The following is a 56,025-nucleotide window of genomic DNA, read 5'->3' as shown; positions in this document are numbered from 1 at the left end:
CGCTGGGAGTATGAGGATCGTCCTGGCCACCCGCAACGCGGGCAAGATCGCCGAGCTGCGCCGGATCCTGTCGGACTTCGACATCGTGGGGCTCGAAGAGTTCCCCTCGATCGGCGAGGTGGCCGAGACCGGCGTCACGTTCGAGGAGAACGCCCTGCTCAAGGCGCACGCCGTGGCCCAGGGCTCGGGCCTGCCCGCGGTCGCCGACGACTCGGGCCTCTGCGTCGACGTGCTCAACGGCATGCCCGGGGTGTTCTCGGCCCGCTGGTCCGGGCGGCACGGCGACGACAAGGCCAACCTCGCCCTGCTGCTGGCGCAGATCTCCGACGTGCCCGCCGACAAGCTGACCGCCCACTTCGCGTGCGCGGCCGCGCTGGCGCTGCCGTCGGGGGAGTCGCGCGTGGTCGAGGGCGCGCTGGCGGGCCACCTCGTCACGACACCCCGCGGCACCAACGGGTTCGGGTACGACCCCATCCTGGTGCCCGAGGGCGAGACGCGCACCGCGGCCGAGCTCTCCGCCGACGAGAAGGACGCCATCAGCCACCGGGGCCGCGCCTTCCGCGCCCTCGCCCCGATCGTCCGCGACCTCATCACCCGCTGACGTAACCATCGCGTAAGAACCACCTGCCGCCAGGGGCGTAGCGTCAGAACCGTGCAGAGGAACAATGTGGTGCCCGCCTGGGCCGGGGCGCTGGCGGGATTGGTGGCCGGGGCCGTGGCGCTCGGCGTCGCGCAACTCGTCGCCGGGCTGCTGAATCCGGCGGCCTTCCCCGTGGTGGCCGTGGGCAACGTGGTCGTGGACAACACACCCGCATGGCTTAAAGAGTTCGCCATCAGCACCTTCGGCTCGAACGACAAGACCGTGCTCATCGCGGGTGTGCTGGTGGTGCTCGCGTTGGTGGCCGCGGCCATCGGGGTGCTGGCGCTTCGTCGGCTCCGGTATGGGCTGGTGGGGCTGGGTGTGTTCGGTGTCGTGGGGATCGCGGCGGTGGTGACCCGGCCGGGGGCGGGGGCGCTCGACGTGGTGCCGACCCTGGTTGGGGTTGGGGTCGGGGCGTGGGCGCTCACGTGGTTGCTGGCGCGGGCCGTCGGGGAGTCGTACGGGGATGCGGGGGCTGCCTCCTATGACCCGTCAGCTTCGGACGCGTCTTTGGATGCGTCTTCGGATGCGTCGGCTTGGGACCCGGCCGCTTCGGGTCCGACTGCTGCGGGGACGTCGGTGTCCGCGTCACCCACACCCGCACCCGCGACTGCGGCCGCGACCGGTGCGTCTGGCGGCCTCCCATCCGGCGAGGGTCCTTCTTCTGAGGCTCCTAAGGCTTCTGAAGCTTTTGAGGCTGAGCGGCCTGCCGTGATGAGGGCTGGTGCGGAGCTGTACACGTTCGACCGGCGGCGGCTGCTCGGTGGCGTCGCGGGCGGTGTGGTGGCCGCTGGGGTCGCCACCCTGGTCGGGCGGGGGCTCGCCGGGAGTCAGGAAGCGGACTCCGCCCGAGTGGCGATCGCACTGCCGAAACCCACGGTTCCGGTCAAGCCACTGCCCCAAGGGGTGGATTTCGGCATAAAAGGTCTCTCGCCATTCGTCACAAAAAATCAGGACTTCTACAGAGTCGACACCGCACTCATCGTGCCCCGCGTCGATCCCCAGCAGTGGACGCTGCGCATCCACGGAATGGTGGACCGGTCGATCGAGCTCACGTACGCCGACCTGCTGAAGCGTCCCCTCACCGAGGAGTACGTCACGCTGACCTGCGTGTCCAACGAGGTCGGCGGCGAGTACATCGGCAACGCCCGCTGGCTGGGCGCCCGAATGGCCGACCTGCTGCGCGAGGCCGGCCTCCAGCCGGGCGCCGACATGCTGCTGTCCACCTCCGACGACGGCTTCACCGCCGGTACCCCGGTCGACGTGGTGATGGACGGGCGCGACGCGCTGTTCGCCATCGCGATGAACGGCCAGGTCCTGCCCGTCGAACACGGCTTCCCGGTACGCCAGGTGGTGCCCGGCCTCTACGGGTACGTCTCGGCGACCAAGTGGGTGGTGGACCTCAAGGTGACGCGGTTCGACCAGGACGAGGCGTACTGGACGCCACGTGGCTGGTCCGCCAAGGGGCCCATCAAGACGGAGTCGCGCATCGACGTACCCAAGGCTGGAGCGTCGCTGACGGCGGGCCGTACCGCGATCGCGGGGGTGGCCTGGGCGCAGCACACCGGGATCGACGCGGTAGAGGTACGCGTCGACAGGGGCGAGTGGCGACAGGCGAAACTGGCCCAGGTGCCGGGGCCCGACACCTGGCGGCAGTGGTCGCTGGAGTGGGACGCCACCCCCGGCCAGCACACGATCGAGGTCCGGGCCACGGACGCGGCCGGCCACACGCAGACCGAACAGCAGGCGCCGCCGGCGCCCGACGGCGCGAGCGGCTGGCACTCCATCCAGGTGAAGGTCGCCTGAGCGCGGCCCTTCTCCCTGTTTGTGCAGGTACGGCGGGTAGCCGTGGCCGCGAAACTTGCTGACTTCCCCTCCTCGGGATGGCGGTCGCTCTACGATCGGTCGTCGAGCCATGACAGGAGGCAGGACGTGTTCCGCGACCGCAAGTCCAGCGTGCGGTGGGTCCTTCCCGAGGGGCACTACGACCCCGTGGTCGGTGACGGGATGAGGTGGCGCGACTACGAGCGCGCCGCCGACTCGGACGTGCCCGCCTCCCCGTCCTCGACCCCACCCCCTCCCACCCACCCCTCGCCCACCACCCCACCGGACACCCCACCCCCCGAACACTCGGCGATGCCGTGGACCACCCACCCGGCTGCGTCACCGACCGCACCGACAGACCCGTCGGTCGACCGGTCGACTGCGCGATGGCCTGGCCCACCAGGTGAGCCGGCCTCGCGAGGACAGACGGCCGCATGGGGTTCCGCGCCCCCAGCCGCTCAGCCGTCCACGCCGTCGGTGGGGTCTGCTCCGTCAGTGGGGCAGTCGGTTGCGCCGTGGGCTGCCTCGTCGGGTGCTTCGTCTGCTACGTCGTCTGGCGGTCAGCTGTCCACGCCGTCGGTCGGGGGCATGTCCGCGCAGTCGGGCGCTCCGTCGGGCGGACGCCACGAGGCGCCTGTGGCCTCCCGGCGTGCGGCGTCGAGTGGTGTGCCGGGTGGCATGGCGCAAGTGGGCGAGTCGGTGCCGACCAACGGGCCTGCGGGTGCGAGCGGCTTGGCTCCCAGGAGTGGCTCGGCGCTCACCGGTGGGTTGGCTTCCGAGCGGGGCTCGATCTCCGGGAGTGGCTCGGCGGTCGCCGAAGGTACGGCTCCCGGGAGTGGCTCGGCAGGCGGCTCGGGGGCTGCGGCCGGCACGCTGGGTGGCTCTGGATTTCCGAGTGGCTCGGGGACTAGCGGGTCAGCGGTAGGTGGCGCGGGGGCTGGCGGTGGCGGCGGTGCGGCCGGTGGCGAGGGCACGACCGGTGGTGCCGGTGTGTTGGATGGCGCCGGGGCTGCCCACAGGACGGCGGTAGGTGGCGCAGAGGCCGGTGGCGAGGGCGCGGCCGGTGGCGCGACTGGTGGTGCCGGTGCGTTGGGTGGGGCGGGGGCGTTTGGGGCGTCGGCGGCGGCCATTCTTGGGCTCTCGCCGGACAGCGTCTCTTCGGGCTCGGCGGCGATTGGACCGCAGGAAACCGCGGTGGGGGAGGCTAGACGGCAAGGCGCCGCGATGAGAGCGACCAGGGGACATGGAGCGGGTACGACGGCGGCTAGTCGGCATGGAGCCGGTACAACGGGGGCTAACAGGCATGGAGCCGGTACCACAGCGGCTAGCCGACACGGAGCCGGTACAACGGCGGCTGAGTGGCATGGAGTCGGCACTACGGCGGCTGAGTGGCATGGAGCGGGCACTACGGCGGCTGGGTGGCGTGGAGTCGGGGTTGGGGCGGATGGGCGGCAGGGGGGTGCTGAGGGGGATTGGTTCGAGCGGGCGCAGCGGCCGCCGAGGTTGGTTGGTTATCGGCCGTACGGTGTGCCTGGGGGGCTGGCGAAGCCCGACTCGCAGGTGGAGCATGACCTGGCGATGGCGATTCCGCTCGGTACGCGGTTTCCGGATCCGCGTGGCACCTGGGTGAGGTTGATCAACGGTGGCGGGCCGGCCGATGATCCGTTCCGGGCGTCCAATGCCGCCGACTGTGCGCTGGCCGTGTTGTCCACCTGGCATGGTGAGCCTGCTGCTGCGGCGCCGAGGTGGCCGGACTACGACAGGATCGGCAGGCCGCTGGTTACCGGTGAGGTGGGGGGTACGGCGCGGATCGAGCGGTGGGTGGGGCAGCGGTTCCAGTACTTGGGGCAGGGGCGGCACGCCTATCCGATGGTGGCGCGGCGGCTGGTCGAGGCGGGGCATGGCGCGGGGGCCGTGATCGTGGTGCGCTGGCCGGGTGGCGGGTCCCATGCGTGGAACGCGGTCAACTCGGGGGGCGAGGTGATCTGGATCGACGCCCAGCGGGGGCATATGGCCGTCGAACCGCCTTATACGACGGTGACCGGGGTGTTCTGTGTGATCGTCGACAGGCAGGGGCAGCCAGGATGAATCTGGATCAGGCCAGGGCGGTGGCTGAGGAGTACTTCAACGGGGTACGGCGGGCGGATGACTCCCTCTCGGTGGGGATTCATGGCTTCAATGAGGGATATGTCGCTTGGGTGCGGGAGTTGGATCCCGGTGACCCGGCTACTCTGCCCGACACGGTCGGCGGGGGCTGCATTGTGATCGACAAGGCGTCCGGAGAGGTGTTCACTCGTCCGCTCCTCGACCCGGAGACGGTCGCCGAGCTGTGGCCCGGCCGCACCCCCCGCTGACCTGCTGGGGGGTCTGGCCGCCGGGCGTCGCCCCCGGGACGCCCGGCAGCCGTCTGCGGCTCGCCCTGCGCACGGCCGTCGTGCGCGTACGCCCGACCGACCCGATCGTTGTACGCCGGGCCGACGCACGCCCGATCGTTGTACGCCGGGCCGACGCACGCCCGATCGTTGTACGCCGTTCCGACGCACGCCCGACCGACCGAGCGACGTACGTCGGGCCGACACACGCTCGACCGTTGTAAGCCAGGCCGCTGTGCGCCCGGATGCCGTGCGGGTGGAGCCGCCAATCGGTGGGGCCGCGAGGGGTGAGGCTCGCCGCCCCAGGTGTCCTCTATCCGAAATTGGGGGTCTTTATCGTGATTTGTCGCACTTTATCCCGTTGCCAGCGACCCCACGATCGACGCCCGAGCCGCCCGCCGCGCCGGCAGTACGGCCGCCAGCACCCCGGCCAGCCCCGACAGCACCACGAACAGCGCGATCTGCCCACCAGGCACCACGAACCCGGCGCCCGCGATCATCGCCCGCATAGCCGCCCACCCGAACACGCCACCGAGCACCACCCCGACCAGCGCCCCGATCAGCCCGAGCACCAGCGCCTCCACCGAGAGCATCCGCCGTAGCTGCGGCCTGGTCAGCCCGAGCGCCCGCAGCAGCGCCGACTCCCTGGTCCGCTCGTGCACCGACAGCGACAACGTGTTGGCGATGCCGAGCAGCGAGATCAGGATCGCCAGGCCCAGCAACCCGGTGATGATCATCAGCATCATGTCCAGCGTGTCGTCGAACTGCCCGCGCACCTCCGTCGCGCTCGTCACCTGGACCATCGGGTAGGCCGCCGTCGCGGCGTCCACCACTCTGCGGGCCTGGGCGGCGGGGACGCCATCCTTGATGTTCACCATCACCCGCGAGTCGGGCACCTGGCCGAAGTACGCGTCGAAGGCCTGTTCGGCCACGGTGAGCGTCGGCAGGGCCGACGAATCGCCGCCGAGGACGGCGACCACCCGCAACGTGACGGTCCCGGCCTTGGCGGTCCGCACCGCGACCGGGTCGCCGAGCCGCAGCCCGAACTGCTCGGCCGCCTGGTCGGCCACCGCGACCTGCCCGGACTCCAGCCGGGCCAGCGAGCCGGACTTGACCTCCGGCTTGATGGGGCCGTTGAAGGTGCCGACCTTGACCGGATCGCCGGAGACCTTGGCCTTGGCCTCGCGGATCTGTACCACCGAGGCCAGTTCGGGGCTGCGCCGCAGCTCGTCGGCCACCGAGCGGGGGACGGCGGCGTCGCGCTCCTGGGTGGCCAGCAGGTAGTCGATGGGGAACTGGCTGTCGAGCTTGGCCGTCATCGTCTCCCGCGTCGAGGCGGTGACCACCGAGATCAGCGTCATGAGCGTCACGCCGATGGTCAGCGCCACGGTCGTGGTGGCGGCCCGGCGCGGGTTGCGGCCGGAGTTGTCCACGGCCAGCCGTCCCGGCACGCCGAACAGCTTGGCCGGGATCCATCCGACCAGCGCGCTCAGCGGCTTGACCAGCACCGGTCCGAGGATCAGCACGGCGAGGAAGGTCAGCGCGCCGCCGCCCATGACGACGAAGAGCGGTACCATCCCGCCCGGGTCCAGCGCCAGCGCCCCGAAGCCGGCCGTACCGAGCCCGGCGACGAGGAAGAGCGCGGCGAGGACCACGCGTATGACGCCCGTGCGGAACGTCTGCTCCTCCACCTGCGTACGCAGCGCCGCGATCGGTGCGACCCGGGTGGCGGCCCGCGCGGGCAGCAGTGCCGCGCCCACGGTGACCAGCAGGCCGAGGGCCAGGCCGCTGAGCATCGTGGCCGGCGACAGCGCGATGGCCGCGTTCGTGGGCAGCGGGGCGTCGAGCGCGCCGAGCACCGCCAGCGTGACCGCGCCCAGGCCGTAGCCGGCGAGCAGGCCGAGCGCGGACGACAGCAGGCCGACGGCCGCGGACTCCAGCATGATCGAGCCGAACACCTGCCCGCGGGTGGCGCCGATGCAGCGCAGCAGCGCCATCTCCCTGGCCCGCTGGGCGACGAGGATGTTGAAGGTGTTGTAGATGACCAGCGCGGCCACCAGCATGGCCACCAGGCCGAACAGCAGCAGCCCGGTGGTCAGCGACTCCATCTCGATGTTGGACGCGGCCGCCAGGCTCTCGGCGAGCTCCGCGCCCGTCTTGACCACCGCTCCCGCTCCGGCGGCAGCGGCGACCGCCTGCCTGAGCCCGGCGGCGTCGCCGGCGATGTCGATCTCGGCGAAGCCCTTGGCGCCGGTCATGCGCTGAGCCGTGGCCGGGGTGAAGCCGATCGCGCCGGTGTAGGCCAGCTCCTGGTCCAGGCCGGTGTCCATGATGCCGACCAGCCTGAACCGCTGCTCGCGGTGCCTGGGGTCGAGCACGGTGATCGTGTCGCCGGGCTTGAGTCCTTGGGCTGCGGCGGTGTTCTTGTCGAGCACCGCCGCCTGGTCGTCGGACCCGGGGCCGGTGCCGCTGAGTATGGTGGCGCGGCCGAGCCGGCCGGACACGATGGAGACGGCGGTGGTCGCCGCGTTGCCGACGGTCTTGCCGTCCTTGCCCAGCAGCGGCGCGCTGCCGCGGATCAGTCCCTGCGCCTCCAGCACGCCGGAGAGGCCGCGCACCTGTTCGAGCGTGCGTTCCGGCAGGCGCGCGTCACTGTCCTTGGGCAGTACGGCCAGGCCGACCTTGTCCGCCTCGGCCGTGGCCTGCTGCGAGAGGCCGGCCTTGACGGTGTCGGTCAGCACGAACGTACCGGCGATGAAGCCGACGCCCAGCGTGATCGCCAGCGAGGTGAGCAGCAGCCGCAGCTTGTGCGCGCGCAGCCCGGCCAGAGTCGTCTTCAGCAACTCAGGCCTCCAGCTTCATCAGCGTGTCGAGCACGGACTGCGGCGAGGGCGCGCTGATCTCGCTGACCAGCTCGCCGTCGCGCAGGAACACCACGCGATCGGCGTACGCCGCGGCCACCGGGTCGTGCGTGACCATGACGATGGTCTGGCCGAGCTCGCGTACGGACGTGCGCAGGAACGACAGCACCTCGGCGCCGCTGCGCGAGTCGAGGTTGCCCGTCGGCTCGTCGGCGAAGATCACCTGAGGCTTGCTGATCAGCGCCCTGGCCACGGCGACGCGCTGCTGCTGGCCGCCGGAGAGCTCGGTCGGCTTGTGGGCGAGCCGGTCCCGCAGCCCGACCGTGTCGATGACGCGGTCGAAGAGCAACTGGTCCGGCCGGCGGGCGGCGATCTCCAGGGGCAGGCGGATGTTCTGCTCGGCGGTCAGCGTCGGCAGCAGGTTGAACGCCTGGAAGATGAAGCCGATCCGCTCGCGGCGCAGCAGGGTGAGCTGCTTGTCGTTGAGCCCGGTCAGCTCCACGTCGCCGATGTGCACGGTGCCGGAGGAGGCGGTGTCGAGGCCGGCCAGGCAGTGCATCAGCGTGGACTTGCCGGAGCCGGACGGGCCCATGATCGCGGTGAACGCGCCCGTGGCGAAGGCCACGTCCACGCCGCGGAGGGCGTGCACCTGCGCGTCGCCCTGGCCGTACACCTTGGTCAGCGCTCTGGCCACCACCGCCGAAGGGGCCTGGCGCCGGGTATCGGTGAGGGTCACGTTCACTCCTTCTCAGCTGCGGGAACGTGACCAACTTAGGAGCGGAAAGTTCACGAAATATGGGTCCTGAGGAGGGACTTCGTGTAGGCCCTGCGATGACCCGGGTCAGCCTTTCGGCTGATGGGACGGGACCACCAGCCCGGCCTCGTACGCGTAGACCACGACCTGGGCGCGGTCCCGCAGCCCCAGCTTGGCCAGCACCCGGCCCAGGTGCGTCTTCACCGTCGCCTCCGCCAGGACCAGCCGGGCGGCGATCTCCAGGTTGGACAGGCCGCGGGCCACCATGAGCAGCACCTCGCGTTCGCGGGGCGTCAGTTCCGACGCGTCCGCGAGCTGGTCCGTCGGCAACTGGGCGGCGAACCTGCCGAGCATCCGCTTGAGCGTGCTCGGCGCCACGACGGCGTCGCCCGCGTGCACCGACCTGATCGCGCTCACCAGGTCGTCGGTCGGCACGTCCTTGAGCAGGAAGCCCGAGGCGCCCGCCTTGATCGCGGCGAAGGCGTACTCGTCGAGGTCGAACGTGGTCAGGATCAGCACCTTGGGGCCGTCGATGTGCCGGGTCGCCTCCACGCCGTCCATCCGCGGCATGCGCACGTCCATGAGCACCACGTCCACCTCGACGTCGCGCAGCACCTCCAGCGCCCGCACTCCGTCGCCGGCCTCGGCCACCACCTCGATGTCGGGCTGGGCGCCCAGCACCATCCTGAACCCGGCCCGCAGCAACTGCTGGTCGTCGACCAGCATCACCCGTATCACTAGGCCGCCCTGGTGCCCGGCACCGGCAGCCTGGCCAGCACCTCGAATCCGCCGCCCGTCCGCGGACCCGCCGACACCGCTCCGCCGTACATGCCGACCCGCTCCCGCATCCCGACCAGCCCGTGCCCGTCGGGGCTGCGCGGCGCCGCGGCGCCCCGGCCGTCGTCGGTCACCCGCACGATCAGCTCGCGCCCGTCGTACCGCAGCTCGACGAGCGCGCGGACGCCGGGGCCGCCGTGCTTGAGCGCGTTCGTCAGCGCCTCCTGCACGATGCGGTAGACCGCGAGCTGCTGCCCCTCGGGCAGCTCGCCGGGCGGGCCGCCGACGCGCAGCCGCGCGGGCACGCCCGCACCGCGGACCAGCTCCTCCAACTGCCCGAGGCCCGGCTGCGGCGTGTAGTCGGTCCCGTCGGAGCCGTCCTCCCGCAGCACGCCGACCAGCCTGCGCATCTCGGCGAGCGCCTCACGGCCGGTCTTGGAGATGTTGCGTACGGCCTGCCGCGCCTGGTCGGGGTCGCTGTCGATGGCGTATCCGGCCCCATCGGCCTGGACCACCATCACGCTGACGTTGTGGGCCACCACATCGTGCAACTCCCTGGCGATCCTGGTGCGCTCGGCCGCGGCGGCCAGCCGGGCCTGCTGGTCGCGTTCGCGCTCGGCCCGTTCCGCCCGCTCCTCCAGGCTCTCCATGTAGCGCCTGCGGGTCCTGGCGTACAGGCCCATCAGCCAGACCGTCACCACGAGGATCGAGCCGCTGAAGAAGAGGCTGAACGTCGGCGTGTTCCAGTGCACGATGACCAGGAAAATGCCGATCTCGGCCACCACGCCCGCGGCGACGGCCCACCGGAACGCGCACCGGAAGGCCACCGAGTAGAGCGCCACCAGCACCGCGATGTTGGCGGGCATCGGATCGATCTTCGCCAGCCACTGCGCGAAGCTGGCCAGCGAGAGGATCGCGAAGACGGTCAGCGGCCGGTCGCGCCGCCACAGCAGCGGGACGATCAGCGCCGCGCACAGGACGAAGTAACCGGTCACCCCGATGTACAGGCCACCGTTGTTGAACGGGCCGTTGGTCCCGTACGGCACGGCCACGAGCAGGCAGAACACCGCCAGCGGCGCGACCCGGAGGCCGTCCATGAGCTTGCCGTGGCGTCCCGACCAAGCCAGTACCCTGCCGAACACACCATTACGATACGAAGGCTGTGGCGTAGATTTGTCCGCCTATAGGGGGAGATCTGGGTACGACCCAGGTCTTACACCAGCCTTACGGGACATCGGGCACTCTTGTCGTTGGGAGCGCCCCTTGGGGTGAGTAAAGGGAGATCGTGATGGCGGATCATGATCGCGACGCCGGGTCGCGTGGCGAAGAGGAAGCGCCACGCGACCCGACCCCTGGCGACCGGTTAGGCGCCCCGCACTCCGAAGGACCTGCCGGAGACGCGCCTCCGGCCGACACTCCGCACCAGGGGACCGCCGCGACCGCGCCGGGACGCTCGTACGCGGGCCCGCCCGGAGGCGGATGGGCGACAGCGGCTCCGCCGCCACCTCCGCGCTCCGACAGCTTCCGCGACTTCATCCGCCAGAAGCCCGCGCAGATCATCGGCGCGGGTCTCATCGGACTGATCATCGGTGGCGTGCTCGGCGGCGGCGCCGTGGCCGCGATCGGCGGCATCGTCCACCGCCACGACGCGCCCCGCCTCTACCGGCAGTACCCGGCCTGGGAGCCCTACCCCGGCTACCAGGACTGCCGCCCGGTCGCTGGCGGCACCTACTGCCGCCAGCAGCCGCCGTACGTCAATCCCAGCATCGGCCCCAACGCCGTGCCCTCCACCTGGCTCACGATGCCCCCCAGCGACTCGCCGACGCCCCCGCCCACGATCATCCGCACCGGCACGCCCACGCCCGTGGTCTCGCCCACGTAGACGGGTCAGGGCGCCCGCAGTCCGGGCCCGCCGTCGAGGACCAGCAGGTCGTGCTGCGCGGCCAGGAACCCGGCGTGGAACCGCGTACGGGCCCCCAGCCGCTCGCAGAGCTCCTGCACCCGGCGCTGCACGGTACGCGAGCTGAGGCCGAGCTGCCGCGCGATCGCGTCGTCCTTCATCCCCACCGCCAGCAGGGCGAGGACCTCGGTGTCGCCAGGCTGCGGCCACACCTCCCGCTCGATGTGCGCGGCCGGATCGGCGGACAGCCGCAGCGGCACGGCCGCCTGCCACAGCACCTCGAACAGCCCCACGAGCGCGTCGAGCAGCGCCGACGGGTGCACGACCAGCGCGCTCTCCACCGCCCGGTGCTCGTCGGACACCAGCGGCAGCATGGCCGTGCGGCCGTCGGCGATGGCCAGCTTGACGGGCACCTGCCCCAGCCGGGCCTGCTCGCCGTCGGCGATCGCCCGCCGCGTGTGCGCCAGCATGCCGGGCTCCTCGAACGCCAGCGGTCCGTAGATGCCGCGGATGGACGGGCCCTGGTGGGCGGCACGCTGCTGGTTCTCCTGATCGTCCAGGATGTCGACCGCGTAGGGCGGGCGCACCAGCACGAGCATCTCGGTCGTGACGCTGCGTTCGAGCTGGAGGTAGCGGCGCGCGACGGCGTAACGGCCGGTCACCACCTCCAGCACCTCCTCGGGATGCGGCCCGGTGCGATCGGCCACCTCGGTGGCCAGCAGCGCCGCGGCGGCCCGGCTGTGCGTGATCTCCTCCTGGCGGCGGGCCACCAGCACGTCGATGGCGATGTTCGGCGGCGTGGCGATCAGCCGCAGCGGTCGGCCCGCCACCCGGGAGATCAGTCCGAGGTCCTCCAGCCTGGGCAGCATCCGGCGGATGGCCGCGGCGGACGCGCTGGTCTCGGTGGCCAGTTGGCTGAGCGTCGCGGGGCCGTGGCGGAGCAGCGCCCGGTAGGCCGTCTCCTCGGCGACGCTGACGCCGAGGCCCTCCAGTAGCCGCCGTTGCGCCATGGCCGCCCACCACCGTCCTGTCGTCCCGTAGGGGAGCGTAGTCCAGGCGGGTTTACGACAAGTCGGGATCTCGCCAGGCAAGACCTATAGACCGGAACGCCCCCAGGTCACTAGGAATTGGGTCGGTACATTACTCGCCTTCTGGAGGTGGCCATGAGGCCCAGGCGTTGGACAGCGGTGGCCGCCTCCCTGGCGGTGGCCGCGGCCACCATGGTGAGCGGCGCGGGGGCCCGGGCCGACGGCGCTCCGGCGCTGGTGACGGACCCGGCGAAGCAGGGTTACGACATCACGCTGATCACCGGTGACCAGGTGCACGTCTCCATCGCCGCCGACGGCCGCCGGAAGGCGAGCGTCACGGCCGCCCCGCGCGGGGACGGGCCGCCGGCCGACTTCCGCATCACCGAGGACGCCGGGCAGCTCACCGTGCTGCCCAGCGACGTGGAGGGGCTGGTCCCCGACCGCATCGATCCCGAGCTCTTCAACGTGACCGCCCTGGCCGCCCAGGGCTACACCGACGCCCAGTCGGACGCCATCTCGCTCATCGTGACGTACGGCAAGCAGGGCGCCATGCCGGTGATCCCCGCGCTGAAGGCGGTCCGCACGCTGGAGAGCATCGGCGGCTCGGGCGTCCGGTTAGCCAAGAGCGTGGCCCGGGACTTCGGCGGCGATCTGTCCGCGCTGGCCACCGGCCGGACGAAGAGCGCGCTCGCCGGTGTCAGCAAGATCTGGCTCGACCGCAGGGTGGAGCCGGCGCTGGACCACAGCGTGCCGCAGATCGGCGCGCCGGCGGCGTGGTCGGCGGGTTACGACGGCACGGGCACGACGGTGGCGGTCCTGGACACCGGCATCGACACCGGGCATCCGGACCTGGCGGGGAAGGTCGCCGACGAGCGTGACTTCACCGACAGCGGCAGCGCGACCGACGAGTTCGGGCACGGCACGCACGTCGCCGACATCATCGCGGGCAGCGGCGCCGCCTCAGGCGGCTCGCGCAAGGGCGTCGCCCCCGGCGCCAAGCTGCTCAACGGCCGGGTCCTGGACGCCAACGGCGAGGGGCTCAGCTCGTGGATCATCGACGGGATGGAATGGGCGGCGGGGGAGAAGCACGCCGACATCGTGAACATGAGCCTGGGCGACCCCAGTCCAGGCGGCCCGCTGACCGACGCCCTGGGGGCGCTGTACGGCACGTACGGCACGCTGTTCGTGGTGGCGGCGGGCAACCGGGGCTGCGAGGCCTGCGTCGGGAGCCCGGGAGACGCCCCCGCCGCGCTGACCGTCGGCGCGGTCGACGGCCAGGACCGGCTCGCCGAGTTCTCCAGTTACGGCCCCATCGGGCTGGAGCGCGCGGTGAAGCCCGACATCACCGCTCCGGGCGTCGGCATCGTCGCGGCCCGGGCCAAGGGCACCTCGCTCGGCGAGCCGGTGGACGACAACTACACCCGCCTGTCCGGCACCTCCATGGCCACCCCGCACGTCGCCGGGGCCGCCGCGCTCCTGCGCCAGTCACGCCCCGGCATCTCGGCCGGTGAGCTGAAGTCCCTGCTCATGGGTACGGCCAAGCCCCTGCCCGACACCCCGGTGGACAAGCGGGGCACCGGCCGGGTCGACGTGGCCGCGGCGCTCGGGGAGCCGGTGCTGGCCGCCGAGGGCCCGATCGACTTCGGGCTGTCCGAGGTGTCCGCCGGAAAGCCGGTGACCCGAGAGATCACCTACCGCAATCCCGGCAAGACCCCGGTCACCCTCGACCTGGCCACCGGGAGCCCGTTCAGCGTCTCGCCCGCCGAGCTCTCCCTGCCCGCCGGCGCGAAGGCCACGGCGCGGCTCACTCTCGACGCCGCCAAGGCGCAGCCCGGGCGGCAGCGCGCGGAGCTCGTCGCGACGCCGCGGGGCGGCCCGCCGATCCGTACCTCCCTGACCGGCAGCGTCGAGGTCAAGCGGGCCCGGCTGCGGGTGAGCGCGATCGCCAGGGACGGGCGCCCCGCCCAGGCCGCCATCACCGCGCTGAACGTGGACGACGGCACCCGCGACGGCCGCGAACTGCCCTTCGACCCGGTGCGGAGGTGCGAGGAAGACCAGGGCGGCACCTGCGTGCTGGTGCCGCCGGGCACCTACTCCGTGCTCGGCGTCATCAAGACCCTGCGCCCCACGGTCGACAGCATGTCCTACGGCGACCGCGGCACCGTGCTCAACGTGAGCCTCGCCGGAGACCCCGAGCTGAAGATCACCGGCGACGCCAAGGTCGTGCTCGACGCCCGCAAGGCGGTCGAGGTGAAGGTCGACACGCCTGACCATCCGACCAAACGGAACAGGGGCACCGCGACCAAGCTCATCTGGGCCCGCTCACCCGCCAAGGGCGCGCCGCTCACCGACACCATCCTGCAGGACGAGAGCGCCGACGAGACCTACTACCTGCAGCCCACGAAGCGGGTCACCAAGGGCGAGTTCGCCGTCGCCACCCGGTGGCACCTCGAAGCCCCCGCCATCACGATGCGGACGGCCGGCCTGGAGCTGAACCCCGACTACGTCGACCCGGTGTGGTTCAGCGACCTGTCCGCCGACTTCCCGAGGCTCGACGGCTCCGCGCTGCTCCTGGCCGTGGACGCCGGGACCGGCACGCCCGCGGACCTCAAGGGCCGCGACCTGCGCGGCAGGCTCGCGCTGATCCGCCGCACCGCCGACCTGACGGTCGCCGCCCAGTCCAACGCCGCCGCCGCGGCCGGGGCCCGGATGGTCGCGGTCTACGGCGATCTGCCGGTGTACGAGAGCGGGGTGAAGCTGAAGGTGCCGACCGTCGCGCTCACCGGCCGGGAGGGCGCCCGGCTGGCCGACCGGCTGCGCCGGCTGCCGGTGCCGGTCCTGGCCAAGGGCATCGTGGCCAGCCCGTACGTGTACGACCTGTACCTCAGCGAGGAGGGCAGGATCAGCGACAAGCTCGACCACACCGTGCGGGCGAAGTCCCTGGCCCGGATCGACTCGGACTTCTACAGCCAGCTCGCCGACGACGTGACCCTCTCCGAGAACCGCTTCGGCTGGCAGCCGTGGGAGACCACCTCCTGGGACACGAGCCGGCCCGTCTCCCGGACACCGCGTGACCGGGTCGACTACCTGTCCGCCGGTCCCGGGGTGCGCTGGAGCAGCAGCATGGAGACGCCGGAACGGCCGTACAACTACACCTGGGAGCACGACCGCGCCCACATCGGGGTCGCCGGTCCCGACGACGCGCCCTTCCAGGCCGGTGCGCGGATCGAACGCACCTGGTTCAAGCAGCCGCTGCTGCCCGGCCCCGGGCCGGTCCGGCCGCTGCGCAGGGTGGGCGACCTGCTGCAGATCGATCTGTGGGGGCTCATCGACGCGGGGCGGAACACCGGCGTCGCGCAGACCGACGACTTCGAGACCGGCATGAAGACCGGCTGGCGGTTGTACCGGGGAGACACCCTGGTGGCGCAGACGGAGCGGCGCCCCCAGGGGACCCTGCTCCTTCCGGCCGGAGCCGCCACCTACCGGATGGAGTACGACGTCGAGAACCGCGCCACCTGGGCCCGGCTGTCGACCAGGACGAAGACGGCGTGGACGTTCCCGTCGGAGCATGACGCCGGGACGGGGACGACGGTCCCGCTGCTGCTCGCCGACTATGACGCGCCGACGGACCTGCGGAACCAGGCCGCTTCGCCGCGGCTCGGCCTGACCCTGCGCCACCAGGACGGCTCGACGGCCGGCCCGATCAAGGACGTGTCCCTGGAGGTGTCGTACGACGACGGCGCCTCGTGGCGCGCGGTCCGGCGGCTCACCTCTAAGGGGAACGGCGCCTACGAGGCCACGCTCGACCGGCCGCCATCCTCCGGGTTCGTCTCGCTGCGGCTCAAGGCCGCGGACACGCGCGGGGCGGCGCTGGCACAGGAGGTGATCAGGGCTTACGCGCTGAGGTAGCCGAGGTGCGGGCGGGGGGACTCGAACCCCCACAGTGTCTCCACCAACAGGACCTAAACCTGCCGCGTATGCCATTTCGCCACGCCCGCGCAGCTCCCGCCGATGCGGGCCTGAGCCGAGTTTAGCGTCCCGGAAGTGCGCTGGGGGCCCGTCGTGTGGGGGACGGGCCCCTGCCTTTTCACGCCAGCCCGAGCTTCTTCTTCAGGCTCGCCACGTGGCCGGTGGCCTTCACGTTGTAGAGGGCCTGCTCGATCTTGCCGTCGGCGTCGATGACGAAGGTCGAGCGGATCACGCCCACCATCAACTTCCCGTACAGCTTCTTGGGGCCGTACGCGCCGTACGCCTTGTGCACGTCCAGGTCGGGGTCGGCCAGGAGCGGGAAGTTCAGGGAGTCGCGCTCGGCGAACTTGACCAGCTTGGCCGGCTTGTCCTTCGACACGCCGAGCACCACGAAACCCTCCGCGGTGAGCTGGCCGAGATTGTCGCGGAAGTCGCACGCCTGCTTGGTACAGCCCGGCGTCATCGCGGCGGGGTAGAAATAGAGGATCACCCGCTTGCCGCGGAAGGTCTCGAGGGAGACGTCCTCGCCGTCGGCGGCGGGTAGCGTGAACTCGGGCGCGGCGTCGCCGGGCGCGAGCTTGGTTTCGGTCATGGGGCCCTCCAGAGTTCGTCGAAGAAAACCTACCGGCCTGCCCGGCGTGCCAGGCGGGACGCCGACCTGACAGACTGATCAGCGAACAGTGCCTGCTTCATTTGATCACCGGACAGAGCTCGCACGGAGCGCGGTCGAGAGGAGAGCCATGGCTGACACCGATCCCGACGAGCTGGAGCGGCGGATCGCGCGGACGCGCGCGGAGTTGGCGGACACGGTCGACGCCATTGCCGACCGGGTGAGTCCCAAGCGGGTCGCTGAGCGCACGGTGGCCGACGTGAAGACGCGGGCAGGTCAGCTGGTGGCCTCGGTCGGCGACGCGCTCGGGGTGACACCGCGCCCCGCCGAGGCGGGCGACAACCCCGACCGGCTGTGGGACGACGAGGCGCCCGGCCTGGCGCCGGTGCTGATCGGTGTGGGCGCGGTGCTGGTGGTCGGCGCGGTCGTCATGCTCTGGCGCCGCCGTCGCCGCCGCTTCTAGCCGGTCTAGAGGAACGTCCTGCCTTCGCCCCGGTACGTCGGGGCGGTCTCCGCGACGGTGTCGCCGTCGACGAGGTGGAGCTCGGGGAAGCGCTCGCACATCTCGCCCGCCTTGGCGTGCCTGAACCACACCCGGTCGCCGACCCGCAGGTCCTGGGCCGCCTGGCCGAGCAGCGGCGTCTGCACCTCGCCCGCGCCCTCGTCGCGCGTGTAGCGAAGCCCCGCCGGCAGGTACGGCTGCGGCAGCAGGTTCGTCCCCGGCCGTCCGGAGGCCAGGTAGCCGCCCCCGAGCACCGTCACCGCGTCCAGCGCCGGCCGCCGCACGACCGGGAGCGCGAACAGCGCGGCCGGATGGCCGGTGAAGGCGCGGTAGAAGTCGAAGAGCCGGGGATGGAAGAATCCGGAGCCCGCAGCCACCTCGGTGATCGCCTTCTCCCGCACGGTCCGCTCGATGGAGCCGGTGCCGCCGCCGTTGACGAACTCCAGGTCGCAGAGCTGCCGGACGGCGTTCACGATGCGGCCGCGGCGCAGGACCAGGTCGCGGGCCGACAGGCTCTGCATGAGCCTGATCACCCGGGCGAACGCCGCGTTGCCCGGCGGATCATCGCCGACCCCCGCGATCTGCCCCTCGTACGCCATCAGCCCGGCGAGGCGGAAGCCCGGCCGCTTGGCGATGCAGGCGGCCAGGTCGGCGGCCTGCTCGGGCTCGCGGATCGTGGAGCGCAGGGCACCCGCCCGGAACTTCCCGCCCAGCGCCACATATCCCGCGTCGAGGTCCATCGACAGCCGGATCTCCAGCCGCCGATGGACGGCCGCCACCGCGTCGTCGACGTAGTCGAGATGGTCGGTGGAGTCGATGGTCAGCGTGATCTCCTCGGCCGCCCGCGCGTTGCCGGCCAGCGCCGCGAGCGCGTGCCGGTCGGCCGTGGGGTAGGCCACGAGCACGTCGGTGAAGCCCCGCTCGACCAGCCAGAGCGCCTCGGGCAGCGTGAAGGCCATGATGCCGCGGAAGCCGTCCATGGCCAGGATGCGTTCCATGACGGAACGGCAGCGGATCGACTTGCTCGCCACCCGGATCGGCTTGCCGGCCGCCCGCCGTACGAGATCGGCCGCGTTGGCGCGCATGGCCGCGAGATCGAGGATCGCGAACGGCGGTTCGAGCGCCGTGGTAGCCGTGTCGTAGCGCCAGCGATCGTCCATACCAGCAGCTTAACGGCATATCGGGCGATTGAATATGAGGGCAGTTCATCTTCTTTGGGCCCCCGTAATGATCCGGCAAATCGGCGGCGGGGGAATGGTCCGGACGATGCCCGGTCCTGTACCTGTGGCGTTGTGATGACCGCCCTCCAGCAGATACTGTCCGGCGCCGGGATCGTCGCGCAGGAGAGCCCGCTGCGCAGGTCGAACCGGGTGCTCAGACCGGCGCGCACGCCCGTCGGGGCCGTGGTGGCGTTCGCGCTGACCGCCGGGCTCGGGCTCACCACCGCCGAGGTGGTGTCCGCCCTGCTGGGCAGGCCGCTCGGCTGGCTGCCGGTGTCCGAGCTCCTCGAGTTCGCGGCCCATCGCGCCTGGGCCGACCTGTCGCTGCCGGCCCTGCTGACCGCGGCCGCGGGTGCCGTGCTGTTGCTGCTGGCCTCCGTGCCCGGCCGGTCCAGGCTCGTGCCGGTCGAGACGTCCGACCCGCTGATCGTCATCGGCATCACCCGGGTCGGCCTCCGCCGTACTCTGCGGGCCGTCGCCCAGGAGGTCGAGGGCGTGGAACGGGCCCGGGTACGGCTGCGCAGGCGCACGATCGAGGTCCGGGTCTTCACGGGCCCCGAGAGCTCCGGCTCGATGCTCAGACAGGTCGGCAGCGTGGTCGGCGACCGGCTGGCGAGCGTGGGCACCCTGGCCGCGGCCGAGGTCATCGTACGGCTACGCCGGAGGGGGCTGTGATGCGGCAGTACTCGGGCAACCGGGTCGGCCTGGCCGTGGTCGGCGCGCTGCTGCTGGTCCTGGGCGGCTACGCCTGGCTCCGGGGCAAGGACAAGCTGCCGGGCCTGTCGCCACGCGCCAAGATCCTGCCGGATCGCACCGCCCAGGCCATCGCCGACCAGCCCTGGGCCCTGTGGGCAGGGGCGTTCGTCATGCTGGTGCTCGCCCTGGCCGCGTTCCGCTGGCTGATGCTCTGCCTGGGCTGGGGCCGCCACGGCGTCCGCAACGGTACGGGCACGGCCATGCTCTGCATCGGCCTGAAGGACATCGACGGCCTGACCCGGGCCAGCGCCCGCGTGGTCGGCGACGCGGCCCGCCTGCGCATCTCCCTCAGCTGCCCCTCCTCCGCCGACGTCGGCGCGGTGGTCCACAAACTGGACAAGGAGATCGTCGGCCGCATCCGCCGCGAGGTCCGCGACGACGAGGTCGGCACCGTGGTCCGGGTCCACGTCCGCCGCTGATGGCCTTGTCCATTCAGATGGTCCGCACAGTTGAGAGCCTCCTGTGCGGGCAATCAGAGGTTTGGGCGGACTACTTGGATAGTGATCACTTCGACGCCTTCATGCACAGTGATCGTGTACCAGATGGTGACGTCGTCGCTGACGAGATTCAGCTCGTACTTTCTGGAAGGGCCTCGATCTGTTCCCATGCACGCTCGGGGAATGCGATACGCCGGTCAGCCAACGATGCCCCACTCGGCGGCCAACTCGTCGCGGGTGAACGTGCGCACGTGACCCGGGCCGGCCGCGTTGTCCATGATGGCTTGCATGGCCTGCTGACGCCCGACCTCTCGACGCAGCCGCCGGACCTCGGCTTTCAGCGCCTCGTATTCGTCACGAGGGATGGTGACGACCTCGTCGTGGTGATACGACATCATGCTCTCACGTTACCTGCCTGCCATGACATTCCCAGTGGTATGGAGAAGGTCCACGGCCCGCCCGCAGCCGCCGACCGTCAGCACTCGATGACATTGACGGCCAGCCCGCCGCGTGACGTCTCCTTGTACTTGTCGAGCATGTCGCGGCCAGTGTCCCTCATCGTTTTTATTGCTTTGTCCAGCGCGACGAAGTGCTGGCCGTCGCCGCGCAGGGCGATGCGGGCCGCGGCGATGGCCTTGATGGAGGCCACCGCGTTGCGTTCGATGCACGGGATCTGGACCAGGCCGCCGATCGGGTCGCAGGTCAGGCCCAGGTTGTGCTCGATGCCGATCTCCGCCGCGTTCTCCACCTGCTCGGGCGTGCCGCCCAGGACCTCCGTGAGGCCCGCGGCGGCCATGGAGCAGGCCGAGCCGACCTCGCCCTGGCAGCCGACCTCGGCGCCGGAGATCGAGGCGTTCTCCTTGAACAGGACGCCGATCGCCGCCGCGGTGAGGAAGAAGCGGACGATGCCGTCGTCGGCGGCGTGGGGGACGAAGCGGGTGTAGTACGTCAGGACGGCGGGGATGATGCCCGCCGCGCCGTTCGTGGGCGCGGTGACGACGCGGCCGCCCGCGGCGTTCTCCTCGTTGACCGCCAGCGCGAACAGCGTCACCCAGTCCATGGCGTGCAGCGGGTCCGTCTCCGGCGATTCGGTCTGCAGGCGGCGGTGGAGGCGGTTCGCGCGGCGCTTGACCTTCAGGCCGCCCGGCAGCACGCCCTCCTTGGCGGTGCCGCGCTCGACGCACTCGCACATGACCTGCCACAGATGCAGGATCTTGGCCCGGATCTCCGCGGCGGAGCGGCCGAACGCCTGCTCGTTCTCCAGCATCAGCGCGGAGATGGACAGGCCCGTGTTGGAGCAGTGCTTGAGCAGCTCTTCCCCGGTCGTGAAGGGGTAGGGCAGGACGGTGTCGTCGGGCTTGATGCGGTCGGCGCCCGTGGCCTGCTGGTCCACCACGAAGCCGCCGCCGACCGAGAAGTAGACCTTCTCGCGCAGCGTCTCGCCCGAGGCGGAGAAGGCGGTGAAGCGCATGCCGTTCGGGTGCTCGGGCAGGGAGATCTTGCGTTCGAAGACGAGGTCCTCGCCCACGACGAAGGGGATCTCGTGCGTGCCGTACAGCTTGACCGTGCCGGACTCGCGCATCTCGGCCAGGCGCGCGTCGATGCCGTCCACGTCGACCAGTTCGGGCTTCTCGCCCGACAACCCCAGCAGGACGGCCTTGTCGCTGCCGTGGCCCTTGCCGGTCAGGCCGAGCGAGCCGTACAGGATCGCCTCGACGCGGGCCGTACGCGCGAGCAGGTCGTCATCGTGCAGGCCGCGGGCGAACCGGTGGGCGGCGGCCATGGGACCGCCGGTGTGCGAGCTCGACGGGCCAATGCCGATCTTGAAAAGGTCGAAGACGCTGATCGCCATCGATGTGCGCCCTTCAGAAAGGCCGGGGCCCGTCAGGACCCCGGCGGGTGGATCAGGACTCGCCTGAGGTGAGCGCCGAATACTCCTCGGCGGAGAGCAGGTCCTCGGGGTCGCCTTCCACGCGCACGCGGAACATCCAGCCGTCACCGTAGGGGTCGCTGTTGGCCAGCGACGGATCGTCCACGACGGCCTGGTTGACCTCGACGACCTCGCCGCCGACAGGGGTGTAGATCTCGCTCACCGACTTGGTCGACTCGACCTCGCCCACGGAGTCGCCCGCCTCGACGGTCGCGCCGGCCTCGGGGAGCTGCACGTAGACGACATCACCCAGCGCCTCGGCCGCGTAGGCCGTGATGCCGATGGTCACGGTGATGCCGTCGTCGAGGCCGGCGATCCACTCGTGCTCCTTGGTGTAGCTCAGGTCGTCTGGGATGTTGCTCACTTGTTCCTCCTGTAGAAGGGCAGCTCAATGAGGTCCATAGGTTCATGGCTGCCCCGGATGTCCACGGCCAGACCTGCCTCGGCTCCGTTGTCGACGTAGGCCATCGCGATGGGTTTGCCCAGAATCTGGGAGGGGGCCCCGCTGGTGACCTCGCCGACGACGGCGCCATCCTTGATCACCGGGTAGCCATGGCGTGGCACCCGGCGGCCCCGCGCGACCAGGCCGACGAGCCGGCGCCGTGGTGGCGTGTCCTTGACCGCCTCCAGCGCCGACCTGCCGACGAAGTCGCCCGGCTTGTCGAATTTCACCACTCTGCCCAGCCCCGCGTCGAACGGGGTCAGCTCGACGCCGAGCTCGTTGCCGTACAGCGGCATGCCCGCTTCGAGCCTGAGCGTGTCCCGGCTGGACAGACCCGCCGGTCGCAGCCCGTGCGCACGCCCGGCCTCGGTCAGCGCGTGCCAGAGCGGCACGGCGTCCTGGTTGGCCACGAACAGCTCGAAGCCATCCTCGCCCGTGTAGCCCGTGCGCGCGATGAGCGCCTGCCGCCCGTCGACCAGACCGGGCAGGCCCGCGTAGTACTTCAGCCCGGCGAGGTCGGCGTCGGTGAGCGTGGCGAGGATCTCCTGCGCGCGCGGCCCCTGCACGGCGATCAGCGCGTACTGCTCCGAGCGATCCTCAACCACCGCGTTGTACGACTTGGCGCGATTTTTCAGCTCTTCCCCGACTTTTTCATAGTTGGAGGCGTTAGCCACAACCATGAACTCCTCGTCCCCCAGCCGGTAGACGATCAGGTCGTCCAGCACCCCGCCACGCTCGTTCACGATCATGGTGTAGCGGGCCCGGCCGGGCGCGAGTGCCGACAGGTGTCCCACCAGCGCGTAGTCGAGCGCCTCGCCGGCCTGCGGCCCGGTCACGAAGATCTCGCCCATGTGGGAGAGGTCGAACAGCCCGGCCGCCTGGCGGACGGCGTTGTGCTCGGCGGACTCGCTGCCGTAGCGGAGCGGCATCAGCCACCCGGCGAAATCGGTCAGGGTCGCGCCGAGGCTCTCATGGACGTCTCGAAGCGGTGTGGGTCGGGACATATGCGCACCTCAGGGCAGGATCGGATGCCAGCATCCTCCCCCTCTGTCATCGGTGCCTGAGAGCTTCGCCCGGATTTTGCCGGACTTTCACCTTCGGCGAGGCCGCCAGGCCTGCTTTCCAGAGGACACCTCGTCCGTGCGGTCCTTTGCCTTGAGAGGTTCGCGGGGAGGGCTTGCTCCTTCAGGGGCCCTGGCCGGATGCCAGGGCACTCTCCCGCACGGTTTCGTCGGTGATGTCGGCAAGCCTAGTGCTGTTATGGGGGAGTTGTCGCGTACGGATCCTGCCATTTCGGGGCGAACGTACTGTGCGGCGGCGGGCCGACGAACAACCACAACCGCTCTCGCAGCTCGATCCGCCAGCCACGCCACAACCGCGCTGAGTGGGACAGCCCGTACTCCGCATGACCCGCTTAACACCAGCCACCTAGGCGCCCGCGGCTAGAGCCTGTATCGAAGTCCGCTATGGAGTGGGCGTTGGCCTGATGGTTCGAAGCGTGTCGTCAATCGACAACGAGCGCGGTCTCCGATAGGTGGTTCGTCGACCAAACGAACCGGACACCGGAGACCTCGTGGCCACCTCAGCGGTGACGCGGCGGTTCGACCTGACTGACGCACAATGGGCGGTACTGGAGCCGTTGCTGCCGGTGCCGAAGCGATCAGGCCGGCCGTCGTTGTCCAGCAAGCGGCAGCTGATCGATGGGATCCGCTGGCGGGTACGAGTCGGTGCGCCCTGGCGGGATGTGCCCCCTGCTACGGATCCTGGTCGGCGGTGTACGCGATGTTCCGGCGATTACAGCGCGACGGCACCTGGCCGCGGATCTTGACCGCGTTGCAGGCGCTGGCGGGCGCATCACCTGGGACGTCAGCGTGGATTCCACCATCGTCCGAGCTCACCAGCACGCCGCGGGCGCGCGGAAAAAGGGGATCTTCAAGCTGAGCCGCCCGGTGGGAATTGGGTAGAGCCGGCTGATCATGGGTTGGGGCGGTCCCGCGGAGAATGGACCACCAAGCTGCATCTGGCGTGTGACCAGGGGCAGAAGCCGCTGTCGATCGGTCTACAAGCAGCGCCATGCTGTGGAGTGCGGCATCAACCGGCTCAAACGCCATCGTGCGGTCGCGACCCGCTTCGACAAGCTGGCCGTGCGCTACGAAGCCACGGTCCTCATCGCCGCAATCAACGAATGGCTCTAACCGGCTTCTATACAGGCTCTAACCGTGTCCGCTTGCGCCAGGTTGGACGCTTACGCTCAGGAGTCAAGTACGGCGGCGACGGCTTCGATCTCAACGAGCTGGTCGTCGTAACCAAGCACGGTGACTCCCATCAAGGTGCTCGGTACGTCATGTTCACCGAACGACTCCCGGACTATCTTCCAGGCAGCCCCCAGATCCTCCTGCCGGGTGGACGCGACGAGAACCCTTGTGCTGATGACGTCCTGCAATGATGCGCCAGCGGCAGTGAGGGCCGTCTGCATGTTCTCGATGGCTTTCGCTGCTTGACCTGCGTAGTCCCCAATCGCTGCCGTCGAGCCGTCCTCGTTCAGGGGACACGCTCCGGCGAGGAAGATGAGTCGTGACTCGGCAGGCGCCGTGGCTGCATAAGCGTACTGAGCGACGTCGGACAGAGAAGCGGAGCGGATCAAAGTGATGGCGCTAGGCATGGCCACTCAAGTCCTTTCACATCGGGGACAAAGCGACCATGCTGGCATGGGCATGTGACCGCCGCCTCCTATTTTCGTAGGCCAAGCCGCCTGGACCTCGCGGACCGCCCGCAGTCACGCCGCCGCCCAGATGCGGCATGGCGATCGCCACAGGGTGGCCGATCGCCGTTCGAGGGCGATCGGCGGTTCAGGACTTCGTTTCTCAACCCCTTCTTGATCGCCGTGCGCTACGAAGCCACGATCCTCTTGCCGCGATCAGCTCTGATCGACTTCGATACAAGCTCTAGGTGGGGCGGCGGCCGCGCCGAGTGGAGGGCAGGTCATGGCGTCCCGAGACGAACTCCTGGAAGGCGATCTTGGCCCTGATCACCGGCCGGCGCCACCGTTCCTCCCGGTGCGCGGCCTTGGCCAGCTTCCGCGGCGAGCGCTTCTGGTAGAACAGGTGGGCCCACGGCGAGCCCGGCCTGGCCAGGCGTATCGCGCAGACCACCAGGAGCACCGGTACGAACAGCCCGACCATCCCGGTCCAGATCTTGCCCTTCAGCAGGGTGATGACGGCGAGCACCATGTTCGCCACGATCAGCGCGCCAGGATTGACCGGAGTCCCGTAGTCGAACGTCAGCGGCCGGAGCCCGGTGAGCAGCAGCCCCGTCACCGCGACCGCGATGAACACCGCGTCGACCGAGGTGCGCCCCTCTTCCTCCCAGTAGACGTCGTGCAGGTGCAGAATCAGCGCGAACTCGTCCAGCACCAGTGCCGACCCGATCCCGAAAACGGCGGCCGCGGCGGCGTAGGCCACCTGCGAGGCCGACGACACGATCAGCCCGCTGACCCCGCCGACCAGCATGAGCACGACCCCGAACACCACGTGGTGGATGTGCATCTCACCCACGTTGACGTTGCGGAACCATCCGACCTTCGCCCTGATCAGCCGCACATTGACGCGGGTCGCCACGAAGGCCGCGATGAGCGCGACGAAGAAACAGAACAGCGGCAGCCGTCCTGTCACGACGATGTTCAGCTCGAACCAGTTCTCCATGACCTTGGAACTGATGCTACGAGCCCTATTGCCCTCCCCTGACCGCAAGGGCCGGGAAACGGCCTCACGACAGGAACGCGCGCAGCAGTGCCGCCGTGCCCTCCAGGTGCTCGGACACCGCTCGGCGGGCCCCTTCCGGGTCGCCGGCCAGGATGGCCGCCACGATCGCCTCGTGCTGGAGGGCGGAGTGGTCGAGGTTCACCTGGAGCATCGGGATGGCGTTGAGGAGGTCGCTGACCCGCAGGCGCGCGTCGGCGCAGGCGGTGGTGAGCAGGGGGGAGCCGGTCAGTTCGGCGATCGACAGGTGGAAGGCCGTGTCCAGGCGCCGGTAGTCCTCGACGCCGGCCTTGTTGAGGTCCGCGAGCCCGGCGCGCAGGAGGGCGCGCTGGGCGTCGGTGAGCGTGGCCGCCGCCAGGACCGCCGCCGCCCCGCATTCCACGGCCATCCGGAAGGTCAGCGCGTCGGTGAGGTCGGCCGAGCCCATGTCGGCCACCGCCCTGCGCAGGTCGCCGCTGCCGGGCTGGGGAGGGGCGTAGGTGACGAAGGCGCCGCCGTACCGGCCGCGCCGCACCTCGAGGTAACCGGCGTCCTGGAGCGCCCGGATCGCCTCGCGCAGGGTCACCCTGCTGATGCCGAGCTGGACCGCGAGCTCGCGCTCCGGGGGCAGCTTCCGGCCCGGCGCGACCACGCCAAGCTTGATCGCCTGGAGCAGCCGCTCTACCGTCTCCTCGAAGGCGTTTCCTGCCCTGACCGGCCGTAACACCGTCATCAACCGCGCCGAGTCGTCCAACGTGTCCTCAGGTCTTGACAAGCGATCCCCATATGCACATCAATGGTCTAAGAGTAGCCCAATTAGCGGGAAACGGAGCGAACTTCCGTGAGCGAGCGAGGTCTTCCAGAACCCGGACCCCTGTCCGTCGACGAGCTGCGTGACGAGGTGGCCGCCGGGCGGGTCGACACCGTGCTGCTCGCGATCGCCGACATGCAGGGCCGGTTGCAGGGCAAGCGCCTGTCGGCGCGCTATTTCCTGAACGAGGTGCTCGGGCACGGCTCCGAGGGCTGCAACTACCTGCTCGCCGTGGACGTCGACATGAACACGGTCGGCGGCTACGCGATGTCCTCGTGGGACCGCGGCTACGGCGATTTCGTGATGAAGCCCGATTTTTCCACATTGCGGTGGGTCCCGTGGCAGGAGGGGACCGTCATGCTCATGGCGGACCTGGCCTGGGAGAACGACGAGGACGTGACCGCCTCGCCGCGGCAGATCCTGCGCAGGCAGCTCACCCGGCTCGCCGACCGCGGCATGGCCGCCTTCGTGGGCACCGAGCTGGAGTTCGTGGTGTACGAGGACAGCTACGAGGACGCGTGGAAGCGCGGCTACCGCGACATGACCCCCGCGAACCTCTACAACGTCGATTACTCCCTCCTCGGTACGGCCCGCATCGAACCCCTCCTTCGCCGGATAAGGCGGGACATGGAGGGAGCTGGGCTGTACGTCGAGTCCGCCAAGGGCGAGTGCAACCTGGGCCAGCACGAGATCGCCTTCCGCTACGACGAGGCGCTGAAGACCTGCGACAACCATTCCATCTACAAGAACGGCGCCAAGGAGATCGCGGCTCAGGAGGGCAAGTCGATCACCTTCATGGCCAAGCCGAACGCGCGCGAGGGCAACTCCTGCCACATTCACATCTCGCTGTGGAGCGTGGACGGCGACTCGGTCATGGCGGGCGACGGCCCGTACGGGCTCTCCGAGCTCGGCGCCCGCTTCATCGCCGGGCAACTGGCCCACATGCGTGAGCTCACCCTCTTCTACGCCCCCAACATCAACTCCTACAAGCGCTACGTCCCCGGCAGCTTCGCCCCCACGGCCGTCAAGTGGGGCGTGGACAACCGCACCTGCTCGCTCCGGCTCGTCGGCCACGGGCAGTCGCTGCGGATAGAGAACCGGGTGCCGGGCGGCGACGTGAACCCCTACCTCGCGGTCTCGGCGCTGATCGCGGCCGGGCTGCACGGCATCGACGAGGAGCTGTCCCTGGAGGACGCGTTCGAGGGCAACGCCTACGAGTCCGGCGCCGAGACCGTGCCGCACACGCTGCGGGACGCGCTGGCGCTGTTCGAGGGGTCGAAGCTGGCGCGCGAGACGTTCGGAGACGACGTGGTGGCGCACTATGCGAACAACGCCCGGGTCGAGCTGGCCGCCTTCGACGCGGCGGTCACGGACTGGGAGCTGTTCCGGGGTTTCGAGCGGATGTGAGCAAGATGCTGATCATCAATCCGGCGACGGAGGAAGTCCTCGCCGACGTGGAACTGGCCGACGCGGCCGAGGTGGACCGGGCCGTGGAGCGTGCCAGGCGGGCCTATGAGAGCTGGCGCGACGTGGCGCCCGGCGACCGGGCGCGGCTGCTGCGCCGCTTCGCCGACCTGGTGGACGAGCACCGCGAGGAGCTGGCCCTGCTGGAGCTCACGAACTCCGGCCATCCGATCGGCAACGCCCGCTGGGAGGCGGGCGCGGTACGCGACGTGCTGCACTTCTACGCCGCCGCGCCCGAACGCAACCACGGCAAGCAGATCCCGGTGCCCGGCGGCGTGGACATCACGTTCCAGGAGCCGCTGGGCGTGGTGGGCGTGATCGTGCCGTGGAACTTCCCGATGCTCATCATGAGCTGGGGCGTCGCCCCGGCGCTGGCCGCGGGCAACACGGTGATCGTCAAGCCCGCCGAATGGACCCCGCTGACCGCGCTGAGGCTGGCCGAACTGGCCCTCGCCGCGGGCCTCCCCGAGGGGGTGCTCCAGGTGCTGCCTGGAGCAGGGGAGGTGGCGGGGGCCCGCCTGGTCGAGCATCCGGGGGTGGCCAAGATCGTGTTCACCGGCTCGACCGAGGTGGGCAAGCAGATCGCCGCCAAGGCGGCGGCCCAGGTCAAGCGCATCACCCTCGAACTAGGCGGCAAGAACGCAAATATCGTATTTGCGGACTCTGATCTCGAAAAAGCGGCGAAAACCGCGCCGTATGCCGTCTTCGATAACTCCGGCCAGGACTGCTGTGCCCGGTCGCGGATCCTGGTGCAGGCCGAGGTCTACGACGAGTTCCTGGAGCGGCTGGTGCCGGCCGTGCGGAACGTCAAAGTCGGCGACCCGCTCGACGAGAGCACCGAGATGGGCCCGCTGATCAGCGCCGAACATCTGGACCGGGTGCGCGGCTTCATCGACGGCCCGCCGTACCTCCAGGGTGACTGCCCGCAGGGCAAGGGGTTCTGGTTCCCGGCCACGGTCCTGACGTCGGCGGTCAGCGACCGGGCGTTCACCGAGGAGATCTTCGGGCCGGTGGTGTCGGTGGTGCCGTTCGCGGACGAGGCGGAGGCGGTACGCATCGCCAACGACACGCGCTACGGCCTGAGCGGCTCCATCTGGACCCGCGACGTCGGCCGGGCGCTGCGTGTCGCGCGGGCCGTGGAGGCGGGCGCGCTGTCGGTGAACTCGCACTCGTCGGTCCGCCACTGGACGCCGTTCGGCGGCTTCAAGGAGTCCGGCCTCGGCCGGGAGCTGGGCCCGGACGCCCTCGCGGCGTTCACCGAGACCAAGAACGTCTTCATCTCAACGGAGTGAACATGCAGCGTTTGCACAACCGCGTCGCCGTGATCACCGGCGCGGCCGGCGGGATCGGCCTGGCCACCGCGCGCCGGTTCGCCGAGGAAGGCGCCAAGGTAGTCTGCGCCGACGTCGACGAGGAGGCGGGCACCAAGGCCGCCTCCGAGGTGGGCGGGCTCTTCGTCAAGGTCGACGTGACCAGCGAGGAGGACGTCGTCCGGATGTTCCAGACGGCGTTCGACACCTATGGCTCCGTCGACATCGCCTTCAACAACGCGGGCATCTCGCCGCCCGACGACGACTCGATCCTGGAGACCGGCATCGACGCGTGGCGGCGGGTGCAGGAGGTGAACCTGACCAGCGTCTACCTCTGCTGCAAGCACGCGATCCCGTACATGCGGCGGCAGGGCAAGGGCTCGATCATCAACACCGCGTCGTTCGTGGCGGTGATGGGCTCGGCGACCTCGCAGATCTCCTACACGGCCTCGAAAGGCGGGGTGCTGGCGATGTCGCGTGAGCTCGGCGTCCAGTTCGCGCGTGAGGGGATCCGGGTGAACGCGCTGTGCCCGGGACCGGTCAACACGCCGCTGCTGCGGGAGCTGTTCGCGAAGGATCCCGAGCGGGCGGCGCGGCGCCTGGTGCACGTGCCGGTGGGCCGCTTCGCCGAGGCGTCCGAGATCGCGGCGGCGGTGGCGTTCCTGGCCAGCGACGACGCCTCGTTCATCACCGGCTCGGAGTTTCTCGTCGATGGGGGTATTTCGAGCGCGTACGTCACCCCTCTTTAGAATTCTCTTGTACGGCGAGCACGCGGAAGGGATGTCGTGAAGCGGCCTGTCATCGGGATCACGTCCTATGTCGAGCCTGCCCGGTTCACCGTGTGGGACATGCCGGTCGCCCTGCTGCCGTACATGTACGTGGAGCAGGTGGTCCGGGCCGGTGGGCAGCCGGTGATCCTGCCGCCCGCCGGGGAGCCCGCCGAGCTGGTGGGACGGCTGGACGGCCTGATCCTGGCCGGTGGGGGTGACGTCTCGCCCGACCGGTACGGGCAGGAGGCGGATCAGCGGACCGGCTATATCCGGAAATTTCGTGATGAGGCGGAGTTTGCGGTGATAGAGACCGCCCTTGAGGCCGACATGCCCTATCTCGGCATATGTCGTGGGATGCAGGTGCTCAACGTCGCGCTCGGCGGGACGTTGCACCAGCATCTGCCCGACGTCGTTGGACACACCGGCCACTCCCCCGCCCCCGGCCAGTTCGGCCAGCTACCCATACGGCCCGTGGCGGGCACCCGCGTCGCCAAGGCGCTCGGCGCCGCGCCGGAAGACGTGCCGCACTACCACCACCAGGCCGTCGACCGGCTCGCTCCCGGGCTGACCGTGGCCGCCGTGGCCGATGACGGCACGATCGAGGCGGTGGAGCTGGACTCCCGGACGTTCACCGTGGCCGTGCAGTGGCATCCGGAGGCGGCGAAGGACTGCGCGCTGTTCGAGGCACTGATCGCCGCCTGCTGAGCCCTCTCGCTGAGAGCCTTGACGTAGGCGACTGGGGGACTCGTCCTGGGTGTACTTGTCCGCTGGTCGGGTCGTGGCCGCTGTCCGATCAGGGCGCATTCTGTGGTGGTCTGGCGGGCGGTGTCGCCGGTGGCGAGGGCTGCCAGTTGCTGGGCGCGGGCCAGGCCGGGGGTTCCGTAGCACCAGGAGGGGCGCAGCGGTCCGGATTGGGTGGTCCGGCCCTGCTGGAGTTCGGCGAGCCGGATCGTCTTCCAGCGCGGTGATCGTCTCGGCGAGCCACGTGGAATCCGGCCGGTGTACGGCGGTATGCCGGTCACCGAACGCGACCGAGGCGGTGGAAGCCAGGGTGACGGGAGCGATTCCGGCGAACAGGCCGAACGGTGTGGCCCGGCTCGTCCACCGCAGGAGATAACGCATCAGTGCTTCGGCCGCGCGATGAACCTGACGCGGCCGGAAGGCGCTCGCGTGATCACACATTCCAGAACCCGGTCGCCGGGCTTGAGGTCGGCTTGGCCCAGCATCACCGCCTGCAGCCAGGGCGCCGACACCGAGCTCATGGAGGCGCCGCGCTCGTTGAGCTTGGTGACGACCGCGGTGTCCTCGTAGGCGGCTTGCAGATCGACATCGCCCGTGAACAGGTGACGAGGCACCGTCCGCAGCGCCCGCTCGACCTCAGCCAGCAGCACCTAGCCCAGCGCTTGGTGCCGGGCTGTGATCTTCTCGATCATGGCGCTGCGAAGCGCTGTGACGTCCTGGATGTCATTGCCGGTGGTCACAGGACGGATCCCCTCTTCTCGGTGGTACTGGGCAGCTGGTCGATCGTGCTTGCTGGCGGGCCTCTCCGGGCTTAGCCACGCTGTCCCCGTCCCTTCAGGAAGGTGTCGGGCTCCGGCGTCTCCCCGTGGCGCAGGTGCTCGGCGTGGTGCGCTTCGGCGAGAGCGATGTAGATGTCGAGGGCCTGGCGGTAGAGGCCGCGGCCGGTCTCCTCATAGCAGTCGCCGGTGCGGCGCAGCACGAAGAACTGGCCGCCCTCGGACGCCCACTCCCACAGGCCGCAGCACGAGGTGTGTGAGACGCGTAGCTGGCTGCCGACCGTCCTGTACGGCACCCACCTGAACGGGGGTTCATCCTGCTCGTTCTGCTCCGGCTCAACCGTGTGCGCTTGTCGGGCTCTGGTCATCGTCTGCTCTCTCCACGCGGGTCTGACTGCCTGGTGCCGTGGGGAGAGCGGTAACAGGAGGGTTGTCAGCGTCGTCGCCGGCGAGCGGCGGTCGCCGGCCCTCCTGCCAGATGTTGTGGATGAGGAAGGCGAGTGCGATACCGGCGTCCATGACATGGCCTTCGCGTGGGGAGCCGGGGCGTTGTACGCCCCCTGGCGGCCCGGGGAAGACGGACGAGTGCACATCCAGGTGTCCGTCTTCCCCGGCCCGGCCGCCCAACCACGGCGAAGCGGCCAGGCTCGCGCAGTGGGGAAGAGGACGACCGAGAGGTGGATCTCGCGGCCCACGGCCGGGCGTGTCCCCGTACGTGGGCCGCGAGACGAGTCGGCGCGGGTCCGAGTGAATGGAGCCGGATGGTCGGCCCGCGCCGGAGCGCACGACCGGGGAGGGGTTCGCCCCTCCGGCCGGTCGCGCCGGGACGTGGGGAGTTGCTGCCGGACCTTGCGGTGGGCAGCGTGCTGGGCCACGTCTCGCTTGTTCACCCGGCCATCTCCTGAAAGAAGCCGGGGGGAATGTGGACGACCGTGGGCGGGTGCGCCGAGATGGCCGCAGCCACCGCCAGCAGCAGCTCCTGATCGACGGCGAGAACATTGCGCCACAGCTCAAGGAGGCTGCCGCCCACGACCGAGGTGTTGACGGCCATGTCGTACGCCGGGAACGCTCGGAACTTGCGCGAGTGGGATCTCATGCAGATCCACTACGTGCATAGGCGGTTCGGTCGCGTCTCGGCCGGGCAACTCGACGAGTTCGCGGATGCGTACGGCTGGGACATCCGCGAGTGGCCTGGCCTGGATCTTTTGATCGCTATCCGCGAGCTCAGCGGCCTCAGCCCGTACGTCCGCACAGCATCGGCGAAAGAGTTCTCTCGTAGGGAGCTTGCTCACCGTGTGGACTCGCTGCAAGCGGGCGACACGGCAGCCCGGTGGTCGTCGCCTCCGAGGGGATCATGAGAGTCCCTGAGAGCTATCGATGATCTTGGCCAAGAGGGCGGCTAGGACCTAGAGGGCGATCGCCGAGCGGAGGGCCAGGCCCGCGCCCAGGAGCATCACCATGCCGGCCGTGCCCAGCGGTGCCAGGGTGGACAGCCGGGCGGCCAGGCCACGGCCCAGTGAGGCGCGGCGTTCGAGGCGGTCGACGAGCTTGACCAGCAGCAGGCCCGTGACGGTGAGGGTCGCCGCCATGCCGATGCCGTACGCGGTGACCAGCGCCACCCCGAACCAGGTACGGCCCAGCGCGATCGCCCCCAGCAGCACGATGAGCGCCGACGGGCTCGGCACCAGCCCGCCCGCCACCCCCATCCCGAGCAGACCGGCCCGCGTCGAGCGTTCGTCCCCGTCCCCGTGCCCATGCCCATGCCCATGCCCGTGGCCATGACCGTGCCCATGCCCATGCCCGTGCCCGTGGCCGTGTCCATGACCGTGCCCGGCGTCGCGGCGGGTGGACAGGAGCAGGCGCAGGCCGATGAAGGCGATCAGCACGCCGCTGGCCACCCCCAGCCACCCCAGCACCGACTCCCCGGCCAGCGCGGTGAACGCGCTCAGCAGCAGCCCCACCACCAGTACCCCGACCGTGTGCGTGGCCGTCACCGTGGCCCCCACGACCAGGGCGTCACGCGGCCGCCCGCGCCGCCCGGCCAGGTACGCGGCCATGATCGTCTTGCCGTGCCCGGGGATCAGCGCGTGCCCGGCCCCGAGCAGCATCGCCAGGCCCACGGCCAGCAGCCCGAGCGGCACCGTGAGCGAGTCGGCGCCGACCAGGCCGGTGAACGTCCGGTCCAGCGCCGCCAGCGCGTCCCCGATCGGCCCGCCGACGCTGATCGTGCCGAGCCCGGAAGGCGTCCCGCCCGAGCCGGGGGAACCGCCACCGGACAGGGCGGAGGCCGCGCCGCCGACCGTGATGGTGGCGGTACGCTGGTCGAGCGGGTTGGTCAGCAGGTCCTCCGGGTACTTGCGCAGCTCGTCGCTCACACTGGCCGACGGCACGGACGACTGGGTCAGCCGTACTCCGTCACCGACGGCGGTGATCTCCCGCCAGCCGATCCGGTCCTGCTCGAACGCGTCGGTGAAGGACACCGCGCCCGACACGGGGGCCTCGGCGACGAGCCGGCAGGTCAGGCGGCTGGTCTGCAGCCCGCCCTGTCCGGGCGCGTACGCGAACTCCGAACCCGACACCCGCCACGGCACCGCCGTGCCACGGATGGTGAGCCGCTGGGCGGCGGCCAGTGTGGCGCAGGTCCTGGCCGCGTACGAGGCGTTCACGCCCGGTTTGGCCTGGAGCGTCGGCAGCTCGGCGGCGTCCACGACCGCCTTGTTCTCCACCCGGTCGGGTCGCAGGCGTAGTCCGTTGTAGTGGTTGACGGTGAAGTTGCCGAGCGGATGCCTGGCCACCGTCTCCGCCCGCGCCGTGGCCGTGAACAGGACCGACATGCCCATCGACAACAGCAGGCCCACGAGCAGGCCGAGCCGGAGCACTCTCATGAGAACCTCGCCAGTGCGGACAGGGACGGATCGAAGCCCGGGGCCACGCGCGCGGGCTTGCCGAGCGCGCGCTCGATCCGGGCGCGGTGGTAGGCGAGCAGCGGGTTGCGCCAGCCGGTGGAGGTGGCCTTCTTCGCGTACGGCAGCGCCTCGCTCGGCTTGCCCGCCTTGAACAGGGCCCAGCCGAGGGCGTCGGCGGCGACGAGGTTGGGGTTGCGCGCGTACTCGGCCCTGGCATGCCGTACGGCCGTCGCCGGGTCGCCGTGGTCGGCCTCGAACTCGGCCCAGGTGAGGTCGTCCCGCACGCCGGCGGCCCGCAGCAGCTTCCGCTGGGCCGTAAGCAGGGTCCAGTCGGGCTTCAGCCCCGCCTTGATCCGGGTCTCGCCCTGCTCGATGAGGTACTGCGACAGCGGCAGCCGCTCGACCACCCGTTGGTAGAGGTCGAGGGCCTCGGCCGTCCGCCCGCTGAGCGCGGCGACCCTGGCCTGTCCGGCGACCGCCGGGGTGTAGGCGGGGTAGGCCTGGAGCGCCTTGGCGTACCAGCCGCCGGCCGCGGCGAGGTCGCCCGAGTGCAGGGCCAGCTCGCCCAGGTAGTAGCGGGTGTAGGCGATGTCCGCCGGGGCGTAGGCGTCGTTCTGGGCGTACTCCAGGAACTTGCGGGCCCCCGTCCGGTCGCCGCGGAGCTCGGCCGCGTAGGAGGCGCGGGCGAACGCCGCCACGCCGGGCCGCAGCCCCATCATCCTGTCCACGGCCTTCGAGGCGCCGCTCAGGTCGCCGAGCTGCGTCTTGGCGTCGGCCAGCACGCCGTGCGCCGCCGCGCTGTAGGGGTTGGCGCCGATGGCCTGCCGCGCCAGCCGTACCGCGTCGGAGAACTCGTGGCGGCCGGCGGCGAGCGCCGCCTGGCCGGTCAGCACCGTGTCGTCGGTGTGGTTCAGGCGGGCCGTCAGGCGCGCCGCGGTGGCCAGGGCGCCTTCGGCCTTGGTGTAGTACGACGGGTCGCCGGTGACCCTGGCCTGGTCGACGTACTCCATGCCGAGCTGGGCCCAGCCGCGATAGTCGCCGGGCAGGCGCTTCAGGCGGGACTGCAGCGTCTCGGTGAAGGTCACGTTCCGCGTGGTCACGGTGGCCGGCTCTGGCGGGGCGTAGACGGCGTAGGCCGTGATGGCCAGCGCGCCGGCCACGACGAGGCCACCGGCTAGGGCGAGGGATCGCATCCAAGGCTCCGGAGATCGGAAAGGGTCGGCGGAGACGGGTAGGTGGCCGGCTGGCCCTGACGGGGGGCACGGCCAGCCGGCCGGGGTCGCGGCGGGAGTTTGGGAGACGGGCCCGCCGCGGGGAAGGACCGGCCGCCCGGAGAGGAGGCGGCCGGTCGGGGCTCACCGCTTGTTCACAGCCACGTTGCTGGGCAGCGGGATGTACGGGAACGACTGGAAGAAGGGCTTGTCGTTCTGGTCGACCTTGTCCGTCAGGCCCGGGACGAGCTTGCCGGACAGCGCGGCACCGGCCACGGCCTGCAGCGCGATGTCCACGACGTCGTCGGACAGGCGGCGGCCGTTCGGGAAGCCCTGCAGGTCACCGGCCAGCACGCCGAGACGGTTGGGGTCCTTGGACGGCGGGACCGCCATGTTGAGCCGCAGCATCTCGGAGGGCCGCAGCTTGCCGGCGTCCTTGTTGAGGGTCTGCGAGTTCAGGTCGGCCTTGATCGGCCCGTTGCCCTTGGCGATGCCGGTCAGGAAGATCTCGACCAGGTCGCCGCGCGGGGTCGCGGGCGCCTTGATGCCGTAGATGCCCTCCAGCAGCCTGGCCACCTCAGGGTCGGTGACCCGCTTGACCACTTCCGGGATGCCGGCGTCCTTGACCGGGGGCAGCGAGTTGAACGCGTCCTTCAGACCGGCGGGCATGACGACCTCGTTGACCAGCGGGTTGCCCAGGCGCGAGACCTGGGCGTAGCCGTTCGGGCTCCACTTGTCCGTGGTGGACCAGACACCGATCACCGGGTTGCGCTTGGCGTCGCCCTTGAGCGCCAGGTCGCTGGCCGGCACCTGGACGGCCAGGGTGCTCACGTTGTAGCCCTTGGTGGTGTCCTGGCCGACCTCGGACAGGTTGCCGCCGTAGAGCAGGTCGAAGACGCGCAGGTCCAGGAAGAACGCCTCGTCGGACTGGCCGGCGTAGGCCTTGCCGCCGTGCGGGAGGCCCTTCAGAGACTGGGCGCGCAGCGTGCCGTAGTCGGGCATCGAGGCGGGGCCGACGTTGCTCGGCGCGACGATGCCGTTCGAGACGAGCGTCCTGCTGCCGTGCTCGGTGAGCCGCTTGAGCGTGTAGCGCTGGCGGAAGAGCAGGTTCTCGTCGTTCAGCGAGGTGACGGGCCCGTTGTTGTACAGGAAGGTGTCGTTGCCGCGCCGGTCCTCATCGCGGAACGTCCACTGGTACACGATGTCGGGCTGGGCGTCGCCATCGTTGTCGATCTTGATGTTGTAGCGGGACTTGGTGTCGAACGTGTAGAAGTTCGGGCCGCCCTGAGGTTCCTGGAACGGGATCCAGTTGGACAGCAACGTCACCGTGTCCGCCTTGTCGGGGCTGACGAACGCGTACACGTCGGTGTTGTCGTTACGCGGGTCCCCCGCGATCATCGGTGCCTCGCGGTGCGAGGAAGCGGTGCCGGAGTCGGTACGAAGCAGGGCGAACGAGGAGGCGGTCAACGCCACCGCGACGCCCAGTCCGACTAGAGCGCGCCGGTTGATCCGGAGCTCCATGTTCGGTCCTTTCGAGAGGGCTGATCGTTATCGAGAGGTTCCGGCCGGGTTCCTCGACGGCCTATTCGTCGCCGCTCCGCGAATGGATGTGTCTCTCCTTCCAGAGAATGAGAGGTCAATCAAAGTTGACATACTTTGGTCGTCAATTTAGGTTGACGGGTGCGGAATGTGATCCGCCGTTCGTTGGGGATGTCGGGATATATCGCGAGAGGAGAACGTGGTGATCAGAGAGCTGCTCGCCTACATACGCCCGCACAGAAGGATCTTGATCCTCGGTGGGTTGCTGGGCCTGGTCGGCTCGGCGGCGGGTCTGGCGATGCCGTTGCTGGCCAAGTACGTGGTGGACGCCTTCGGCCAGAACACGTCGATGGCCGGGCCGTTACTCGGGCTGACCGTGGCGGTGCTGGTCGGGGCGGTGGTCTCGGCGCTGGGTACGTACTTGATGGAACGCACCGGTGAGGGCGTCGTGCTGGGTGCCAGACGCCGGCTCGTCGATCGGATGTTCCGGCTCAAGGTCGCCGACGTGGACCGGCTCAAGCCCGGCGACCTGCTGTCGCGGGTGACCGGTGACACGACGCTGCTGCGGGCCGTACTGACCAACGGGATCGTGAACTCGATCGGCGCGGTGTTCATGCTGGTCGGCGCGATCATCATGATGGCGACCATGGACGGCGTGCTGTTGCTGGTCACGCTGCTCGTGGTGGTGGTGATCGGCGGGCTGACCGGGCTGGTGATGCCCAGGATCCAGCGGGCGCAGAAGCAGGCCCAGGAGGCCGTCGGCGAGATGGGCGCCGTGCTCGACCGGGCGCTCCAGGCGTACCGGACGGTCAAGGCCAGCGGCGCGGAGGAGCGCGAGATCGCGGTCGTCGGCGCCGCCGCCGAGCGCGCTCGCGACCGGGGACTCCAGGTGGCCGGGTGGACCTCGCTGGCCGGGGTGGCGACCTGGATGGCGGTGCAGATCGCCTTCCTGTGCGTGCTGGCCGTCGGCGGGTCGCGGGTCGCCTCCGGCGCGCTGGAGGTCTCGTCGCTGATCGCGTTCCTGCTGTACCTGTTCTACCTGGTGGCGCCTATCGGGCAGATCGTCGAGGGCCTGGTGCAGCTCCAGCAGGGCCTGGCGGCGATGAAGCGGATCAAGGAGATCGAGGACCTGCCCGCCGAGCCCGTCGGCGCCCCGGTCGCGACGGCGCTCGGCGTGGGGGACCCGGTGGGTGTGCGGTTCGAGGACGTGGTGTTCCGCTACGGGGACGACCGGCCGACCGTGCACGACGGGGTCAGCTTCGAGGTGCCGCCCGGCGGGCTGACCGCGCTCGTGGGGCCGTCGGGGGCGGGCAAGTCGACGGTGTTCGCCCTGCTGGAACGGTTCTACGAGCACCAGGACGGCAGGATCACGGTCGACGGCCGCGACATCCGCGACTGGCCGCTGGCCGAGTTGCGGGCCACGCTCGGCTACGTCGAGCAGGACGCGCCCGTGCTGGCGGGCACGCTCAAGGAGAACCTGCTCTTCGCCGCCCAGGACGCCACCGAGGAGGAGTTGCGGCGGGCGATCGTCCGTACCCGCCTCGACGACCTGGTGTCCAGGCTGCCCGAGGGGCTCGACACGGCCGTCGGGCACCGGGGCGTGCTGCTGTCGGGCGGCGAGCGGCAGCGGGTGGCGATCGCCAGGGCGCTGCTGCGCAAGCCCAGGCTGCTCCTGCTGGACGAGGCGACCTCGCAGCTCGACGCGGTCAACGAGCTCCGGCTGCGCGAGGTCATCGCCGAGGTGGCCGCCGAGACGACCGTGCTGGTCATCGCGCACCGGCTGTCCACGGTGACCAACGCGGACCGCATCGTGGTCATGGAGGCGGGTGGGGTGCGCGCGGTCGGCACCCATGACGAGTTGGTGGGCCAGGACGACCTGTATCGCGAACTGGCCGCGACCCAGTTCCTGGTGAGCTAGTACTCTGCGAGTGACATAGGTGAATATGTTCATTCAGGAGGTCGCATGAGCCGCATCGTGCGCGCACCACGAGGCACGACGCTCACCGCGAAGGGCTGGCCGCAGGAGGCCGCGCTCCGCATGCTCCAGAACAACCTGGACCCGGAAGTGGCCGAGCACCCGGAGCAGCTGGTCGTCTACGGCGGCTCCGGCCGGGCGGCCCGCGACTGGCCCTCGTTCGACGCGCTGGTCAGGACGCTCACGACCCTGGAGGGCGACGAGACGTTGCTGGTCCAGTCGGGCCGTCCGGTGGGCGTCTTCCGCACGCACGAGTGGGCGCCCCGGGTGCTGATCGCCAACTCCAACCTGGTGCCCGACTGGGCCAACTGGGAGGAGTTCCGGAAGCTGGAGGCGGCCGGGCTGACCATGTACGGGCAGATGACCGCGGGCTCCTGGATCTACATCGGCACCCAGGGCATCCTCCAGGGCACCTACGAGACGTTCGCCGCGGTGGCCGCCAAGAGGTTCGGCGGCTCGCTGGCCGGCACGATCACGCTCACCGCCGGCCTCGGCGGGATGGGTGGCGCCCAGCCGCTGGCCGTCACCATGAACGGCGGCGTGACCATCTGCGTCGACTGCGACCCGCGCTCGGTCAAGCGGCGGATCGAGCACCGCTACCTCGACGTCGAGGCCGCGTCGCTGGACGAGGCGCTGCGGCTGGCCTACGAGGCCCGTGACGCCCGCCGCCCGCTGTCCATCGGCGTGGTGGCCAACGCCGCCGAGGCCGTGCCCGACCTGCTGGCCAGGGGCGCCGAGATCGACATCGTGACCGACCAGACCTCGGCGCACGACCCGCTGATGTACCTGCCGCTCGGGGTGGCCTTCGACGAGATGGCCACCGAGCGCGACAAGGACCCGGCCGGGTTCACCGAGCGCGCCCGGCATTCGATGGCCCGGCACGTGGAGGCGATGGTCGGCTTCAAGGACGCCGGGGCCGAGGTGTTCGACTACGGCAACTCCATCAGGGGCGAGGCCCAGCTGGCGGGCTACGCGCGGGCCTTCGACTTCCCCGGTTTCGTGCCCGCCTACATCAGGCCGCTGTTCTGCGAGGGCAAGGGCCCGTTCAGGTGGGCCGCCCTGTCGGGCGCGCCCGAGGACATCGCCGCCACCGACCGGGCCATCCTGGAGCTGTTCCCCGACAACGAGCCGCTGGCCAGGTGGATCCGCCTGGCCGGGGAGAAGGTGCACTTCCAGGGGCTGCCGGCGCGCATCTGCTGGCTCGGCTACGGCGAGCGGAACGTGGCGGGCGAGCGCTTCAACGACATGGTGGCCGCAGGCGAGCTCCAGGCCCCGATCGTGATCGGCCGCGACCACCTCGACGCCGGCTCCGTGGCCTCGCCGTACCGCGAGACGGAGGGCATGGCCGACGGCTCCGACGCGATCGCGGACTGGCCGCTGCTCAACGCCATGCTGAACACCGCCTCGGGCGCGGCCTGGGTGTCGATCCACCACGGCGGCGGCGTCGGCATCGGCCGGTCCATCCACGCGGGGCAGGTCACCGTCGCCGACGGCACCGCCCTGGCGCGGGAGAAGCTCAGCAGGGTGCTCACCAACGACCCGGGCACCGGCGTGATGCGGCACGTCGACGCGGGCTACGACGAGGCCGCCACGGTGGCGGCCGAACGCGGCGTCCGCATTCCGATGCGCGAGGGATGAGAAGTCGGACAGGTGGTGTTGGAGGTGGCGTGACGGGCGGATACCACAGCGGTCTTGGCGGGCTTCTCGACGGGCGGCGGCTGTCTCCCGTGCAGCGACGGATCGCGCACTACCTGTCCGAGCATCTCGACGAGGCGATCTTCCTGTCCAGCGTCGAGCTGGCCGAGCGGTCAGGGGTGAGCCAGCCGTCCGTGACCAGGTTCGCCATGGTGCTCGGCTTCGCCGGCTACCCCGAGCTGCGGCAGGCGCTGCGTCCGCTGGTGCTGGGCGGCCTGCCGGAGGAGAGCCTGCTCCAGGGCGCCATCGACAGCGAGATCAGGAATCTGGCCGCCGTCAGGGAGCGGCTGGCGGGCTTCCCGCTCAAGGAGCTGGGGGAGTTTCTGGCCGCCGCCGAGCCGCTCCCGGTGCTGGGGCTCCGGGTCTCCTGCGGGCTGGCCACCACCTTCGCCTACTACGCGCGCCGGATCCATCCCGACGTGCGGCTGCTGACGCACGGCGGCTCGGAGCTGATCGACGGGCTGCACGCCGCGCGCCGGGCCGGCGCGGAATGGCTGCTCGCCGTGGTGCTGCCGAGATATCCGGCCGAGGTCATGCACGCCCTGGAGTACGCGGAGAAACTGGGCCTGCGGATCGCCGCCATCTGTGACAAGGCCGATTTCCCCGCTGAGGTAGTGCTCGACGCGCCGGTGGGGGATCGGCTCGTGTTCGACTCGCACGCGGCGCCGCTCGCGCTGGCCATGGCGCTGGTCGAGGCCATGGCCGACGCCGCGCCGCTGCGCACTCAGGCCCGGCTGGAGGAGTACGAGCGGATGACCGACGAGACCGGTACGTTCCTAACCGGCGATCCGGCGTAGCGAGCGCACCGACCAGCTCACGGTCAGCGCGGCCAGGCCCAGCATGATGGCGAACGCGATCGGGATCGACACGTCGGTCAGATCGCCCGCGAACAGCGCCCGGCCGGCCACCACCGGGTGGTACATCGGGTTGAACAGGGCCACCTTCCGCATCCACTCCGGCGCCAGCGTCATCGGCAGCAGCGCCCCCGACAGCAGCATGATGGGCAGAGCGAAGAACTGCATGATCTGCGCCATGCCGTTCTCGTCGCGCAGCGACAGCGCCAGGCCGTATCCGATGCCGGAGGAGAACAGGCCGGTCACCGCGATGAGCAGCACCATGATGGCGAGCCCCGGCAGGCTGGCGCGCATGCCCATGACCAGCGCGATCACGATCACCACGATCGACTGGAGCACCAGCACGACCCCGTCGCGGAGCGTCCGGCCGAGCACGATCGCCGGGCGCCAGGCGGGGCTGACGGCGATGCGTTCGAGGACGCCGCTGCGCAGCTCGTAGATCATGCCGTAGCCGACGCCGATGGCCCCGAACAGCGCGGTGATCACCAGCATGCCCGGCGCGAAGCTCGTGAGCTGCGCGGAGGTGGGTTGCCCGGAGGCTCCCGCCACCAGCGGGCCGAACAGCAGCAGGTACACCACCGGCTGCACGATGCCGAACAGCGGCCAGATCGGGTTCCTGAAGGTGTTGCGCAGCTCGTACGCCAGGAACAGCAGGGTGTGGCGGATCATGCGGCGGCTCCCGCGTCGCGGAGGGATCGGCCGGTCTTGGCCAGGAAGACGTCGTCGAGGGTGGCGCGGTCGAGCGCGATCGAGGACAGGCGGAGATCCTGCTCCTCCAGCGCCCGCAGCAGCGTGGGCAGCGTGTGCTCGCCGTCGTCGACGTACACGCGCAGCACGTCGTGGTCGACGCGGGTCTCGCGCGCGTACGGCTTGAGCGTCTCGGCGGCGCGGTCCGGCTCGTCCAGCCTGAGCGTGACGACGTCGCCGGACACCTCGCGCTTGAGCTCGCCCGGCGTGCCCTGGGCCACCACCAGGCCGTGATCGACGATCACCAGCCGGTCGCACAGGGCGTCGGCCTCGTCGAGGTAGTGGGTGCTGAGCAGCACGCTGGTGCCGAGCTCGCGCAGTTGCCTGATGCGGTCCCAGAGGTTGGCCCGATTCTGGGGGTCGAGTCCGGTGGTGGGCTCGTCGAGGAAGAGCAGGGGCGGGCTGTGCACCAGCCCGAGCGCGATGGCCACCCGCCGCTTCTGGCCGCCGGAGAGCGTACTGCCCGGCCGGTCGGCCATCTCCGTCAGGTCGAACCGGTCGAGCACGTCGGCCGTGGCCCCGGCCGGGTCGGGCAGGTTGTGGATCTTCGCGGCCATCGTGATCTGCGCCCGCGGCGTGGTGTTCTCCTCCACCCCGCCGGCCTGGCTGACGTAGCCCAGGTTGCGGCGGACGGCGCGGGGCGCCTTGAGCAGGTCGTGACCGGCGATGGCGGCGGTGCCGGAGTCGGGCGTGATCAGGGTGGCGAGCATCCTGATCGTGGTGGTCTTGCCGGCGCCGTTCGGGCCGAGGACGCCGAAGATCTCGCCCTTCCGCACTTCGAGGTCGACGCCCCGGACCGCTTCCACGGTCTGCGTGCCCTTCCTGCTCCTGGTGGTGAATGTCTTGCGTAAGCCATGTGCGTTGATGATCATGTGGGGCTCCTCAGGGGATTTCGTCAGCTTCGACCCTGGTGACCGCTTGCTCGGCCCAGGCGAGCTGGGCGGCGAGCATGCCCGTGCTCAGGCGGAGGTTCTCGTCCACGTGGCGGGGGGCGCCGTAGCGCTGCTTGACGCCGTAGGCGCTCTCCACCGCCTCGATGGACATCTTGAGCTGGCGGATCCGGCCGTGGAGCGAGTCGAGGATCTCCTGTTTGGTCAGGAGGTCCATGAACGTGAGCGCGACCTGGAAGGGGTCCACGATCGGTTTGACGTCGTACCAGTTCTGCAGCAGCAGCCGACGGAACTCCAGGCGGCCCACCTCGGTGATCTCGTAGACCGTCTTGCCGCCTTTACCGCTCTCGATCACCTCGAGCAGGCCCTCCTCGGCCATCTTGCCCAGCCCGTGGTAGATCGAGCCGAACGCCAGGTTGGCCCATTGGTCCGCACCCATCACCTCCAGCAGCCGACGGACCTGATATCCGTTGCGCGGCTGATCGAGCAGGCAGCCGAGGATGAGTACACGAGTCGAAGACATGCTCAAGTTTGTATTCAAATTTGAATACCTGTCAAGGTCATAAGCTGAAGCGCATGACTGAACGACCGACTGCGCTGGTCACCGGCGCATCTCGTGGTATCGGCGAGGCGATCGCCAGGGCGCTGGGGCCCACGCACCACGTCATACTCGGCGGCCGTGACGGCGACGCGCTCGCCGCCCTGGCGGCCGAGTTGCCCGACGCGAGGGCGTGGCCGGTGGAGCTGACCGAGGTCACCGAGGCCGACGTGGCGGGCGTCGAGCGGCTCGACGTGCTCGTGCACAGCGCGGGGGTCAGCCCGCTCGGCAGGATCGCCGAGCTCACCCCCGACGCGTGGCGCAAGGTGATGGAGCTCAACGTGATCGCCGTCGCCGAGCTCACCCGGCTGCTCCTGCCCGCGCTCAGGCGGGCCGGTGGCCACGTGGTCTGCGTCAACTCCGGCGCCGGGCTCCGGGCGAACCCCGGCTGGGGCGCCTACGCGGCGAGCAAGTTCGCGCTGCGGGCCTTCGCCGACGCGCTGCGCCAGGAGGAGACGGACCTCAAGGTGACGACCGTCTACCCGGGCCGGGTGGCCACCGACATGCAGCGGGGCGTCCGCGCGCACGAGGGCGGTGAGTTCGAGCCGGACAAGTACCTCACGCCTGAGTCCGTGGCCCGTGCGGTGCTGGCCGCCCTCAACGCCGGACCCGACGCCCACCTGACCGAGCTCACGCTGCGGCCCAGCGCCGGCCCGGTCAACTGAATGGATTCATTCACTACAGTGGCCTCATGCTTGAGGAACTCGCGCACATCGGACGTGATCCTTCGACGAACGGCTACATCAGGGACGCCTGGTCGGATTCCGACCTGCTGCTGCGGGAGTGGTTCGCGGGCGAGGCCGCCAGACGGGGGCTCGACACGCGCGAAGATCGCAACGGCAATCTCTGGGCCTGGTGGGGCGATCCGTCCGTGGCACCGGGCGTGGTCACGGGCAGCCACCTGGACTCGGTACGCCAGGGCGGCGCGTTCGACGGGCCGCTCGGGGTGGTGTCGGCCTTCGCCGCGCTGGACGTCCTGAAAAATCGCGATTTCACGCCTGGGCGGCCGTTGGGCGTCGCCTGCTTCACCGACGAGGAGGGCGCCAGGTTCGGCGTGCCGTGCATGGGCTCGCGGCTGCTGACCGGGGTCCTGGCGCCCGCACGCGCGCTCGGGCTGGTCGACGACGCGGGCGAGACGCTGGCCGACGTGCTGGCCCGGGCGGGCCGCGAGCCGCGGCGGGTCGGGCGGGACGACGAGACGCTCGGCCACATCGCCACCTTCATCGAGCTCCACGTGGAGCAGGGCCGCGCGCTCGCCGACCTGGAACGGCCGGTGGGCGTGGCGAGCGCGATCTGGCCGCACGGGCGGTGGCGGTTCGACTTCCGCGGCCAGGCCAACCACGCGGGCACCACCCGGCTGGCCGACCGGGACGACCCGATGCTGCCGTTCGCGCGCATGGTGCTCGCCGCCCGCGAGACCGCGGCCCGGCACGACGCCGTGGCGACCGTCGGGAAGGTACGGGTCTCGCCGGGCAACGCCAACGCTGTGCCCGGCCTGGTGTCGGCCTGGCTCGACGCGCGCGGCCCGGACGAACGGGACGTGCGCGCCCTGGTGGCGGAGCTCACCGAATCCGTCGGGCGCGCTGAGGTGAGCGAGGAGTCGTGGACACCGGTCGTCGACTTCGACGCCGCGCTCAGGGACCGGCTGGCGGCCGTCGCGGGTGGGAACACCGCCGCGCCGGTCCTGCCGACCGGGGCCGGGCATGACGCGGGGATCCTCGCCTCGGCCGGCGTGCCGAGCGCCATGCTCTTCGTACGCAATCCCACCGGCGTGTCCCACTCCCCGGATGAGCACGCCGAGCAGGCAGACTGCGAAGCGGGAGTCATCGCCCTCGCGAACGTTCTGGAGGACCTGTGTCGGTGACCTACTGGTGCGAACACGCCTGGCTGCCCGACGGCGTCGTCGAAAGCGTGCTCGTCGAGGTCGACGGGACCCGCATCGCCGGCGTGACCCAAGGGGAGCCGGGCGGCGCCGAACGCCTGGCGGGCCTGACGATCCCCGGCCTGGCCAACGCCCACTCCCACGCCTTCCACCGGGCGCTGCGCGGGGCCACGCAGGCGGGCGCGGGCGACTTCTGGACGTGGCGCGACCGGATGTACGAGGTGGCGGCGGCGCTCGACCCCGACAGCTACCTGGCGCTGGCCAGGGCCGCCTACGCGGAGATGGCGCTGGCCGGGATCACCTGTGTGGGCGAGTTCCACTACCTGCACCACGCGCCGGACGGACGGCCGTACGAGGACGCGAACGCGATGGGCCACGCGCTCATCCAGGCCGCCCGCGAGGCGGGCCTGCGCATCGCGCTGCTCGACACCTGCTACCTGATGGGCGGCATCGGCATGGGCACGGCGGCCGGCGGCGGCGCAGGTGGCGGCACGCACCTGGCGGGGACGCAGGTGCGCTTCGGGGACGGCGACGCCGACCGATGGGCGAGCCGGGCCGGCGACCTGGCCGCCGCCTACGAGGGGCAGCACGACGTGGAGATCGGCGCGGCCGTCCACTCGGTGCGGGCCGTGCCGCCGGAGCAGATGCCGGTGATCGCCGAGTTCTCCCACCACCATGCCGCGCCGCTGCACGCGCACGTCTCCGAGCAGCGGGCGGAGAACGCCGCGTGCGTGGAGATGTACGCGGCCAGCCCGGTGCAGGTGCTGCACGAGCGGGGCGTGCTCGGGCCGCGGTCCACCGCCGTGCACGCCACCCACCTGAGCGACGTCGACATCGAGCTGCTCGCCCAGTCGGGCACGCACATCTGCATGTGCCCCACCACCGAACGCGACCTCGCCGACGGCATCGGGCCCGCCAGGACGCTGTTCGACCACGGCGCGCCGATCACGCTCGGCTCCGACAGCCATGCCGTCATCGACCTGTTCGAGGAGGCCCGCGCGGTCGAGCTGGACGAACGGCTGGCCACCGGCGAACGCGGCCACTGGCGGGCCGCCGAGCTCCTGACCGCCGCCGCCGGCGCGGGCCACACCTCGCTGGGCTTCCCCGACGCCGGGCTGCTCGTGCCGGGCGCGTGGGCCGACCTGGTCTCGGTACGCCTCGACTCGGTCCGGACGGCGGGCACCAGCGGGCTGGAGGCGGTGGTGTTCGCGGCGACGGCGGCCGACGTGCACTCGGTCGTCTCAGGTGGCCGGCGCGTCGTGTCGGAGGGACGGCACACGCTGGGTGACGTGGGCGCCATGCTGATCGAGGCGATTGGACGGGTCCGATGACCACTGTGCTGTTCGACGGGATCAAGCTGCTCTACACCGGGGATCCGGAGCGCGAGGAGATCGAGGACGCGGCGCTGGTCGCCGAGGACGGCCTGGTCGCCTGGGTGGGCCCGGCGGGGCGGGCGCCGGACGCCGACGAGCGGGTGGACGTCCGGGGCCGGGCCGTGCTCCCGGGGTTCGTGGACAGCCACGCGCACCTGGTGTTCGCCGGTGACCGGACGGCCGAGTTCCAGGCGCGCATGTCCGGCGTGCCCTACACCGGTGGCGGCATCAGGACCACGGTCGCCGCCACTCGGGCGGCCTCCGACGCGGAGCTGGCGACGCGCGCCGCCGCCCTGGTCGCCGAGATGCGGGCGCAGGGCACCACGACCGTGGAGATCAAGAGCGGTTACGGGCTGACCGTGGAGGACGAACGGCGCTCGCTGGAGATCGCCACCGGGCTGACCGACGAGACCACCTACCTCGGGGCGCACGTGGTGCCCTCGGGCATGGAGGCCGACGACTACGTGCGGCTCGTCACGGGCGAGATGCTGCGGGCGTGCGCGCCGTACGCCAAGTGGGTGGACGCCTTCTGCGAGCGCGGCGCCTTCGACGGCGACCAGACCAGAGCGGTGCTGGAGGCCGGGATCAAGGCCGGGCTGCAGGCCCGGGTGCACGCCAACCAGCTCGGTGAGGGGCCGGGCGTGCAGATCGCCTGCGAGCTGGGCGCCGCCTCCGCCGACCACTGCACCCACCTGACCGATGCCGACATCGACGCACTCGCCGCCTCCGCCCCACATGGCGCGTCGGGTACCGTCGCGACGCTGCTGCCAGGGGCCGAGTTCTCCACCCGGTCGCCCTACCCCGACGCCAGGCGGCTGCTCGACGCGGGGGTGGTCGTCGCGCTGGCCACCGACTGCAATCCCGGGTCGTCGTACACCTCGTCGATGGCGTTCTGCGTGGCGCTGGCCGTACGGGAGATGGGCATGACGCCGCTGGAGGCGGTCAGGGCCGCGACGCGCGGTGGGGCCCGCGCGCTGCGGCGTACGGACGTAGGATGGCTGCGGCCGGGAGCCCGCGCGGACCTCGTCGTGCTGGACGCCCCTTCTTACGTACATCTGGCCTATCGACCCGGTGTTCCCCTTGTTCACCAGGTGTTTCTCGGCGGTCTCCTCCTTTAGGAGGACATCCAGAACCGTCCCCTGGTCGTAGCTCTTTAGGGAATCTTTGCATCTGGCCGGACGTTGGCCGGATATAGAACGCAGCTGCGGAACGAGGTGCCTGGGGATGGCAAGGCCTACGGGGAGTCGCACGCAGGAGCAGCACGTCGCTGATCGCGATCTGCTGGGGACCTACCTGGCGGAAATCGGGCGGGTCCCGCTGCTCACGGCGGAGGAAGAGGTGGAGCTCGCCAAGCGCATCGAGGCGGGCCTCTTCGCCGAGCAGCTGCTCGACAGCGGGGGCTCGGAGCCGCGCATCGGCGACGCCGCCGATGAGGAGCTGGAGCGCGTCGCGATCTCCGGCCGGCGGGCGAAAGACGAGTTCATCCAGGCGAACCTGCGCCTGGTGGTAGCGGTGGCGCGCAAGTATTCGGGGCGCGGCATGCCACTGATCGACCTGGTCCAGGAGGGGAACCTGGGCCTGGTGCGCGCGGTGGAGAAGTTCGACTACAAGCGGGGGTACAAGTTCTCGACATACGCCACGTGGTGGATCAGGCAGTCCGTGGGCCGGGCCATCCACGAGCAGGCGCGGCCGGTGCGGCTGCCCACGCACGCGGGTGAGCAGATGACCAGGCTGATGCGGGTGCGCAGGGACATGCTGGCGGAGTTCGACGTCGAGCCGACGGACGACGACCTCGCCGGGATCCTCGAGCTCCCGATCGAGCGGGTCCGCGAGCTGCGGCGCTGGGCGTCCGACCCGGTGTCGCTGCAGCTCGGCGTGGGCGACGAGGACGAGACCGAGCTGGGCGACATGATCGCCGACGAGACCTGGGCCGATCCGGAGCAGCAGGCGATCGACATCCTGGAGCGCGAACGGCTCGACCAGTGGCTGACGGATCTCGAGGTGGACACCCGGGACATGCTGCGGTGGCGGTATGGACTGGTGGACGGCCGCGAGCACACGCTCACCGAGGTGGGGGAGCGGTACGGCATCGGTCGCGACCGCGCCCGCCGCATCGAGCGCGATGCCCTGGCCCGCCTCCGCAAGATGGCCACCGCGGCGGCATAACAACTATTTTCTTTTACGGCTAGCACGGTGGGCCCCACCCACCGTGCTAGTCGGCGTCTGTCCAGGGGCACGCTCCTCCGGTGGAGCGGGCTGGGCGCCGTGACGTGCGCATTCTTGGCCCCGTCCGTGGATTGAGCCGGACGTCGTGCTCTCTACGGGCGTCGCAGGAGGCGTCGTAGGAATTCCTCCACCGCTGCCTCCGCTGTTTCTCGGTTGCCGCCTCTCGCGACCAGCAGAGCGCTCTCGTTGATGGCGGCGAGGAGCATGTGGGCGTGCAGGTCCAGGAAGTCTGCGGGGATCGCGTCCGTGGCCTGTAGGGCGATCTTCAGGCTGCCGAACGAGTAGCGCTCCTCCAACGCCCGCCACTGCTCCCAGCCCAGCACCGACGGCGCGTCGATCAGCACGATGCGCTGGATCACGGGGTCGCCCGCGAGCCTGATCCAGGCCAGTGCGCCGGCCCGGAGGGCCTCGGCGGGGTCGTCGATGCCCCTGACCGCCTTGAGGATCTCGCGGCCGATGGCCGCCTCCGTCGCTTCCAGCACCGCCTCGAACAGGGCGTCCTTGCCCGCGTAGTGGTGGTAGAGGGCGCCCCTGCTGAGGCCGGACTCCTGGAGGACCGCCTCGATCGAGGTGCCCTCGTAGCCGTGCTCGGCGAACAGTCGCGTGGCGATCGCGAGGAGCTGGTCGCGAGTGGCCGCGCCGCGTTCCGCCTTGAGGTTCATGGCACCACCATAGACAAACCGACAGTCAGTCGGTAATTTCGTAGACCGACAGTCGGTTTGTAATCCGGAAGAAGGAGTCAGGCCATGGACGGCATCAGCTACGTGGACGTCGGCGAGGGGCCGGTCGCCCTGTTCGTGCACGGCGTCGGCACCAGTTCGTACCTGTGGCGGAATGTCATTGCCGAGCTGCGCGACGAGCGCAGGTGCGTGGCGATCGACCTGCCCCTGCACGGCGGCAGCGCGCCGCGCGAGGATCTCTCGATCCCCGCGCTGGCCGAGGCGGTGGAGGAGCTCTGCGCGGAGCTCGGGTTGGACCAGGTCGATCTCGTCGCCAACGACACAGGTGGCGCGGTGGCGCAGGTCTTCGCCGTGCGGCACCCGGAACGGCTGCGCTCGCTCACGCTCACCAACTGCGACGTGCACACCAACACGCCGCCGGAGTCGTTCCAGCCCACGGTCGAGCTGGCGGCCCGGGGCGAGCTCGCGCCGCTGACCGCCGTCGTGCTGGATCAGCCGGAGCTGCTGGCCCAGACGGCGTTCGGTGACGGCTACGAGCGCATCGACGATGCGGCGGACCTGGTCGACCACTTCCTGCGGCCGATCTTCGACAAGCCCGGCGGGCCGCGCGCCTTCGAGCGGCTGCTGACCTCGATCGACGCCAAGGACATGGTCGCGATCGAGCCGCAGCTCACCGTGCTGGCCGTGCCGACGCTGGTGGTGTGGGGGACCGGCGACGTCTTCTTCGACGTGAGCTGGGCCTACTGGCTGCGCGACACGATCCCCGGTGTCAAGGAGGTCGTGGAGATCGAGGGCGGTCGGCTGTTCTTCCCCGATGAGCGGGCGAGTGAGCTCGTGCCGCACCTGCGCCGCTTCTGGGGCTGATCAGACCAGCGGGGCCAGGTATTTGTCCAGGTCGTCGAGGATTCCGCCCGCGGCGGTGACGCCGATGCCGAGCATCCAGACCTCGTCGTCCACGCTGTGGGCGTTGCCCGACTTGACGGCCCCGAGGTTCTTCCAGAGCGGGCCGCCGGTGACCGACGCCTGGCTCTTGGCCGCCGCCTGGCCGTACGCGGTGTAGAAGACGGCGTCGGCGTCGGCCTGGGCGATGTTCTCCTGGCTCAGCTTGCCGAAGCGCTTGTCCTGCTGGGTGGCGAGCTGCTGCACTTGCGGCCGCGGGATGCCGGCGTCGCCGACCACGATGCCGCTGAACGACTCGGGGCCGTACATCCGGATCTCCGTCGGCATGAAGCGGACGATGCTCACCTTCAGCTTCGCGTACTTGGCGCCGACCTGCTTGGCCCGGCTCTCGTAGGCCGACAGCAGCCCGGTCGCCTGCTCCTTCTTGCCCAGGGCCTCGGCGTCGAGCAGGAAGTTCTGCTTCCAGGTGACGCCCACCTTCTCCGTGAACACGGTCGGGGCGATCTTGCTGAGCTTGTCGTAGAAGGCCGCCTGCCGGAACTTCGTGCCGAGGATGAGGTCCGGCTTGAGCGCCATGATGGCCTCGATGTTCGGCTGCTGGAGCGTGCCGACCGCCTTGGTCGCGGCCAGCGCCGAGCCGAGGTACTTCGGCCACGCCTGGCTCTCGGTCGCCTGGGCCGCGCCCACGGGGGACAGACCCAGCGAGACCATCGTGTCGAGCTTGTCGGTGTCGAGGACCACGACCCGCTTCGGCTCCATCGGCACCTTCGTCTGGCCCATGGCGTGCGTGACGGTCCTGGTCGGCCCCGCCTGCTGGGCAGTCGTGGCGGTGCCACAGGCGGCGAGCGCGAGAAGGGGGAGGAGGAGGGCCAGACGCATGTAGATCCTCTGATCGACTAGGTAAGGGGACCCTAAGTCTAGGGCCGAATATCTAGCTCCTGTCATCCGAAACATGCATGAAACACCAATAGGGCGAGATTCACGAATGTGAAACACACCTGGTCGAGCCACGAAACGCCGGGCGAACACGCTGTGGCCACACGTCACATGTAAGGAGGGTCGCGTCGTGAAGATCGATAGCGGCACGACAGCCTGGATGCTAGCGGCCACCGCGCTGGTGCTGCTGATGACACCAGGGCTCGCGTTCTTCTATGGGGGCATGACCAGGGCCAAGAGCGTCCTGAACATGATGATGATGTCGTTCGTCAGCATCATCACCGTCACCATCGCCTGGGTGCTCTTCGGGCACTCGCTGGCGTTCACCGACAACAGCATGTCCTGGCTCAACAACTTCGTCGGTGGTCTCGACGCCCTCGGGCTGCAGAGCCTGGTCGACACGGCCACGAAGCCCGACGGCACCGGGATGCCCAGCCTGGTCTTCTCGGCCTTCCAGCTGACGTTCGCCATCATCACCGTCGCGTTGATCAGCGGTGCGATCGCCGACCGTGCGAAGTTCGGCGCCTGGGTGCTGTTCAGCTTCATCTGGGCGAGCATCGTCTACTTCCCCATCGCCCACTGGGTGTGGGGCACCGGCTGGCTGAACGCCCTGGGCATCGAGGACTTCGCCGGAGGCACGGTCGTCCACATCAACGCCGGTGCCGCGGCGCTGGCGCTGGCCCTGGTGCTGGGCAAGCGCAAGGGGTGGCGCAAGGAGCCGATGCGGCCGCACAACCTGACACTGGTGCTGCTCGGTGTGGGCCTCCTGTGGTTCGGCTGGTTCGGCTTCAACGCGGGCTCCGAGCTGGCGGTCGACGGCACGGCCGGCCTGGCGTTCATGAACACCCAGATCGCCACCGCCGTCGCGGCCGGCGCCTGGATCGTGGTGGAGAAGCTGCGCGACGGCCACGCCACCAGCCTCGGTGTCGCCTCCGGCGCGGTCGCCGGTCTGGTCGCCATCACCCCGGCCTGTGGGTTCATCGACCCCTGGGCCGCGATGCTGCTCGGCCTGATCGCCGGTGCGGTCTGCGCCTACGCGGTGGGCCTGAAGTACCGCTTCAACTTCGACGACTCGCTCGACGTGGTCGGCGTGCACCTGGTCGGCGGCGTGATCGGCGCCGTCTCGCTCGGCTTCCTGGCCGCGTACCCCTTCCTGGAGCAGCAGAACAAGGGCCTCTTCTACGGCGGTGGCGTCACCCAGCTCGGCCTTCAGGTGCTGGGCCCGATCGCCGTCGGCGGCTACTCCTTCATCATCACCTGGGTCGTCGCTAAGATCATCGACAAGACGATGGGCTTCCGCATCCCGGTCGAGGACGAGGTCACCGGCATCGACGTCACCACCCACGCCGAGACGGGATACGACCTCGGCACAGTCCACGCTTCTGGCGTGTCCTCCCCGAACGGCCCGATCACCACGGCACCGGCACCCAAGAAGGTGGAAGCATGAGGCTCATCACCGCCGTCATCAAACCGTTCAAACTGGACGACGTGAAGGCGGCCCTCGAACAGTTCGGCGTCAAGGGCATGACGGTCAGCGAGGCGAGCGGCTACGGCCGCCAGCGCGGCCACACCGAGGTCTATCGCGGCGCCGAGTACCAAGTGGACCTGGTCCCCAAGGTGCGCCTCGAGGTGCTGACCGAGGAGGAGGACGCCGAGGACGTGATCGACGTCATCGTCAAGGCGGCCCAGACCGGCAAGATCGGTGACGGCAAGGTGTGGTCCGTCCCGGTCGACACCGTGATCCGGGTCCGCACCGGAGAGCGGGGTCCAGAGGCCCTGTGAGGGGTGAGGCTCGTACCTACGCCGCGGCCCGCAAGGAGCGGGCCGCGGACACCGATCGCTGGCTCAAAGACCTCTTCCGCACGGCGAGTGACGGCGAGCACGTCGCGCTGGTCGCCGTGGGGAGCCTGGGGCGCGGTGAGCTGGCCCCCGGAAGCGACCTCGACCTCGTCCTCCTGCACAACGGCAGGGACGACGTGGCGAGGATCGCCGATCGCATCTGGTATCCGATCTGGGACTCCGCCATCGGCCTCGACCATTCGGTGCGAACCGTGGACGAGGCCGTGGCGGTCGCCCGCGACGACCTCAAGGCCGTGCTGGGCCTCATCCAGGCCCGGCACATAGCGGGCGATCCCGAGCTGACGAAGAAGGCCAGGGAGGCGGTGCTCGCCGAGTGGCGCGCCGACTCCCGCCGCCGGCTCGGCGAGCTGCGCGAGGCGGCGGACCGCCGCGCCCAGGTCAGCGGCGAGCTGGCCTTCCTTCTCGAACCCGACCTCAAGGACGGCCGCGGCGGCCTTCGCGACGTCCAAGCCATGCAGGCCGTGGCAGCGGCCTGGGTCGCCTCCGCGCCCGGTCCCCGGGCGCGTGAGGCCTATGAGCTCATCCTCGACGTACGGCACGCCCTGCACATCGTCACCGCGCGCGGCACCGACAGGCTCGTGCTCCAGGAGCAGGACGCCGTCGCCGGGCTGCTCGGGCTGCTCGACGCCGAGGCGCTGATGCGCAGGCTCGCCGAGGCGGGCCGGACGATCTCCCACGCCTTCGACGCCACCTGGCGCACGGTTGACAGACTCCTGTCGGGACCGGCTCCACGGGGGCGCCGCCCGCTGGCCGACGGCGTGGTCGAGCACGGCGGTGAAGTGGTGCTCGCCCGTGGCGTCGACCCGCGCAAGGACCCGGTCCTGGTGCTGCGTGCCGCCGCCGCGGCGGCCGATTCGGGGCTGCCCCTCGCCCCCGCCACCATGTCCGTTCTGGCTGCTCAGTCGCCCCCGATGCCCGTCCCGTGGCCCGAGGAGGCCCGTGACGCGCTGGTGTCCATCCTCGGCGCGGGCCGCGCCGCCGTGCCCGTCTGGGAGGAGCTCGACCAGGCGGGCATCCTTGTCAAGCTGCTTCCTGACTGGGAGCGCGTACGGCACCGCCCGCAGCGCCACCCGATCCACCGATTCACCGTCGACCGGCACCTGATCGAGGCGGCCGCGAACGCCGCCAGCCACACCCGCGAGGTGTCCCGCCCCGACCTGCTGCTGATCTCGGCGCTGTTCCACGACATCGGCAAGGGCTGGCCCGGTGACCACTCGGCCACCGGCGAGGTCGTGGTCCGCGACATCGCGGCCCGCATCGGCCTGCCCCCGCACGACGTTGACACGCTGGCCACGGTCGTCCGTCACCATCTGCTGCTGCCCGAGACCGCGACCCGCAGAGACCTCGACGATCCGGTCACGATCGAGAAGGTCGCCGCCACGGTCGGGTCACGTGAGGTGCTCGACCTGCTCGCCGCGCTGGCCGTCTCCGACGGGCACGCCACCGGCCCGGCCGCCTGGAACGCCTGGAAGGCCGGGCTCGTCGCCGACCTCGTGCGTCGCGTCCGCTCCGTGCTGTCCGGCTCGCCGCCGCCCAAGCCGCCCAGCCTGTCGGCCGAGCAGGCCGCGCTGGCCCGCCACGGCGGCGGCGCCGTCCGCGTCATCGGAGGAGCCGTCACGGTCGTCGCCCCCGACCGGGCCGGGTTGCTGTGGAGCGCCGCCGGCGTGCTGGCCGCGCACCGGCTGATCGTCCGCTCCGCCTCGTCCGCTGCCGCCGGCTCCACCGCGGTGATCGAGTTCTCCGTCGTCCCCGAATACGGCTCCCCGCCGGACCCCGCCACCCTGGAGGCCGATCTCCGTCTGGTCCTTGCTGGACGCCTTGACATCGAACAGCGTCTGGCTCGCCGTACGAGGTCTATGAGACCCGCTCGTGTTCCTGTCGCTCCGCCCCGTGTGACCTTGGTAGACGATGCCTCCGCGACCGCCACCGTGGTCGAAGTCAGGGCCCATGACAGACCGGGACTCCTGTGGCGCATTGGACGGGCATTCGGTGAATGTGGTCTTGACGTGAGGGCCGCTCGCGTGGAGACTCTCGGCGCGGAGGCGGTGGACGTCTTCTACGTGGTCGATCGTGCCGGACGGCCCCTCAGCGACGGTGCGCAGCGGACCCAAGTCCGTGATCA

General features: G+C 70.5%; 52 protein-coding genes, 1 tRNA gene, 1 pseudogene and 1 riboswitch (2 of these 55 running past the window's edge). Of the genes and pseudogenes, 27 read left to right on the top strand and 27 right to left on the bottom strand.

What is annotated here, in order from left to right:
* The 5 genes from rph to KLK06_RS43835 all read left to right on the top strand — a co-directional run.
* Positions 1 to 14, top strand: the 3' portion of a protein-coding gene (rph, locus tag KLK06_RS43855; RefSeq protein ID WP_214641644.1) for a ribonuclease PH. Its footprint begins 706 nt before the window's first position; 14 of the gene's 720 nt are visible here — the last part of the coding sequence; its start codon lies off the left edge, out of view; the stop codon is at positions 12 to 14.
* Complete coding sequence (gene rdgB, locus KLK06_RS43850; protein WP_214641643.1) at positions 11 to 601, top strand: RdgB/HAM1 family non-canonical purine NTP pyrophosphatase; 591 nt, start codon at positions 11 to 13, stop codon at positions 599 to 601. Before rph ends, rdgB begins: the two co-directional genes overlap by 4 nt.
* A 51-nt stretch (positions 602 to 652) precedes the next feature.
* Positions 653 to 2,446: a molybdopterin-dependent oxidoreductase gene (locus tag KLK06_RS60625; RefSeq protein ID WP_308168716.1), complete on the top strand. Its 1,794-nt coding sequence runs from the start codon at positions 653 to 655 to the stop codon at positions 2,444 to 2,446.
* A 1,596-nt stretch (positions 2,447 to 4,042) separates the two neighbouring features.
* Complete coding sequence (locus KLK06_RS60620; RefSeq protein ID WP_250906928.1) at positions 4,043 to 4,552, top strand: toxin glutamine deamidase domain-containing protein; 510 nt, start codon at positions 4,043 to 4,045, stop codon at positions 4,550 to 4,552.
* Entirely contained in the window at positions 4,549 to 4,818 is a 270-nt protein-coding gene (locus KLK06_RS43835; protein WP_214641641.1) for a hypothetical protein, read from the top strand. Before KLK06_RS60620 ends, KLK06_RS43835 begins: the two co-directional genes overlap by 4 nt.
* A 371-nt stretch (positions 4,819 to 5,189) precedes the next feature.
* Here the strand turns inward: KLK06_RS43835 and KLK06_RS43830 are convergent, their stop codons facing one another.
* From KLK06_RS43830 to KLK06_RS43815, 4 genes are all read right to left on the bottom strand, one after another.
* Positions 5,190 to 7,679 carry an ABC transporter permease gene (locus KLK06_RS43830; RefSeq protein ID WP_214641640.1) on the bottom strand — a complete coding sequence of 830 codons (2,490 nt, stop codon included), beginning with the start codon at positions 7,677 to 7,679 and terminating at the stop codon, positions 5,190 to 5,192.
* A gap of 1 nt (position 7,680) precedes the next feature.
* Positions 7,681 to 8,433: an ABC transporter ATP-binding protein gene (locus tag KLK06_RS43825; protein ID WP_308168715.1), complete on the bottom strand. Its 753-nt coding sequence runs from the start codon at positions 8,431 to 8,433 to the stop codon at positions 7,681 to 7,683.
* Positions 8,434 to 8,538: 105 nt separating this feature from the next.
* Complete coding sequence (locus KLK06_RS43820) at positions 8,539 to 9,189, bottom strand: response regulator transcription factor (protein ID WP_214641638.1); 651 nt, start codon at positions 9,187 to 9,189, stop codon at positions 8,539 to 8,541.
* Positions 9,189 to 10,370, bottom strand: a complete 1,182-nt coding sequence (locus tag KLK06_RS43815) for a sensor histidine kinase (RefSeq protein ID WP_308168714.1) — start codon at positions 10,368 to 10,370, stop codon at positions 9,189 to 9,191. Before KLK06_RS43815 ends, KLK06_RS43820 begins: the two co-directional genes overlap by 1 nt.
* 146 nt (positions 10,371 to 10,516) lie before the next feature.
* On the opposite strand from KLK06_RS43815, the gene KLK06_RS43810 reads away from it, so the two are divergent.
* A complete protein-coding gene (locus KLK06_RS43810) occupies positions 10,517 to 11,110 on the top strand; it encodes a hypothetical protein (protein ID WP_214641637.1) in 594 nt (197 codons plus the stop codon).
* 5 nt (positions 11,111 to 11,115) lie between these two features.
* On the opposite strand, the gene KLK06_RS43805 is transcribed toward KLK06_RS43810, so the two are convergent.
* Positions 11,116 to 12,138 carry a LuxR family transcriptional regulator gene (locus KLK06_RS43805; protein WP_214641636.1) on the bottom strand — a complete coding sequence of 341 codons (1,023 nt, stop codon included), beginning with the start codon at positions 12,136 to 12,138 and terminating at the stop codon, positions 11,116 to 11,118.
* A 153-nt stretch (positions 12,139 to 12,291) separates the two neighbouring features.
* Between KLK06_RS43805 and KLK06_RS43800 the strand changes: the two genes are divergently transcribed.
* Positions 12,292 to 16,065, top strand: coding sequence for a S8 family serine peptidase (locus tag KLK06_RS43800; protein ID WP_214641635.1), 3,774 nt, complete (start codon positions 12,292 to 12,294; stop codon positions 16,063 to 16,065).
* A 6-nt stretch (positions 16,066 to 16,071) separates the two neighbouring features.
* Here KLK06_RS43800 and KLK06_RS43795 read toward each other — a convergent pair.
* Both KLK06_RS43795 and bcp read right to left on the bottom strand, forming a co-directional pair.
* A tRNA-Leu gene (locus tag KLK06_RS43795) sits at positions 16,072 to 16,154 on the bottom strand.
* 89 nt (positions 16,155 to 16,243) lie between these two features.
* Positions 16,244 to 16,717: a thioredoxin-dependent thiol peroxidase gene (bcp, locus tag KLK06_RS43790; protein ID WP_214641634.1), complete on the bottom strand. Its 474-nt coding sequence runs from the start codon at positions 16,715 to 16,717 to the stop codon at positions 16,244 to 16,246.
* Between the two features lie 148 nt (positions 16,718 to 16,865).
* Here bcp and KLK06_RS43785 point away from each other — a divergent pair, with 148 nt between their 5' ends.
* Positions 16,866 to 17,198, top strand: coding sequence for a DUF3618 domain-containing protein (locus KLK06_RS43785; protein WP_214641633.1), 333 nt, complete (start codon positions 16,866 to 16,868; stop codon positions 17,196 to 17,198).
* Between the two features lie 5 nt (positions 17,199 to 17,203).
* Here the strand turns inward: KLK06_RS43785 and KLK06_RS43780 are convergent, their stop codons facing one another.
* The gene (locus KLK06_RS43780) at positions 17,204 to 18,397 is read right to left on the bottom strand and encodes an amino acid deaminase/aldolase (RefSeq protein WP_214641632.1); all 1,194 of its coding nucleotides are present in this window, start codon (positions 18,395 to 18,397) and stop codon (positions 17,204 to 17,206) included.
* 135 nt (positions 18,398 to 18,532) lie between these two features.
* Between KLK06_RS43780 and KLK06_RS43775 the strand changes: the two genes are divergently transcribed.
* Together KLK06_RS43775 and KLK06_RS43770 are read left to right on the top strand one after the other, a co-directional pair.
* Positions 18,533 to 19,132 carry a DUF6286 domain-containing protein gene (locus KLK06_RS43775; protein WP_214641631.1) on the top strand — a complete coding sequence of 200 codons (600 nt, stop codon included), beginning with the start codon at positions 18,533 to 18,535 and terminating at the stop codon, positions 19,130 to 19,132.
* Positions 19,132 to 19,632, top strand: a complete 501-nt coding sequence (locus tag KLK06_RS43770) for a hypothetical protein (RefSeq protein WP_214641630.1) — start codon at positions 19,132 to 19,134, stop codon at positions 19,630 to 19,632. The genes KLK06_RS43775 and KLK06_RS43770 overlap by 1 nt, the downstream gene beginning before the upstream one ends.
* Before the next feature lie 215 nt (positions 19,633 to 19,847).
* On the opposite strand, the gene KLK06_RS43765 is transcribed toward KLK06_RS43770, so the two are convergent.
* From KLK06_RS43765 to gcvT, 4 genes are all read right to left on the bottom strand, one after another.
* Positions 19,848 to 20,048, bottom strand: a complete 201-nt coding sequence (locus KLK06_RS43765) for a hypothetical protein (RefSeq protein ID WP_214641629.1) — start codon at positions 20,046 to 20,048, stop codon at positions 19,848 to 19,850.
* Between the two features lie 77 nt (positions 20,049 to 20,125).
* Positions 20,126 to 21,502 (bottom strand): L-serine ammonia-lyase, encoded by a 1,377-nt coding sequence (locus tag KLK06_RS43760; RefSeq protein WP_214641628.1) that lies wholly within the window; start codon positions 21,500 to 21,502, stop codon positions 20,126 to 20,128.
* 52 nt (positions 21,503 to 21,554) lie between these two features.
* Complete coding sequence (gcvH, locus tag KLK06_RS43755) at positions 21,555 to 21,944, bottom strand: glycine cleavage system protein GcvH (protein ID WP_214641627.1); 390 nt, start codon at positions 21,942 to 21,944, stop codon at positions 21,555 to 21,557.
* Positions 21,941 to 23,026, bottom strand: coding sequence for a glycine cleavage system aminomethyltransferase GcvT (gene gcvT / locus KLK06_RS43750; RefSeq protein WP_214641626.1), 1,086 nt, complete (start codon positions 23,024 to 23,026; stop codon positions 21,941 to 21,943). The genes gcvH and gcvT overlap by 4 nt, the downstream gene beginning before the upstream one ends.
* Positions 23,027 to 23,155: 129 nt before the next feature.
* A riboswitch (glycine riboswitch) is annotated at positions 23,156 to 23,253 on the bottom strand.
* A 303-nt stretch (positions 23,254 to 23,556) separates the two neighbouring features.
* Here gcvT and KLK06_RS63290 point away from each other — a divergent pair.
* On the top strand, positions 23,557 to 23,850 hold the full coding sequence (locus KLK06_RS63290; RefSeq protein WP_374197188.1) for a transposase: 294 nt from the start codon (positions 23,557 to 23,559) through the stop codon (positions 23,848 to 23,850).
* 423 nt (positions 23,851 to 24,273) lie between these two features.
* Here the strand turns inward: KLK06_RS63290 and KLK06_RS43740 are convergent, their stop codons facing one another.
* From KLK06_RS43740 to KLK06_RS43730, 3 genes are all read right to left on the bottom strand, one after another.
* Complete coding sequence (locus tag KLK06_RS43740; RefSeq protein WP_214641625.1) at positions 24,274 to 24,684, bottom strand: RidA family protein; 411 nt, start codon at positions 24,682 to 24,684, stop codon at positions 24,274 to 24,276.
* 283 nt (positions 24,685 to 24,967) lie between these two features.
* On the bottom strand, positions 24,968 to 25,723 hold the full coding sequence (locus KLK06_RS43735; RefSeq protein ID WP_214641624.1) for a hypothetical protein: 756 nt from the start codon (positions 25,721 to 25,723) through the stop codon (positions 24,968 to 24,970).
* Positions 25,724 to 25,787: 64 nt separating this feature from the next.
* A complete protein-coding gene (locus KLK06_RS43730; RefSeq protein ID WP_214641724.1) occupies positions 25,788 to 26,492 on the bottom strand; it encodes a FadR/GntR family transcriptional regulator in 705 nt (234 codons plus the stop codon).
* Between the two features lie 108 nt (positions 26,493 to 26,600).
* Here KLK06_RS43730 and KLK06_RS43725 point away from each other — a divergent pair, with 108 nt between their 5' ends.
* From KLK06_RS43725 to KLK06_RS43710, 4 genes are read left to right on the top strand one after another with little or no spacing between them, the layout of a single operon-like run.
* Complete coding sequence (locus KLK06_RS43725; protein WP_214641623.1) at positions 26,601 to 27,977, top strand: glutamine synthetase family protein; 1,377 nt, start codon at positions 26,601 to 26,603, stop codon at positions 27,975 to 27,977.
* Between the two features lie 5 nt (positions 27,978 to 27,982).
* Positions 27,983 to 29,326 (top strand): aldehyde dehydrogenase family protein, encoded by a 1,344-nt coding sequence (locus KLK06_RS43720; RefSeq protein WP_214641723.1) that lies wholly within the window; start codon positions 27,983 to 27,985, stop codon positions 29,324 to 29,326.
* A 2-nt stretch (positions 29,327 to 29,328) separates the two neighbouring features.
* Positions 29,329 to 30,093 carry a 3-oxoacyl-ACP reductase gene (locus KLK06_RS43715; protein WP_214641622.1) on the top strand — a complete coding sequence of 255 codons (765 nt, stop codon included), beginning with the start codon at positions 29,329 to 29,331 and terminating at the stop codon, positions 30,091 to 30,093.
* A gap of 36 nt (positions 30,094 to 30,129) precedes the next feature.
* Positions 30,130 to 30,819, top strand: coding sequence for a gamma-glutamyl-gamma-aminobutyrate hydrolase family protein (locus KLK06_RS43710; RefSeq protein ID WP_214641621.1), 690 nt, complete (start codon positions 30,130 to 30,132; stop codon positions 30,817 to 30,819).
* Positions 30,820 to 31,110: 291 nt separating this feature from the next.
* Here the strand turns inward: KLK06_RS43710 and KLK06_RS60615 are convergent.
* The 7 genes and pseudogenes from KLK06_RS60615 to KLK06_RS43675 all read right to left on the bottom strand — a co-directional run.
* Positions 31,111 to 31,236: pseudogene (locus KLK06_RS60615) on the bottom strand (lantibiotic dehydratase); the annotation flags it as partial.
* The gene (locus KLK06_RS43700; protein WP_214641620.1) at positions 31,236 to 31,505 is read right to left on the bottom strand and encodes a hypothetical protein; all 270 of its coding nucleotides are present in this window, start codon (positions 31,503 to 31,505) and stop codon (positions 31,236 to 31,238) included. The pseudogene KLK06_RS60615 and the gene KLK06_RS43700, both read right to left, overlap by 1 nt.
* 161 nt (positions 31,506 to 31,666) lie before the next feature.
* On the bottom strand, positions 31,667 to 31,999 hold the full coding sequence (locus KLK06_RS43695) for a hypothetical protein (protein WP_214641619.1): 333 nt from the start codon (positions 31,997 to 31,999) through the stop codon (positions 31,667 to 31,669).
* A 518-nt stretch (positions 32,000 to 32,517) separates the two neighbouring features.
* A complete protein-coding gene (locus KLK06_RS43690) occupies positions 32,518 to 32,727 on the bottom strand; it encodes a hypothetical protein (protein ID WP_214641618.1) in 210 nt (69 codons plus the stop codon).
* A 310-nt stretch (positions 32,728 to 33,037) separates the two neighbouring features.
* Entirely contained in the window at positions 33,038 to 34,516 is a 1,479-nt protein-coding gene (locus KLK06_RS43685) for a nickel/cobalt transporter (protein ID WP_214641617.1), read from the bottom strand.
* Positions 34,513 to 35,730 (bottom strand): tetratricopeptide repeat protein, encoded by a 1,218-nt coding sequence (locus KLK06_RS43680; RefSeq protein WP_214641616.1) that lies wholly within the window; start codon positions 35,728 to 35,730, stop codon positions 34,513 to 34,515. The genes KLK06_RS43685 and KLK06_RS43680 overlap by 4 nt, the downstream gene beginning before the upstream one ends.
* Positions 35,731 to 35,892: 162 nt before the next feature.
* Positions 35,893 to 37,269, bottom strand: coding sequence for a DUF4331 domain-containing protein (locus KLK06_RS43675; RefSeq protein ID WP_214641615.1), 1,377 nt, complete (start codon positions 37,267 to 37,269; stop codon positions 35,893 to 35,895).
* 220 nt (positions 37,270 to 37,489) lie between these two features.
* Between KLK06_RS43675 and KLK06_RS43670 the strand changes: the two genes are divergently transcribed.
* From KLK06_RS43670 to KLK06_RS43660, 3 genes are read left to right on the top strand one after another with little or no spacing between them, the layout of a single operon-like run.
* Entirely contained in the window at positions 37,490 to 39,205 is a 1,716-nt protein-coding gene (locus KLK06_RS43670) for an ABC transporter ATP-binding protein (protein WP_308168712.1), read from the top strand.
* Positions 39,206 to 39,250: 45 nt separating this feature from the next.
* A complete protein-coding gene (hutU, locus tag KLK06_RS43665; protein ID WP_214641614.1) occupies positions 39,251 to 40,900 on the top strand; it encodes a urocanate hydratase in 1,650 nt (549 codons plus the stop codon).
* A gap of 29 nt (positions 40,901 to 40,929) precedes the next feature.
* Positions 40,930 to 41,754, top strand: coding sequence for a MurR/RpiR family transcriptional regulator (locus KLK06_RS43660; protein ID WP_308168711.1), 825 nt, complete (start codon positions 40,930 to 40,932; stop codon positions 41,752 to 41,754).
* Here the strand turns inward: KLK06_RS43660 and KLK06_RS43655 are convergent.
* Genes KLK06_RS43655 through KLK06_RS43645 form a run of 3 tightly spaced genes read right to left on the bottom strand, consistent with a single transcriptional unit; the run spans position 41,734 to position 43,971 of the window.
* The gene (locus KLK06_RS43655) at positions 41,734 to 42,480 is read right to left on the bottom strand and encodes an ABC transporter permease (RefSeq protein ID WP_214641612.1); all 747 of its coding nucleotides are present in this window, start codon (positions 42,478 to 42,480) and stop codon (positions 41,734 to 41,736) included. The two genes, KLK06_RS43660 and KLK06_RS43655, sit on opposite strands and share 21 nt — an antisense overlap.
* A complete protein-coding gene (locus KLK06_RS43650) occupies positions 42,477 to 43,430 on the bottom strand; it encodes an ATP-binding cassette domain-containing protein (protein ID WP_214641611.1) in 954 nt (317 codons plus the stop codon). The genes KLK06_RS43655 and KLK06_RS43650 overlap by 4 nt, the downstream gene beginning before the upstream one ends.
* Positions 43,431 to 43,440: 10 nt before the next feature.
* Positions 43,441 to 43,971, bottom strand: a complete 531-nt coding sequence (locus tag KLK06_RS43645) for a PadR family transcriptional regulator (RefSeq protein WP_214641610.1) — start codon at positions 43,969 to 43,971, stop codon at positions 43,441 to 43,443.
* Between the two features lie 53 nt (positions 43,972 to 44,024).
* Between KLK06_RS43645 and KLK06_RS43640 the strand changes: the two genes are divergently transcribed.
* From KLK06_RS43640 to KLK06_RS43620, 5 genes are all read left to right on the top strand, one after another.
* Entirely contained in the window at positions 44,025 to 44,711 is a 687-nt protein-coding gene (locus KLK06_RS43640) for an SDR family oxidoreductase (protein WP_214641609.1), read from the top strand.
* 26 nt (positions 44,712 to 44,737) lie between these two features.
* Entirely contained in the window at positions 44,738 to 45,910 is a 1,173-nt protein-coding gene (locus KLK06_RS43635; protein WP_214641608.1) for an allantoate amidohydrolase, read from the top strand.
* Positions 45,901 to 47,259 carry a formimidoylglutamate deiminase gene (locus KLK06_RS43630; RefSeq protein ID WP_214641607.1) on the top strand — a complete coding sequence of 453 codons (1,359 nt, stop codon included), beginning with the start codon at positions 45,901 to 45,903 and terminating at the stop codon, positions 47,257 to 47,259. The genes KLK06_RS43635 and KLK06_RS43630 overlap by 10 nt, the downstream gene beginning before the upstream one ends.
* Positions 47,256 to 48,419 (top strand): imidazolonepropionase, encoded by a 1,164-nt coding sequence (gene hutI / locus KLK06_RS43625; protein ID WP_214641606.1) that lies wholly within the window; start codon positions 47,256 to 47,258, stop codon positions 48,417 to 48,419. The genes KLK06_RS43630 and hutI overlap by 4 nt, the downstream gene beginning before the upstream one ends.
* 106 nt (positions 48,420 to 48,525) lie before the next feature.
* Positions 48,526 to 49,467, top strand: coding sequence for an RNA polymerase sigma factor RpoD/SigA (locus KLK06_RS43620; RefSeq protein ID WP_214641605.1), 942 nt, complete (start codon positions 48,526 to 48,528; stop codon positions 49,465 to 49,467).
* Positions 49,468 to 49,619: 152 nt separating this feature from the next.
* Here the strand turns inward: KLK06_RS43620 and KLK06_RS43615 are convergent, their stop codons facing one another.
* Entirely contained in the window at positions 49,620 to 50,189 is a 570-nt protein-coding gene (locus tag KLK06_RS43615) for a TetR/AcrR family transcriptional regulator (RefSeq protein WP_214641604.1), read from the bottom strand.
* Between the two features lie 84 nt (positions 50,190 to 50,273).
* Here KLK06_RS43615 and KLK06_RS43610 point away from each other — a divergent pair, with 84 nt between their 5' ends.
* Positions 50,274 to 51,071, top strand: coding sequence for an alpha/beta fold hydrolase (locus KLK06_RS43610; protein WP_214641603.1), 798 nt, complete (start codon positions 50,274 to 50,276; stop codon positions 51,069 to 51,071).
* Here KLK06_RS43610 and KLK06_RS43605 read toward each other — a convergent pair whose 3' ends face one another.
* Positions 51,072 to 51,986 (bottom strand): ABC transporter substrate-binding protein, encoded by a 915-nt coding sequence (locus tag KLK06_RS43605; protein ID WP_214641602.1) that lies wholly within the window; start codon positions 51,984 to 51,986, stop codon positions 51,072 to 51,074.
* 187 nt (positions 51,987 to 52,173) lie between these two features.
* Between KLK06_RS43605 and KLK06_RS43600 the strand changes: the two genes are divergently transcribed.
* The 3 genes in view from KLK06_RS43600 to KLK06_RS43590 are tightly spaced (each overlapping or abutting the next) and all read left to right on the top strand, a layout consistent with a single transcriptional unit that may run on beyond the window.
* Positions 52,174 to 53,490, top strand: coding sequence for an ammonium transporter (locus KLK06_RS43600; protein ID WP_214641601.1), 1,317 nt, complete (start codon positions 52,174 to 52,176; stop codon positions 53,488 to 53,490).
* Positions 53,487 to 53,825, top strand: a complete 339-nt coding sequence (locus KLK06_RS43595; RefSeq protein ID WP_184756141.1) for a P-II family nitrogen regulator — start codon at positions 53,487 to 53,489, stop codon at positions 53,823 to 53,825. The genes KLK06_RS43600 and KLK06_RS43595 overlap by 4 nt, the downstream gene beginning before the upstream one ends.
* Positions 53,822 to 56,025, top strand: the 5' portion of a protein-coding gene (locus tag KLK06_RS43590) for a [protein-PII] uridylyltransferase (RefSeq protein WP_214641600.1). Its footprint extends 22 nt past the window's final position; only the first 2,204 of its 2,226 coding nucleotides appear in the window; its start codon is at positions 53,822 to 53,824; its stop codon lies off the right edge, out of view. The genes KLK06_RS43595 and KLK06_RS43590 overlap by 4 nt, the downstream gene beginning before the upstream one ends.

This window comes from Nonomuraea sp. NEAU-A123, from assembly GCF_018603905.1.
Lineage (GTDB): Bacteria > Actinomycetota > Actinomycetes > Streptosporangiales > Streptosporangiaceae > Nonomuraea.
The sequence above is the reverse complement of the archived record's forward strand: the minus strand, read 5'-3'. Positions and strand labels throughout refer to the sequence as shown.

What these genes read in the sequence shown, in the direction of transcription:
- rdgB (WP_214641643.1), top strand. Translation starts at nt 11, where the DNA reads ATGAGGATCGTCCTGGCCACCCGCAACGCGGGCAAGATCGCCGAGCTG.
- KLK06_RS60620 (WP_250906928.1), top strand. Translation starts at nt 4,043, where the DNA reads ATGGCGATTCCGCTCGGTACGCGGTTTCCGGATCCGCGTGGCACCTGG.
- KLK06_RS43835 (WP_214641641.1), top strand. Translation starts at nt 4,549, where the DNA reads ATGAATCTGGATCAGGCCAGGGCGGTGGCTGAGGAGTACTTCAACGGG.
- KLK06_RS43810 (WP_214641637.1), top strand. Translation starts at nt 10,517, where the DNA reads ATGGCGGATCATGATCGCGACGCCGGGTCGCGTGGCGAAGAGGAAGCG.
- KLK06_RS43805 (WP_214641636.1), bottom strand. Translation starts at nt 12,138, where the DNA reads ATGGCGCAACGGCGGCTACTGGAGGGCCTCGGCGTCAGCGTCGCCGAG.
- KLK06_RS43800 (WP_214641635.1), top strand. Translation starts at nt 12,292, where the DNA reads ATGAGGCCCAGGCGTTGGACAGCGGTGGCCGCCTCCCTGGCGGTGGCC.
- bcp (WP_214641634.1), bottom strand. Translation starts at nt 16,717, where the DNA reads ATGACCGAAACCAAGCTCGCGCCCGGCGACGCCGCGCCCGAGTTCACG.
- KLK06_RS43785 (WP_214641633.1), top strand. Translation starts at nt 16,866, where the DNA reads ATGGCTGACACCGATCCCGACGAGCTGGAGCGGCGGATCGCGCGGACG.
- KLK06_RS43780 (WP_214641632.1), bottom strand. Translation starts at nt 18,397, where the DNA reads ATGGACGATCGCTGGCGCTACGACACGGCTACCACGGCGCTCGAACCG.
- KLK06_RS43775 (WP_214641631.1), top strand. Translation starts at nt 18,533, where the DNA reads ATGACCGCCCTCCAGCAGATACTGTCCGGCGCCGGGATCGTCGCGCAG.
- KLK06_RS43770 (WP_214641630.1), top strand. Translation starts at nt 19,132, where the DNA reads ATGCGGCAGTACTCGGGCAACCGGGTCGGCCTGGCCGTGGTCGGCGCG.
- KLK06_RS43765 (WP_214641629.1), bottom strand. Translation starts at nt 20,048, where the DNA reads ATGATGTCGTATCACCACGACGAGGTCGTCACCATCCCTCGTGACGAA.
- KLK06_RS43760 (WP_214641628.1), bottom strand. Translation starts at nt 21,502, where the DNA reads ATGGCGATCAGCGTCTTCGACCTTTTCAAGATCGGCATTGGCCCGTCG.
- gcvT (WP_214641626.1), bottom strand. Translation starts at nt 23,026, where the DNA reads ATGTCCCGACCCACACCGCTTCGAGACGTCCATGAGAGCCTCGGCGCG.
- KLK06_RS43740 (WP_214641625.1), bottom strand. Translation starts at nt 24,684, where the DNA reads ATGCCTAGCGCCATCACTTTGATCCGCTCCGCTTCTCTGTCCGACGTC.
- KLK06_RS43735 (WP_214641624.1), bottom strand. Translation starts at nt 25,723, where the DNA reads ATGGAGAACTGGTTCGAGCTGAACATCGTCGTGACAGGACGGCTGCCG.
- KLK06_RS43730 (WP_214641724.1), bottom strand. Translation starts at nt 26,492, where the DNA reads ATGACGGTGTTACGGCCGGTCAGGGCAGGAAACGCCTTCGAGGAGACG.
- KLK06_RS43720 (WP_214641723.1), top strand. Translation starts at nt 27,983, where the DNA reads ATGCTGATCATCAATCCGGCGACGGAGGAAGTCCTCGCCGACGTGGAA.
- KLK06_RS43715 (WP_214641622.1), top strand. Translation starts at nt 29,329, where the DNA reads ATGCAGCGTTTGCACAACCGCGTCGCCGTGATCACCGGCGCGGCCGGC.
- KLK06_RS43695 (WP_214641619.1), bottom strand. Translation starts at nt 31,999, where the DNA reads ATGACCAGAGCCCGACAAGCGCACACGGTTGAGCCGGAGCAGAACGAG.
- KLK06_RS43690 (WP_214641618.1), bottom strand. Translation starts at nt 32,727, where the DNA reads ATGAGATCCCACTCGCGCAAGTTCCGAGCGTTCCCGGCGTACGACATG.
- KLK06_RS43685 (WP_214641617.1), bottom strand. Translation starts at nt 34,516, where the DNA reads ATGAGAGTGCTCCGGCTCGGCCTGCTCGTGGGCCTGCTGTTGTCGATG.
- KLK06_RS43680 (WP_214641616.1), bottom strand. Translation starts at nt 35,730, where the DNA reads ATGCGATCCCTCGCCCTAGCCGGTGGCCTCGTCGTGGCCGGCGCGCTG.
- KLK06_RS43675 (WP_214641615.1), bottom strand. Translation starts at nt 37,269, where the DNA reads ATGGAGCTCCGGATCAACCGGCGCGCTCTAGTCGGACTGGGCGTCGCG.
- hutU (WP_214641614.1), top strand. Translation starts at nt 39,251, where the DNA reads ATGAGCCGCATCGTGCGCGCACCACGAGGCACGACGCTCACCGCGAAG.
- KLK06_RS43655 (WP_214641612.1), bottom strand. Translation starts at nt 42,480, where the DNA reads ATGATCCGCCACACCCTGCTGTTCCTGGCGTACGAGCTGCGCAACACC.
- KLK06_RS43650 (WP_214641611.1), bottom strand. Translation starts at nt 43,430, where the DNA reads ATGATCATCAACGCACATGGCTTACGCAAGACATTCACCACCAGGAGC.
- KLK06_RS43645 (WP_214641610.1), bottom strand. Translation starts at nt 43,971, where the DNA reads ATGTCTTCGACTCGTGTACTCATCCTCGGCTGCCTGCTCGATCAGCCG.
- KLK06_RS43640 (WP_214641609.1), top strand. Translation starts at nt 44,025, where the DNA reads ATGACTGAACGACCGACTGCGCTGGTCACCGGCGCATCTCGTGGTATC.
- KLK06_RS43635 (WP_214641608.1), top strand. Translation starts at nt 44,738, where the DNA reads ATGCTTGAGGAACTCGCGCACATCGGACGTGATCCTTCGACGAACGGC.
- hutI (WP_214641606.1), top strand. Translation starts at nt 47,256, where the DNA reads ATGACCACTGTGCTGTTCGACGGGATCAAGCTGCTCTACACCGGGGAT.
- KLK06_RS43620 (WP_214641605.1), top strand. Translation starts at nt 48,526, where the DNA reads ATGGCAAGGCCTACGGGGAGTCGCACGCAGGAGCAGCACGTCGCTGAT.
- KLK06_RS43615 (WP_214641604.1), bottom strand. Translation starts at nt 50,189, where the DNA reads ATGAACCTCAAGGCGGAACGCGGCGCGGCCACTCGCGACCAGCTCCTC.
- KLK06_RS43610 (WP_214641603.1), top strand. Translation starts at nt 50,274, where the DNA reads ATGGACGGCATCAGCTACGTGGACGTCGGCGAGGGGCCGGTCGCCCTG.
- KLK06_RS43605 (WP_214641602.1), bottom strand. Translation starts at nt 51,986, where the DNA reads ATGCGTCTGGCCCTCCTCCTCCCCCTTCTCGCGCTCGCCGCCTGTGGC.
- KLK06_RS43595 (WP_184756141.1), top strand. Translation starts at nt 53,487, where the DNA reads ATGAGGCTCATCACCGCCGTCATCAAACCGTTCAAACTGGACGACGTG.